59 protein-coding genes and 2 tRNA genes (2 of these 61 running past the window's edge) are annotated in these 54902 nt (G+C 65.9%); 41 read left to right on the plus strand and 20 right to left on the minus strand.

Going from position 1 to position 54902, the window contains the following annotated elements; translation table 11 throughout:
* The 3 genes from DK847_RS10275 to DK847_RS10285 all read left to right on the plus strand — a co-directional run.
* On the plus strand, nucleotides 1-354 hold the 3' portion of the coding sequence (locus tag DK847_RS10275; RefSeq protein ID WP_245414582.1) for a restriction endonuclease. The gene continues 273 nt to the left of window position 1, outside the view; the window shows 354 of its 627 coding nt (coding positions 274-627); its start codon lies beyond the left edge, outside the window; its stop codon occupies nucleotides 352-354.
* A gap of 66 nt (nucleotides 355-420) precedes the next feature.
* Nucleotides 421-837, plus strand: a complete 417-nt coding sequence (locus tag DK847_RS10280; protein WP_111198359.1) for a DUF1489 family protein — start codon at nucleotides 421-423, stop codon at nucleotides 835-837.
* 35 nt (nucleotides 838-872) lie between these two features.
* A complete protein-coding gene (locus tag DK847_RS10285; RefSeq protein WP_146256097.1) occupies nucleotides 873-1277 on the plus strand; it encodes a GNAT family N-acetyltransferase in 405 nt (134 codons plus the stop codon).
* A 23-nt stretch (nucleotides 1278-1300) separates the two neighbouring features.
* On the opposite strand, the gene DK847_RS10290 is transcribed toward DK847_RS10285, so the two are convergent.
* Nucleotides 1301-1726 carry a DUF4864 domain-containing protein gene (locus DK847_RS10290; protein ID WP_161957226.1) on the minus strand — a complete coding sequence of 142 codons (426 nt, stop codon included), beginning with the start codon at nucleotides 1724-1726 and terminating at the stop codon, nucleotides 1301-1303.
* A 254-nt stretch (nucleotides 1727-1980) separates the two neighbouring features.
* Here DK847_RS10290 and DK847_RS10295 point away from each other — a divergent pair, with 254 nt between their 5' ends.
* The 8 genes from DK847_RS10295 to DK847_RS10330 all read left to right on the plus strand — a co-directional run bounded on the left by DK847_RS10295 (nucleotide 1981) and on the right by DK847_RS10330 (nucleotide 10717).
* Nucleotides 1981-2445 carry a (2Fe-2S)-binding protein gene (locus DK847_RS10295; RefSeq protein WP_111198364.1) on the plus strand — a complete coding sequence of 155 codons (465 nt, stop codon included), beginning with the start codon at nucleotides 1981-1983 and terminating at the stop codon, nucleotides 2443-2445.
* A gap of 20 nt (nucleotides 2446-2465) precedes the next feature.
* Nucleotides 2466-4832 (plus strand): xanthine dehydrogenase family protein molybdopterin-binding subunit, encoded by a 2367-nt coding sequence (locus tag DK847_RS10300; protein ID WP_111198366.1) that lies wholly within the window; start codon nucleotides 2466-2468, stop codon nucleotides 4830-4832.
* 18 nt (nucleotides 4833-4850) lie between these two features.
* Nucleotides 4851-5639, plus strand: a complete 789-nt coding sequence (locus tag DK847_RS10305; RefSeq protein ID WP_111198367.1) for an FAD binding domain-containing protein — start codon at nucleotides 4851-4853, stop codon at nucleotides 5637-5639.
* Between the two features lie 200 nt (nucleotides 5640-5839).
* A complete protein-coding gene (locus DK847_RS10310) occupies nucleotides 5840-6760 on the plus strand; it encodes an AAA family ATPase (protein ID WP_111198369.1) in 921 nt (306 codons plus the stop codon).
* 5 nt (nucleotides 6761-6765) lie between these two features.
* Nucleotides 6766-8094: a vWA domain-containing protein gene (locus DK847_RS10315; protein ID WP_111198370.1), complete on the plus strand. Its 1329-nt coding sequence runs from the start codon at nucleotides 6766-6768 to the stop codon at nucleotides 8092-8094.
* 26 nt (nucleotides 8095-8120) lie between these two features.
* Complete coding sequence (locus tag DK847_RS10320; RefSeq protein WP_111198663.1) at nucleotides 8121-8444, plus strand: XdhC family protein; 324 nt, start codon at nucleotides 8121-8123, stop codon at nucleotides 8442-8444.
* Entirely contained in the window at nucleotides 8441-9109 is a 669-nt protein-coding gene (locus DK847_RS10325; protein ID WP_111198372.1) for an XdhC family protein, read from the plus strand. The genes DK847_RS10320 and DK847_RS10325 overlap by 4 nt, the downstream gene beginning before the upstream one ends.
* 3 nt (nucleotides 9110-9112) lie before the next feature.
* Complete coding sequence (locus tag DK847_RS10330) at nucleotides 9113-10717, plus strand: NTP transferase domain-containing protein (RefSeq protein ID WP_111198374.1); 1605 nt, start codon at nucleotides 9113-9115, stop codon at nucleotides 10715-10717.
* A 112-nt stretch (nucleotides 10718-10829) separates the two neighbouring features.
* On the opposite strand, the gene radC is transcribed toward DK847_RS10330, so the two are convergent.
* Nucleotides 10830-11534, minus strand: coding sequence for a RadC family protein (radC, locus tag DK847_RS10335; RefSeq protein WP_111198375.1), 705 nt, complete (start codon nucleotides 11532-11534; stop codon nucleotides 10830-10832).
* A 5-nt stretch (nucleotides 11535-11539) separates the two neighbouring features.
* Nucleotides 11540-12358, minus strand: coding sequence for a type I methionyl aminopeptidase (map, locus tag DK847_RS10340; RefSeq protein ID WP_111198377.1), 819 nt, complete (start codon nucleotides 12356-12358; stop codon nucleotides 11540-11542).
* A 195-nt stretch (nucleotides 12359-12553) separates the two neighbouring features.
* On the opposite strand from map, the gene DK847_RS10345 reads away from it, so the two are divergent.
* The 4 genes from DK847_RS10345 (at nucleotide 12554) to DK847_RS10360 (ending at nucleotide 16778) form a co-directional block, all read left to right on the plus strand.
* Entirely contained in the window at nucleotides 12554-13315 is a 762-nt protein-coding gene (locus DK847_RS10345; protein ID WP_111198379.1) for a competence/damage-inducible protein A, read from the plus strand.
* Nucleotides 13316-13372: 57 nt separating this feature from the next.
* The gene (gene gpt / locus DK847_RS10350) at nucleotides 13373-13870 is read left to right on the plus strand and encodes a xanthine phosphoribosyltransferase (protein WP_111198381.1); all 498 of its coding nucleotides are present in this window, start codon (nucleotides 13373-13375) and stop codon (nucleotides 13868-13870) included.
* The gene (locus tag DK847_RS10355) at nucleotides 13870-15159 is read left to right on the plus strand and encodes an aspartate aminotransferase family protein (RefSeq protein ID WP_111198383.1); all 1290 of its coding nucleotides are present in this window, start codon (nucleotides 13870-13872) and stop codon (nucleotides 15157-15159) included. Before gpt ends, DK847_RS10355 begins: the two co-directional genes overlap by 1 nt.
* Before the next feature lie 218 nt (nucleotides 15160-15377).
* Nucleotides 15378-16778 carry an aminotransferase gene (locus tag DK847_RS10360; RefSeq protein ID WP_111198384.1) on the plus strand — a complete coding sequence of 467 codons (1401 nt, stop codon included), beginning with the start codon at nucleotides 15378-15380 and terminating at the stop codon, nucleotides 16776-16778.
* A gap of 82 nt (nucleotides 16779-16860) precedes the next feature.
* On the opposite strand, the gene DK847_RS10365 is transcribed toward DK847_RS10360, so the two are convergent.
* The 4 genes from DK847_RS10365 to DK847_RS10380 are packed head-to-tail and all read right to left on the minus strand — an operon-like array spanning nucleotide 16861 to nucleotide 19343.
* Nucleotides 16861-17397, minus strand: coding sequence for a CIA30 family protein (locus DK847_RS10365; protein WP_111198386.1), 537 nt, complete (start codon nucleotides 17395-17397; stop codon nucleotides 16861-16863).
* On the minus strand, nucleotides 17397-18620 hold the full coding sequence (locus DK847_RS10370; protein ID WP_111198388.1) for a winged helix-turn-helix domain-containing protein: 1224 nt from the start codon (nucleotides 18618-18620) through the stop codon (nucleotides 17397-17399). The genes DK847_RS10365 and DK847_RS10370 overlap by 1 nt, the downstream gene beginning before the upstream one ends.
* Complete coding sequence (locus tag DK847_RS10375) at nucleotides 18620-19045, minus strand: GNAT family N-acetyltransferase (protein WP_111198389.1); 426 nt, start codon at nucleotides 19043-19045, stop codon at nucleotides 18620-18622. Before DK847_RS10375 ends, DK847_RS10370 begins: the two co-directional genes overlap by 1 nt.
* 52 nt (nucleotides 19046-19097) lie before the next feature.
* Nucleotides 19098-19343 (minus strand): zinc-finger domain-containing protein, encoded by a 246-nt coding sequence (locus DK847_RS10380; protein ID WP_111198664.1) that lies wholly within the window; start codon nucleotides 19341-19343, stop codon nucleotides 19098-19100.
* Between the two features lie 52 nt (nucleotides 19344-19395).
* Between DK847_RS10380 and DK847_RS10385 the strand changes: the two genes are divergently transcribed.
* The gene (locus DK847_RS10385) at nucleotides 19396-20139 is read left to right on the plus strand and encodes an alpha/beta fold hydrolase (RefSeq protein ID WP_111198665.1); all 744 of its coding nucleotides are present in this window, start codon (nucleotides 19396-19398) and stop codon (nucleotides 20137-20139) included.
* On the opposite strand, the gene DK847_RS10390 is transcribed toward DK847_RS10385, so the two are convergent.
* Both DK847_RS10390 and DK847_RS10395 read right to left on the minus strand, forming a co-directional pair.
* Nucleotides 20136-20627, minus strand: a complete 492-nt coding sequence (locus tag DK847_RS10390) for an L-2-amino-thiazoline-4-carboxylic acid hydrolase (protein WP_111198391.1) — start codon at nucleotides 20625-20627, stop codon at nucleotides 20136-20138. The genes DK847_RS10385 and DK847_RS10390 overlap by 4 nt on opposite strands.
* Before the next feature lie 71 nt (nucleotides 20628-20698).
* Nucleotides 20699-21496: an enoyl-CoA hydratase gene (locus tag DK847_RS10395; protein WP_111198393.1), complete on the minus strand. Its 798-nt coding sequence runs from the start codon at nucleotides 21494-21496 to the stop codon at nucleotides 20699-20701.
* 104 nt (nucleotides 21497-21600) lie between these two features.
* Between DK847_RS10395 and cysE the strand changes: the two genes are divergently transcribed.
* Genes cysE through DK847_RS10410 form a run of 3 tightly spaced genes read left to right on the plus strand, consistent with a single transcriptional unit; the run spans nucleotide 21601 to nucleotide 23209 of the window.
* A complete protein-coding gene (gene cysE, locus DK847_RS10400) occupies nucleotides 21601-22428 on the plus strand; it encodes a serine O-acetyltransferase (protein WP_111198395.1) in 828 nt (275 codons plus the stop codon).
* 38 nt (nucleotides 22429-22466) lie between these two features.
* Nucleotides 22467-22679 (plus strand): DUF3126 family protein, encoded by a 213-nt coding sequence (locus tag DK847_RS10405; RefSeq protein WP_111198397.1) that lies wholly within the window; start codon nucleotides 22467-22469, stop codon nucleotides 22677-22679.
* A gap of 2 nt (nucleotides 22680-22681) precedes the next feature.
* Nucleotides 22682-23209 (plus strand): gamma carbonic anhydrase family protein, encoded by a 528-nt coding sequence (locus DK847_RS10410; RefSeq protein ID WP_111198398.1) that lies wholly within the window; start codon nucleotides 22682-22684, stop codon nucleotides 23207-23209.
* 9 nt (nucleotides 23210-23218) lie between these two features.
* On the opposite strand, the gene DK847_RS10415 is transcribed toward DK847_RS10410, so the two are convergent.
* A complete protein-coding gene (locus tag DK847_RS10415; protein ID WP_111198400.1) occupies nucleotides 23219-23959 on the minus strand; it encodes a FadR/GntR family transcriptional regulator in 741 nt (246 codons plus the stop codon).
* Between the two features lie 228 nt (nucleotides 23960-24187).
* Here DK847_RS10415 and DK847_RS10420 point away from each other — a divergent pair, with 228 nt between their 5' ends.
* The 3 genes from DK847_RS10420 to DK847_RS10430 are packed head-to-tail and all read left to right on the plus strand — an operon-like array spanning nucleotide 24188 to nucleotide 27042.
* Nucleotides 24188-24694: a putative pterin-binding protein gene (locus tag DK847_RS10420; RefSeq protein ID WP_245414583.1), complete on the plus strand. Its 507-nt coding sequence runs from the start codon at nucleotides 24188-24190 to the stop codon at nucleotides 24692-24694.
* 12 nt (nucleotides 24695-24706) lie between these two features.
* Nucleotides 24707-26425, plus strand: a complete 1719-nt coding sequence (locus tag DK847_RS10425) for a sensor histidine kinase (RefSeq protein ID WP_111198403.1) — start codon at nucleotides 24707-24709, stop codon at nucleotides 26423-26425.
* Nucleotides 26422-27042 carry a response regulator transcription factor gene (locus DK847_RS10430; RefSeq protein ID WP_111198404.1) on the plus strand — a complete coding sequence of 207 codons (621 nt, stop codon included), beginning with the start codon at nucleotides 26422-26424 and terminating at the stop codon, nucleotides 27040-27042. The genes DK847_RS10425 and DK847_RS10430 overlap by 4 nt, the downstream gene beginning before the upstream one ends.
* Before the next feature lie 14 nt (nucleotides 27043-27056).
* Here DK847_RS10430 and DK847_RS10435 read toward each other — a convergent pair whose 3' ends face one another.
* Both DK847_RS10435 and DK847_RS10440 read right to left on the minus strand, forming a co-directional pair.
* Complete coding sequence (locus DK847_RS10435) at nucleotides 27057-27467, minus strand: hypothetical protein (protein WP_111198406.1); 411 nt, start codon at nucleotides 27465-27467, stop codon at nucleotides 27057-27059.
* 326 nt (nucleotides 27468-27793) lie between these two features.
* Nucleotides 27794-28435, minus strand: coding sequence for a transglutaminase-like cysteine peptidase (locus tag DK847_RS10440; RefSeq protein ID WP_111198408.1), 642 nt, complete (start codon nucleotides 28433-28435; stop codon nucleotides 27794-27796).
* Nucleotides 28436-28629: 194 nt separating this feature from the next.
* On the opposite strand from DK847_RS10440, the gene DK847_RS10445 reads away from it, so the two are divergent.
* Nucleotides 28630-28714, plus strand: a tRNA-Leu gene (locus DK847_RS10445).
* 55 nt (nucleotides 28715-28769) lie between these two features.
* Here the strand turns inward: DK847_RS10445 and DK847_RS10450 are convergent.
* The gene (locus tag DK847_RS10450; RefSeq protein WP_146256098.1) at nucleotides 28770-29411 is read right to left on the minus strand and encodes a hypothetical protein; all 642 of its coding nucleotides are present in this window, start codon (nucleotides 29409-29411) and stop codon (nucleotides 28770-28772) included.
* 307 nt (nucleotides 29412-29718) lie between these two features.
* Here DK847_RS10450 and DK847_RS10455 point away from each other — a divergent pair, with 307 nt between their 5' ends.
* Complete coding sequence (locus tag DK847_RS10455) at nucleotides 29719-30285, plus strand: TetR/AcrR family transcriptional regulator (protein WP_111198410.1); 567 nt, start codon at nucleotides 29719-29721, stop codon at nucleotides 30283-30285.
* Nucleotides 30286-30298: 13 nt separating this feature from the next.
* Here DK847_RS10455 and DK847_RS10460 read toward each other — a convergent pair whose 3' ends face one another.
* From DK847_RS10460 to DK847_RS10470, 3 genes are all read right to left on the minus strand, one after another.
* Entirely contained in the window at nucleotides 30299-30727 is a 429-nt protein-coding gene (locus DK847_RS10460) for a CBS domain-containing protein (protein WP_111198412.1), read from the minus strand.
* A gap of 264 nt (nucleotides 30728-30991) precedes the next feature.
* Nucleotides 30992-31077 (minus strand) — tRNA-Leu (locus tag DK847_RS10465).
* Nucleotides 31078-31182: 105 nt separating this feature from the next.
* Entirely contained in the window at nucleotides 31183-31614 is a 432-nt protein-coding gene (locus DK847_RS10470; protein WP_111198414.1) for a DUF1236 domain-containing protein, read from the minus strand.
* A 391-nt stretch (nucleotides 31615-32005) separates the two neighbouring features.
* Here DK847_RS10470 and DK847_RS10475 point away from each other — a divergent pair, with 391 nt between their 5' ends.
* A complete protein-coding gene (locus tag DK847_RS10475; protein ID WP_161957227.1) occupies nucleotides 32006-33169 on the plus strand; it encodes a pectin acetylesterase-family hydrolase in 1164 nt (387 codons plus the stop codon).
* Between the two features lie 126 nt (nucleotides 33170-33295).
* Here the strand turns inward: DK847_RS10475 and DK847_RS10480 are convergent, their stop codons facing one another.
* The gene (locus tag DK847_RS10480; RefSeq protein ID WP_111198417.1) at nucleotides 33296-33613 is read right to left on the minus strand and encodes a hypothetical protein; all 318 of its coding nucleotides are present in this window, start codon (nucleotides 33611-33613) and stop codon (nucleotides 33296-33298) included.
* On the minus strand, nucleotides 33610-33819 hold the full coding sequence (locus tag DK847_RS10485; protein WP_111198418.1) for a hypothetical protein: 210 nt from the start codon (nucleotides 33817-33819) through the stop codon (nucleotides 33610-33612). The genes DK847_RS10480 and DK847_RS10485 overlap by 4 nt, the downstream gene beginning before the upstream one ends.
* Before the next feature lie 296 nt (nucleotides 33820-34115).
* Between DK847_RS10485 and DK847_RS10490 the strand changes: the two genes are divergently transcribed.
* Nucleotides 34116-34325, plus strand: a complete 210-nt coding sequence (locus DK847_RS10490) for a cold-shock protein (protein ID WP_111198666.1) — start codon at nucleotides 34116-34118, stop codon at nucleotides 34323-34325.
* A gap of 104 nt (nucleotides 34326-34429) precedes the next feature.
* Here DK847_RS10490 and DK847_RS10495 read toward each other — a convergent pair whose 3' ends face one another.
* Nucleotides 34430-35248, minus strand: coding sequence for a DUF2066 domain-containing protein (locus tag DK847_RS10495; RefSeq protein ID WP_111198420.1), 819 nt, complete (start codon nucleotides 35246-35248; stop codon nucleotides 34430-34432).
* 56 nt (nucleotides 35249-35304) lie between these two features.
* Nucleotides 35305-35784 carry a methyltransferase family protein gene (locus DK847_RS10500; protein WP_111198667.1) on the minus strand — a complete coding sequence of 160 codons (480 nt, stop codon included), beginning with the start codon at nucleotides 35782-35784 and terminating at the stop codon, nucleotides 35305-35307.
* Between the two features lie 117 nt (nucleotides 35785-35901).
* Here DK847_RS10500 and rpoZ point away from each other — a divergent pair, with 117 nt between their 5' ends.
* The 15 genes from rpoZ to dnaE form a co-directional block, all read left to right on the plus strand.
* Complete coding sequence (gene rpoZ / locus DK847_RS10505; protein WP_111198668.1) at nucleotides 35902-36312, plus strand: DNA-directed RNA polymerase subunit omega; 411 nt, start codon at nucleotides 35902-35904, stop codon at nucleotides 36310-36312.
* A 233-nt stretch (nucleotides 36313-36545) separates the two neighbouring features.
* Nucleotides 36546-38714 carry a RelA/SpoT family protein gene (locus DK847_RS10510; protein WP_111198421.1) on the plus strand — a complete coding sequence of 723 codons (2169 nt, stop codon included), beginning with the start codon at nucleotides 36546-36548 and terminating at the stop codon, nucleotides 38712-38714.
* A 5-nt stretch (nucleotides 38715-38719) separates the two neighbouring features.
* Nucleotides 38720-39304: an orotate phosphoribosyltransferase gene (gene pyrE, locus DK847_RS10515; protein ID WP_111198423.1), complete on the plus strand. Its 585-nt coding sequence runs from the start codon at nucleotides 38720-38722 to the stop codon at nucleotides 39302-39304.
* Nucleotides 39301-39699 carry a holo-ACP synthase gene (gene acpS, locus DK847_RS10520; RefSeq protein ID WP_111198425.1) on the plus strand — a complete coding sequence of 133 codons (399 nt, stop codon included), beginning with the start codon at nucleotides 39301-39303 and terminating at the stop codon, nucleotides 39697-39699. The genes pyrE and acpS overlap by 4 nt, the downstream gene beginning before the upstream one ends.
* Before the next feature lie 143 nt (nucleotides 39700-39842).
* The gene (gene lepB / locus DK847_RS10525) at nucleotides 39843-40655 is read left to right on the plus strand and encodes a signal peptidase I (protein WP_245414584.1); all 813 of its coding nucleotides are present in this window, start codon (nucleotides 39843-39845) and stop codon (nucleotides 40653-40655) included.
* Nucleotides 40656-40662: 7 nt separating this feature from the next.
* Nucleotides 40663-41352, plus strand: coding sequence for a ribonuclease III (gene rnc / locus DK847_RS10530; protein ID WP_111198429.1), 690 nt, complete (start codon nucleotides 40663-40665; stop codon nucleotides 41350-41352).
* Complete coding sequence (gene era / locus DK847_RS10535; RefSeq protein ID WP_111198431.1) at nucleotides 41349-42263, plus strand: GTPase Era; 915 nt, start codon at nucleotides 41349-41351, stop codon at nucleotides 42261-42263. Before rnc ends, era begins: the two co-directional genes overlap by 4 nt.
* Before the next feature lie 4 nt (nucleotides 42264-42267).
* Nucleotides 42268-42993 carry a DNA repair protein RecO gene (gene recO, locus DK847_RS10540; protein ID WP_111198433.1) on the plus strand — a complete coding sequence of 242 codons (726 nt, stop codon included), beginning with the start codon at nucleotides 42268-42270 and terminating at the stop codon, nucleotides 42991-42993.
* A 48-nt stretch (nucleotides 42994-43041) separates the two neighbouring features.
* Complete coding sequence (gene mce / locus DK847_RS10545; protein ID WP_111198435.1) at nucleotides 43042-43446, plus strand: methylmalonyl-CoA epimerase; 405 nt, start codon at nucleotides 43042-43044, stop codon at nucleotides 43444-43446.
* On the plus strand, nucleotides 43443-43718 hold the full coding sequence (locus DK847_RS10550; RefSeq protein WP_111198437.1) for a DUF1467 family protein: 276 nt from the start codon (nucleotides 43443-43445) through the stop codon (nucleotides 43716-43718). The genes mce and DK847_RS10550 overlap by 4 nt, the downstream gene beginning before the upstream one ends.
* A gap of 185 nt (nucleotides 43719-43903) precedes the next feature.
* Nucleotides 43904-47956, plus strand: coding sequence for a PKD domain-containing protein (locus DK847_RS10555; RefSeq protein ID WP_111198439.1), 4053 nt, complete (start codon nucleotides 43904-43906; stop codon nucleotides 47954-47956).
* Between the two features lie 429 nt (nucleotides 47957-48385).
* Nucleotides 48386-49711, plus strand: a complete 1326-nt coding sequence (gene proS / locus DK847_RS10560) for a proline--tRNA ligase (protein WP_111198441.1) — start codon at nucleotides 48386-48388, stop codon at nucleotides 49709-49711.
* Nucleotides 49711-51021: a lipoprotein-releasing ABC transporter permease subunit gene (locus DK847_RS10565; protein ID WP_111198443.1), complete on the plus strand. Its 1311-nt coding sequence runs from the start codon at nucleotides 49711-49713 to the stop codon at nucleotides 51019-51021. Before proS ends, DK847_RS10565 begins: the two co-directional genes overlap by 1 nt.
* Complete coding sequence (locus DK847_RS10570) at nucleotides 51018-51701, plus strand: ABC transporter ATP-binding protein (RefSeq protein ID WP_111198445.1); 684 nt, start codon at nucleotides 51018-51020, stop codon at nucleotides 51699-51701. The genes DK847_RS10565 and DK847_RS10570 overlap by 4 nt, the downstream gene beginning before the upstream one ends.
* Before the next feature lie 236 nt (nucleotides 51702-51937).
* On the plus strand, nucleotides 51938-54902 hold the 5' portion of the coding sequence (gene dnaE, locus DK847_RS10575; protein WP_111198447.1) for a DNA polymerase III subunit alpha. The gene runs 470 nt beyond the window's last position; the window shows 2965 of its 3435 coding nt (coding positions 1-2965); it begins with the start codon at nucleotides 51938-51940; the stop codon falls past the right edge of the window.

Here is a 54902-nt window from a genome sequence, read left to right on the forward strand (position 1 = left end):
GGCGGCATCGACGGCATCGTCGTGCTTGATGAGCTGGGCTTCGATTCGATCTGCATCCAGGCCAAGCGCCTGAAGCCGGGCACGCCGGTGCCGATCTCGGACGTCAGGGACTTTGCCGGGAGCCTCGAGGCCCGGCGGGCCGCCAAGGGCGTTTTCGTGACCACAACGCATTTTTCCGCCGGGGCAGCGGAGTTCTGCAGCCAGCTGGTGCGCCGCGTCGTGCTGATCGACGGCAACCGCCTGGCGGAGCTGATGCTGCGCCATGGCATCGGCATAAGGGTGCAGCACCGCTTCGAGATCAGGACGCTGGACCGGAGCTATTTCGCACCGGGCACGGTGGAGGGAGCGGGCTGAGCATGGCTGGGGAAAACCCGTCCTTTGGCGGTTCACCCGGCAGGCGGCCTTGCCTATGATCGGGCGATGCCGCTCAATATCGTCAAGCTCTGCGTCGGCGTGTCCGAGATCGACGAACTGGAGTCCTGGGTCAAGGACTGCAAGGCCGGCCGCGACACGCTTGATCACGTCACCCGCATGTTTCCCAAGCGCCGGGATGAAATCCTGCCGGGCGGGTCGCTCTATTGGGTGTTGCGCGGCATGATCCTGTGCCGGCAGCCGATCGCTGCCCTGGAGCCGGTGACGGGGGCCGACGGCATCGAGCGGTGCCGCATCGTGTTCAAGCCGCAGATCATCCCCGTGCGGCCGGTGCCGCGCCGCGCCTTCCAGGGCTGGCGTTATCTCGAGGACAGCGACTCGCCGCCCGATCTGCCGCGGTCGTCGCGCATCGAGGGCATGCCGGAAAAACTCCGCCGCGAACTGGCGGAGCTGGGCCTGTTGTGAGGGTGCGGCGGCTTGCCGCCGCGGATGACGCGGGCATGGCGGCGCTGCTCCTGCAGCGCTTCTTCCGCGAGGAGGGTTTCACCACCCCAGACGAGACGATCCTCGCCAACCTGCACAAGATGCTGAAGATGGAGCACTGCGCGGTGCTGCTGGCGGAGAACGCGGAAGAGGCGGTCGGCGTCGCCACCGTCTCGATGGACTTCGGCATCGAATATGGCTGGTCGGCCGAGCTCGGTGATCTCTATGTGCTGCCCCGGCATCGCGGCAGGGGCATTGCGCGGCAGCTGATCGGCGCGGCGGAAGACTGGCTGCGCGGCATGGGTGCCACCGGTTACCAGGTTACGGTAACGCCTCACGGCGCCGATGCCGACCTCAGGCGGTTCTACCTGTCGCTTGGCTTCGAGGACGAGCGCAGGGCTCTGCTCTATCGCATGCTGTAGGCGAAGGGTTTCTCGAACGGCCGTCAGGCGCTGGTGTCGGGCGGCCTGACGAGGGCGCAGCCGTTGATCTGCCAGGTGCCGTCCGGCTGCCGCTCCATGGTGTAGATCGCCTCATAGGTGAGCCCGTCCGGTCCGACGATGGTGACGCGCTGGATGGGGCGGCCGGAGGCGGAGAACCCCGCCTTGCCGAAGCTGTAGGACTGCGGCCGGTAGACCGGCTGGTAGCCCTGGCGCACCATGCCCATGAAGCGTTCGGGATCCGGGAAGATCTGGCGGATCATCGGGGCGGCGTGGCTGTAGGCGCGGGCGGTGTCGTCGGCCTGGAAGGCGGTGATCTGGTCGCTGATCACGGCGCGGAAATCCGCCTCGTCCTGGGCGGATAGCGATTCTGCGCGGAGGGGGAGAGCAAATGTCAGGAAAGCGGCGAGAAGGCACATGATCAGTCGCATGGCAGTCTCCGTGGCTGGGCGGTTTTCAGGCAGCTACGCCGCAGCTGCTGCGACGGATTGGTGTGTGCGCTGCAACAACATTGAGTCATAAGACTTTTTTCTCGATCAGGCCGGTTCCAGCACACTTGACGGTTCGAAATTCGCGGTTGAGTATGCCGCCCGGCAATCAGAGAATTCCCCGGCACCGGGCAACCCAGCGAGACGGCGGGGTTGCACAAGACCGGACCGCGGGAGTCCAAATCGGGAGGACCCAAATGCCTGCAATTTCCATGAAGGTGAACGGCCAGGCCGTTTGCGGCGAGGTCGAGGGCCGTACGCTGCTCGTCGAATTCATCCGCGAGAAGATCGGCCTGACCGGCACTCACGTCGGCTGCGACACCAGCCAGTGCGGTGCCTGTGTCGTGCTGGTGAACGGCAAGGCCGTGAAGTCGTGCACGGCGCTCGCCGTGGCCCATGACGGGGCCGAGGTGATCACCGTCGAGGGCCTCGCCGCCGACGGCAAGCTGCACCCGATGCAGGAGGCCTTCAAGGACAACCACGGCCTGCAGTGCGGCTTCTGCACCCCCGGCATGGTGATCGCCTCGATCGACATGGTGAACCGCCTGGGCAAGAACCTGAGCGAGGAGACCATCCGCCACGAGCTCGAAGGCAATATCTGCCGCTGCACGGGCTATCATAACATCGTCGCCGCCGTGAAGGCCGGCGCGGCCAACATGTGATTTTGGGGAGGACCGAAGACATGGATAACGGAACCGGCATCGGTGCCCGCGTCAAGCGCAAGGAAGACCATCGCTTCCTCACCGGCAAGGGCAACTACACCGACGACATCAACCTGCCCAAGCAGACCTACGCCTACTTCGTGCGCAGCCCCCACGCGCATGCCACCATCAACAAGATCGACACCGCGGCGGCGAAGAAGATGCCGGGCGTGGTCGGCATCTTCACCGGCGAGGACATCGCCAACTCGAAGCTCGGTGGCCTGATCTGCGGCTGGATGATCCACTCCAAGGACGGTTCGCCGATGAAGGCTGGCCCGCACCCGGTGCTGGCCCAGGGCAAGGTGCGCTATGTGGGTGACCACGTGGCCGTGGTCATCGCCGAAACGCGCGAGCAGGCCAAGGCCGCGGCGGGCGCCGTGGAGGTCGACTACGGCGTGCTGCCGCATGTCGTCGACGTGGCGGATGCCATGGGCCACAAGGCGCAGATCCACGACGTGGCGCCCGACAACCGGGTGTTCAACTGGTCGATCGGCGACGAGGCCGCGACGGACGCCGCCTTCAAGAAGGCCGCCCACGTCACCAAGATCGACCTCGTCAACAACCGCCTGATCCCCAATGCCATGGAGCCGCGCGCGGCCATCGGCTATTATGACACGGGTGCGGACCACTACACCCTCTACACGACGAGCCAGAACCCGCACGTGGCGCGCCTCGTGATCTCGGCCTTCCACGGCCTGGCGCCCGAGCACAAGCTGCGCGTCATCGCACCCGACGTGGGCGGCGGCTTCGGTTCCAAGATCTTCATCTATGCCGAAGAGGTGGTCTGCGTCTGGGCCTCGAAATATGTGGGCGGCCGCCCGGTGAAGTGGACGGCCGAGCGCACCGAGAGCTTCCTCGCCGACGCGCATGGCCGTGACCACGTCACCCATGCCGAACTGGCCACCGATGCCGGTGGCAAGATCATCGGCTTCAAGGTCCACACCAAGGCGGCGATGGGCGCCTACCTCTCGACGTTCTCGTCCTGCGTGCCGACCTATCTCTACGCAACCCTGCTGTCGGGCCAGTACAACATCCCGGCGATCTATGCCGAGGTGGACGCGCTCTACACCAACACCGCACCCGTCGATGCCTATCGCGGCGCCGGCCGTCCGGAGGCGACCTACGTGGTCGAGCGCATCGTCGAGACCGCGGCGCGCGAACTGAAGATGGATCCGGCCGAGTTCCGCCGGAAGAACTTCGTCACCCAGTTCCCGCACCAGACCCCGGTCATCATGTGCTACGACGCGGGCGACTATGCCGCCGCCCTCGACGAGGCGATGAAGATCGCCGACGTGAAGGGCTTCCCGGCCCGCAAGGCGGCCTCCGCCGCCAAGGGCAACTACCGGGGCCTCGGCTATTCGGCCTATATCGAAGCCTGCGGCATCGCGCCGTCGGCGGCGATCGGCTCGCTGGGCGCCGGCGTCGGCCTGTGGGAGTCGGCGGAAGTGCGCGTCAACCCGGTCGGCACGGTGGAGATCCTCACGGGCTCCCACAGCCACGGCCAGGGCCATGAGACGACCTTCGCGCAGCTGGTGTCGGACCGTCTCGGCGTCGACATCAACAACGTGGCGATCGTCCATGGCGACACCGACAAGGTGCAGTTCGGCATGGGCACCTATGGCTCGCGCTCGGGTGCGGTTGGCATGACGGCGATCTCCAAGGCCCTCGACAAGATCGAGGCCAAGGCCAAGCGCATCGCCGCCGCCGTGATGGAGAGCTCGCCCGAGGACGTCGAGTTCAAGAACGGCACCTTCACGGTCAAGGGCACCGACAAGAAGATGGCCTTCGGCGAGGTGGCGCTCTCGGCCTATGTGGCGCACAAGTTCAACTCGGCCGAGATCGAGCCGGGCCTGAAGGAGAGTGCCTTCCATGACCCGTCCAACTTCGTCTTCCCGGCCGGCGTGCACATCGCCGAGGTCGAGATCGACGGCGACACGGGTGTGACCACCGTCGTCAACTACACGGCGGTCGACGACTTCGGCAACGTCATCAACCCGATGATCGTCGAAGGCCAGGTGCATGGCGGCATCACCCAGGGCATCGGCCAGGCACTGGCCGAGGGTGCGGTTTATGACAAGGTGTCGGGCCAGCTGCTGACCGGCTCCTACATGGACTACCAGATGCCGCGCGCGGCGGACGTGCCGTCCTACAAGCTGGGCTTCACCTGCACGCCTTGCCCGAGCAACCCGCTCGGCATGAAGGGCTGCGGCGAGGCCGGCGCCATCGCTTCTCCGGCGGCCGTGATGAACGCGGTGACGGATGCGCTGGCGGTGAAGGACGTGCCGATGCCGGCCACGCCCAACGTCGTGTGGAACCAGTTGCAGCACCTCAAGAAGGCTGCGGAATAAGGCGGGAGGACCCAAGAAATGGAAAACTTCAATTACCATCGCCCCGCCTCGGTCGACGACGCGGTGAAGGCGGCCAAGGCTCACCCCGAGGCCAAATACATGTCCGGCGGCCAGACGCTGATCCCTGCCATGAAGCAGGGCCTGGCGGCCCCGTCCGACATCATCGATCTCGGGGCGCTGAAGAATTCGGGCGTCTCGCTCGGCTCTTCGCTGGTCATCAAGGCAGGCACCACGCACGCCGAAGTGGCTAGCAATGCGGATGTCAAGAAGGCGATCCCGGCGCTGGCCGGTCTCGCTGCCAACATCGGTGACCCCCACGTGCGCCACAAGGGCACGATCGGCGGCTCGATCGCCAACAACGACCCGGCGGCGGACTATCCGTCCGCGTGCCTGGGCCTCGGCGCCACCATCCACACGAACGCCCGGAAGATCGCGGCGGACGACTTCTTCACCGGCCTGTTCTCGACCGCGCTGGAAGAGGGCGAGGTGGTGACGGCGGTGGAATTCCCGCTGCCCAAGAAGGCCGGCTACGCCAAGTTCCCCAACCCGGCCTCGCGCTATGCCATGATCGGCGTCTTCGTGGCCGACACGGGCTCCGGCGCGCGCGCCGCGGTGACGGGTGCGGGCCACGGCGTGTTCCGCGCCAAGGAGATCGAGGGGGCGCTCGCCAAGGGCTTCTCCGCGGCCTCTCTCAATGGCGTCAAGGTCGGCACCGACAATGTGGCGGGCGACCTCCACGCCTCGGCCGAATACCGCGCCCATTTGATCACGGTCATGGCCAAGCGCGCCGTGGACGCGGCGAAGTAGGCGCGACGATTGCGTGAGAAGGGCCCGCGCTTCGCTCGCGGGCCCTTTTCGTTGAATGCCCCAAGGTTCGTCATCCCGGCGAAAGCCGGGACCCCGCTTCGGGCGTATACCACGTGGAAAGCTGGGCCCCGGCTTTCGCCGGGGTGACGGTTCTGGGGGTGGGTGACGTCCCGGACGGGACGATTTGGAGGACGATGGCGATGACCAAACTGCCGACCAGCATCGACGACACGGTGAAGCTCCTCCGCTCCACCGGCTATATTGCGGGGCGTGACCTGGCGACCGTCGTCTTCCTCTCCCTCAAGATGGGCCGCCCGCTGTTCCTCGAGGGCGAGGCCGGCGTCGGCAAGACCGAGATTGCCAAGGTGCTGGCGGAGACGCTGGGCCGGAAGCTCATACGCTTGCAGTGCTACGAGGGCCTCGACATCAACTCCGCGGTCTATGAGTGGAACTATTCGGCCCAGATGATCGAGATCAGGCTGGCGGAAGCGGCTGGCGAGCTCGACCGTGAAAGGCTCGGCAACGACATCTTCGCCGAGAAATTCCTCATCAAGCGCGCGCTCCTGCAGGCGCTGGAGGCGCCGAAGGGGCAGGCGCCGGTGCTGCTCATCGACGAACTCGACCGCACCGACGAGGCCTTCGAGGCCTTCCTCCTGGAGGTGCTCTCCGACTTCCAGGTGACCATCCCTGAACTCGGCACCATCAGGGCCGAGGAACCACCCATCGTCATCATCACCTCGAACCGCACGCGCGAGGTGCATGACGCGCTGAAGCGGCGCTGCCTCTATCACTGGGTCGGCTACCCCGATGCCCGGCGCGAGCTCGAGATTGTCAGGGCCCGCCGCCCCAAGGCATCGGACGCGCTGGCGCAGGAAGTGGTGCTCTTCGTCCAGTCGCTGCGCGGGGGCGATCTCTACAAGGCGCCGGGCGTGGCCGAGACGCTGGACTGGGTGACGGCGTTGCATGAACTCGACTCGCTCTCCCTCGACCCGCAGACGGTGAACGACACGCTGGGCGTTCTGCTCAAGTACCAGGACGACATCAGCCGCATGCAGGGCACCGAAGCCAAGCGCATCCTCGACCAGATCAAGGATGAAATCCGGACCATGTCACATACATAAGGGTCATGCAGAACCCGTTCTCCAGCCCCGCCAACCAGAACCAGCGCCCGATCTCGGGCCGGCTGGCGGAGAACATCATGCATTTCGCCCGCGTGCTGCGCGAGGCGGGGATCCCGGTGGGGCCCGGTGCGGTGATCGACGCGCTCGATGCCGCCATGTCAGGCTCGCTCCGCACGCGCGATGACTTCTACTGGACGCTGCATGCCGTCTTCGTCAAGCGCCGCGACCAGAACGAAGTCTTCGAGCAGGCCTTCCACGTGTTCTGGAAGAAGCCGAAGATGCTGGAACAGCTGATGCAGCTGTTCTTCCATTCGATCGCGCGCAACACGCCGGAGGAAGCGAAGAAGGCTGGCTTCCGCCGCCTTGCGGAGGCGATGTTCGACAAGCACGAGACACAGAGCCAGCAGCGCCAGAAGAAGGACGAACTCGAGGTCGATGCCACCTACACCGCATCCGCCGACGAGCAGCTGCGCCGCAAGGACTTCGAGCAGATGACGGTGGCCGAACAGGCACAGGCGAAACAGGCGATCGCCAGGCTTCGCCTGCACCGCACCGAGATCATGACGCGGCGCTGGCAGCGTGCGGCGGGCGGCCGCGCCATCGACATGCGCCGCACGCTGAAGAGTTCCATGCGGGCCGGGGGCCATTTCATCGACCTCGCACGGCGCGAGAAGCAGTGGCACGAGCCGCCGCTCGTCGTGCTCTGCGACATTTCTGGTTCGTGCTCCAACTATTCGCGCATGTTCCTCCACTTCCTCCACGCGCTCAGCAATGACCGCGACCGGGTGCATGTCTTCCTGTTCGGCACCAGGCTCACCAACGTCACGCGCGAGCTGCAGCGCCGTGACATCGACGAGGCCATGGCCAAGGTTTCCGGCGCGGTGAAGGACTGGTCCGGCGGTACCCGCATCGGTACCACGCTGAAGGAGTTCAACTACCACTGGGCCCGCCGCGTGCTGACGCAGGGCGCACACGTCCTGATCATGACCGACGGGCTGGACCGCGAGGAGGTGGGCACGCTCGAGCACGAGATGCAGCGTCTGCGCCGCCAGTCGAAGCGCATCACCTGGCTCAACCCGCTGCTGCGTTTCGACGGCTTCCAGGCGCTCGCAGGCGGCGTGCGGGCGATGATGCCCTATGTCGACGAATTCCGCCCCGTGCATTCGCTCGACAGCCTGAAGGACCTGGCAGGTGCCCTTGCCGGTGCGCCGGGCCCGGAGCATGATCCACGGAAGTGGATGCGGGCGGTTGCACCCCAAATGCCCGTCACCCCGGCGAAAGCCGGGGCCCGGCTTGCGCCGCCTGAAGCGGGGTCCCGGCTTTCGCCGGGATGACGATCGAGAGAGACGAGGAGCACATCATGGCCGCATCCGATCACACCATCCTCGAACAGGCTGCCGACTGGCTCCGCCAGGGCCGCAAGGTTGCGCTCGCGACCGTCGTGGAGACCTGGGGCTCGGCACCCCAACCCATCGGCAGCCAGCTGGTGATCGACGATGACGGCAATTTCATCGGCTCCGTTTCCGGCGGTTGCGTCGAGGGAGCGGTCGTCACCGAGGCGCTCGACATCATCGCGTCGGGCAAGCCCAGGCTCCTGCAGTTCGGCGTCGCCGACGAGACCGCCTGGAAGGTGGGGCTTGCCTGCGGTGGCCGCATCGGCGTCTATGTGGAGCCCATCCAGTGAAGCGTGACCTCCTCGACCAGCTGCTCGCCGCGCGCGCCAACCGCCAGGCGGTGGCGCTCATCACCAACCTTGAAACCGGCGCGCAGCGCATCGTGCCGCGATCACAGGCGGCAGCGGACCCGCTGGCGGAGAAGCTGGACGAAGCCTTCCGCTTCGACCAATCCGGGACCCATGACGGACACTTCGTCAACATCCACAATCCGCCGCTGCGCATGGTCATCATCGGCGCGGTGCACATCGCGCAGAGCGTCATCCCGATCGCGCAGCAACTCGGCTACGACGTGGCGGTCATCGACCCGCGTGGCGCCTTTGCCACCGGCGCGCGCTTCCCCGGCATTTCGCTTCATGCCGAATGGCCCGACGAGGTGATCCCGCAGATCGGGCTTGACCCGCGCACCGCCCTCATCGCGCTCACCCATGATCCGAAGATCGATGATCCCGCGCTGAACGCGGCGCTGAAGTCGGACGTCTTCTACATCGGTGCGCTCGGCTCCAAGAAGACGCAGGCCGCGCGCGCCCAGCGGCTGAAGGATGCGGGCTTCACGGAGGAGCAGGTGGCACGCATCCACGGCCCCATCGGCCTCAATATCGGCGCCAAGGGGGCGCCGGAGATCGCGGTGTCGATCATGGGCGAGGTCACCCGCTGCCTCCGGCTGGGCTCCTGATCCATGATATTCGGTGAACTGCCGCTCGCTGAAGCCGAGGGCGCCATACTCGCCCATTCGGTGAAGCATGAGGGCGGCATGTTCAAGAAGGGCCGCATGCTGACGGCGGACGACATCGCGATCCTGAAGGCCTCCGGCATCGCCCATGTCTTCGCCGCCAAGCTGGGGCCTGACGACGTGCCGGAGGACGAGGCCGCCGCCGCCGTGGCGCAGCGCATCGGTGCGGAAGGGACGAAGACGCAGGCCCCCTTCACCGGCCGCGCCAATCTCCACGCCGCCTGCCACGGCCTCGCGCTGGTCGACGTCGAGCGCGTGCGTGCCTTGAACCGCCTGCATGAGAGCCTGACGCTTGCCACGGTGCAGCCCTTCGCCATCGTCGAGGAGCGCGAGATGGTGGCGACCGTCAAGGTCATCCCCTTCGCGGTCCCGCGCGACGTTCTGGCCAGGGCGCAGGCCATCATCGGCAGTGAACCACTGGTGCGCGTCGCCGCCTTCCGCGACAGGCGGGCAGGGCTCGTCATCACCAAGCTGCCGCAGACCAAGCCCACGATCGTCGCCAAGTCCGAGGACGCGATGCGCGAGCGTATCGGTGCATTGGGCGGCACGCTCGCGGCGGTGCGCGTTGTGGAGCACGAGATCGTGCCCGTCGCCACTGCCATCGCCGAGATGCAGGCGCTCAATTGCGATCCCATCCTCGTCTTCGGTGCGTCCGCCATCACCGACCGCGGCGACGTGATCCCCATGGCTGTGACGAAGGCCGGCGGCCACGTGCTGCATCTCGGCATGCCGGTCGACCCCGGCAACCTGATGATGTTCGGCGCGCTGGGTGACGTTCCGGTGATCGGCGTTCCCTCCTGCGCGCGGAGCCCCAAGCTCAACGGCTTCGACTGGGTGCTGGCCCGCGTCATGGCCGGGGTGAAGGTGACGGCGGAAGACATCATGGACATGGGGGCAGGGGGCCTGCTCGCCGAAATCCCCACGCGGCCCTCCCCGCGCGAAGGCAAGCCCAAGCCGCAGCGCGCGCCGCGCGTCGCCGCCGTGGTGCTGGCCGCCGGGCAGTCCTCCCGCATGGGATCGAACAAGCTGCTGGCGGATGTGAACGGCCAGCCGGTGATCCGCCGCACGGTCGCAGCAATGCGGCAGGCGGCCGACCTGACGGTGGTGGTGACGGGCCGCGATGCGGCGGAGATCGGCAGGGCCCTCGAAGGATTGCCGGTGAGCCTCGTCCACAATCCGCATTTCGCCGACGGCATGTCCACCTCGCTTCGCGCCGGCATCGAGGCCTTGCCGCCCGATACGGACGTTGCGGTGATTGCGCTGGGCGACATGCCGCTCGTCTCGCCCGACGCCGTGCGCCGCCTGATCGCCGCCTACAGCCCGGCGGAGCACCGCTCGATCGCCGTGCCCGTGTTCAAGGGCGAACGCGGCAACCCGGTGCTCTGGGGCCGCCAGCATTTCGAGGCGCTGATGGGCATGACGGGCGACCGTGGCGCGCGCGCGCTGTTCGACCAGCTGGCCGACGAGATCGTCGAGGTGACGATGCCGGACGATGCGGTGCTGGTGGATGCCGATACGCCGGAGGCGCTGGCGGCGTTGCGCGGGAGGTAGCATATCCCCCTTCATCCGTCAACCCGGCGAAAGCCGGGGCCCAGCTTTGGTTCAGCATGCGCGGTCAAGGAAGCGGGGTCCCGGCTTTCGCCGGGATGACGGCCTAGTGGGCTCAAATCAACCCGTTCGACCGGAAACTGAAATGCCCCTTCCGCCCCACGATCACGTGGTCATGCACGACGAGTCCCAATCGCTGCCCGGCGTCCACGATCTTCTTCGTCATCTCGATATCGGCGAGTGACGGTGTGGGATCGCCCGAAGGGTGGTTGTGCACCAGTACGATGGCCGAGGCGGCGAGTTCCAGCGCGCGCTTGATCACCTCGCGGGTATAGACCGGCGTGTGGTCCACCGTGCCCTGCTGCTGCACTTCATCAGCCACCAGCTGGTTCTTCTTGTCGAGGAAGAGGATGCGGAACTGCTCGTTGTCGCTGAAGGCCATGGCGGCGCGGACATAGTCGAGGATGGCGTTCCAGGTGTTGAGCACCGGGCGGTTCAGCACCTCGCCGCGCAGCAGCCGCATGGCGGCGGCATGGACGATCTTGATCTCGGTGGCCACAGCCTCGCCGACGCCGCGCACCTCCATCAGCCGCTCGGGCTCCGCACTCAGCACCTCGGCGAAGGTGCCGAAGCGGGCGAGCAGCTGCTTGGCGATGGGCTTGGTGTCGCCGCGCTTGATGGCGCGGAACAGGACCATCTCGAGAAGCTCGTAGTCCGGCAAGGCGCCGGGGCCCGACTCCCGGAAGCGTTCCTTCAGCCGTTCGCGATGCCCCAGGAAATGAGGCAGCGGCTTGTTGCCCGCGTCCTCGAAACCCGACATCGCGCTCAGACCTTGTAGGGCGGGTGGTCGAAGCCCTTGGGCGAGAGGGTGAAGATCTCCACCCCCGTCTCGGTCACGCCCACCGTGTGCTCGAACTGTGCGGAGAGCGAGCGGTCGCGCGTCACCGCGGTCCAGCCATCGCCCAGGATCTTCACATGCGGGCGGCCCAGGTTGATCATCGGCTCGATGGTGAAGAACATGCCCGGTTTCAGCTCGACGCCTTCGCCCATGCGGCCGTAATGGAGCACGTTGGGGTGGTCGTGGAAGGTGCGGCCCAGGCCATGGCCGCAGAAGTCGCGCACCACCGAGCAGCGCTCGGCCTCGGCATAGGTCTGGATGGCGTAGCCGATGTCGCCCAGGTGAGCGCCGGGCTTCACCATGGCGATGCCGCGCATCAGGCACTCGTAGGTCACCTCGACGAGGCGCTCCGCCTTGCGGTTCACCTCGCCCACCGGATACATGCGCGACGAGTCGCCATGCCAGCCGTCGACGATCAGCGTCACGTCGATGTTGACGATGTCACCCTCGCGCAGCGGCTTGTCGTTCGGAATGCCGTGGCAGACCACATGGTTGATCGAGGTGCAGATCGACTTGGGATAGCCCCGGTAGTTGTAGGGGGCGGGAATGGCACTGTGGTCCTTCGCGAACTCCACGATCACCCGGTCGAGCTCATCCGTCGTCACGCCGGGCTTGACCAGCGGCACCAGCAGGTCGAGCGCCTCGGCCGTCAGCCGTCCCGCCTTGCGCATGGCCTCGAAATCGGCGGGGCCATGGAGCTTGATGCGGGTCGAGCGGGAAGGGGCTTCGTCTTCGGCGTAGGTCATTCGCGATAAATCCGGCCCCAGCGGGCATGAAAGGTCATCCGGGCGAGTTTACAGGATCGGGAGCAGCCACAACAGCCGCTTTTCGCCACGTCCAATGCAGATAATGGGCTTGGCTGCTCTCCGCAAGTGCGAAGGCTCGCCGATTGACAGGCAGGGTCTTCCGCTGGCACTGCAAGGCAGAACAGGGACTTACCAATGACCAGCGCATCACCCACCGCCGCCGTCCTGCTGATCGGCGATGAAATCCTCTCCGGCCGCACCAAGGACAAGAATCTCGGTTTCATCGCCGACTACATGACGGCGCTGGGCATCGACCTGCGCGAGGCCCGGCTCGTGCCGGACGTCGAGGAGGAGATCGTGGCCGCCCTCAACGCGCTGCGGCACCGCTACAGCTATGTGTTCACAACCGGGGGAATCGGCCCCACCCATGACGACATCACGGCCGATGCCGTGGCCAGGGCCTTCGGCGTCGAGATCGACCATGACCCGAGGGCGGTCGAGATCCTGCTCGCCTATTTCAAGGAAATGGGCCGCGAGCCCAATGAGGCCCGCATGCGCATGGCCCGCATCCCCAGGGGGGCGAGCCTGATCGACAACCCCGTCTCCCGGGCGCCGGGCTTCCAGATGGGCAACGTCTTCGTCATGGCCGGCGTCCCCAAGATCATGAATGCGATGATGGAGGACGTGGCGAAGCGTCTCACGCGCGGCGTTCCCATGCAGTCGCGCAATGTTGAGTTCCGCGGCGGCGAGGGCGATGCCGCCCAGCCGCTGGGCCAGATCCAGCGGCTTTACCCGAGCGTGGTGATCGGCTCCTATCCGTTCCAGGCGCCGGATGGCTTTGCCACCAATCTGGTGCTGCGCTCGCGCGATGCGGCGGCGCTGGAGGAGGCCTACCAGGCGGTGTGCCGCATGGCCCAGGCACTGACGGCGGAGGGCAAGGCGCGCGGCTGGGCGTGAGCTTGCAGCCGCTCCGGCGGGCGGGCATAGTTTCGGAAAAACCAAGGGGCAAGGCAGATGGACGAGAAGTGGCAGAAGAGTTTCCCGGTGTCGTGGGACCAGTTCCACCGCGATGCGCGCGCGCTGGCGTGGCGCCTGTCGGCGGCGGGGCCTTTCCATGCCGTGGTGGCGGTGACGCGCGGCGGCCTCGTGCCCGCTGCGGTGGTGGCGCGTGAGCTCGGCATCCGGGTGATCGAGTCGGTCTGTGTCGCCTCCTACGAATATGACAAGCAGGGGGAGATCCAGGTGCTGAAGCCGATCTCGGAGGCCATTGCCAAGAAGGACGGCGGCAAGGGCGTGCTGATCGTCGATGACCTCGTCGACACCGGCGCCACGGCCCGCGTGGTGCGGGAGATGCTGCCCAAGGCGCATTTCGCCACCGTCTATGCCAAGCCCGCTGGCCGCCCGCTGGTCGACACCTTCATCACGGAAGTGTCTCAGGACACGTGGATTTACTTGCCCTGGGACATGCACCTCACCTTCGCGCCGCCGATCGGCGACAAGGCCACCGCGTGATGGCTGACGTCGAGGCCGCGCTGGACCACGCCAAGGCGCAGTTCGCTGCGAAGCGTCCCAAGACACATGCGATGCACAAGCGCGCCGCGCATGTGATGCCGGGCGGCAATACGCGTACCGTATTGTTCACCGCTCCCTTCCCGCTGCGGGTGGAGACGGCATCGGGCTCCACCATCACCGACATCGACGGCCACAGCTATCTCGATCTGCTGGGTGAGTATTCGGCAGGCATCTACGGCCACTCGCATCCGCGCATCCTCGAAGCCGCGCGCGCGGCCCTCGACAAGGGCCTGAACTATGGCGCGCACCACGAGGGCGAGGTGAAGCTCGCCGAAGTGGTGACCCAGCGCTTCAACATGGATCTCGTGCGCTTCACCAATTCCGGCACCGAGGCCAACATGATGGCGCTTGCGGCGGCGCGCTGCTTCACCGGCCGAAGCAAGATCATGCCGATGGCCGGCGGCTATCACGGCGGCACCCTGTATTTCAGCCACGGCGCCTCGCCGGTGAACGCGCCCTTCGACTGCGTGATGGGCGAATACAACGACATCGAGACCACCCGGAAGCTGATCGCGGACAACGCCGATCAACTCGCCGCGGTGATCCTCGAGCCCATGCTCGGCGGCGGCGGCGGCATCTCGGCCAGCCCCGCCTTCCTCGCCATGCTGCGCGCGGAAACGCAGACGCGCGGCATCGTGCTGATCTTCGACGAGGTGATGACCTCGCGCCTCCATCCCGGCGGGCTCTCCGCCAAGGTCGGAATCGAGCCGGACCTCAAGACGCTCGGCAAATATGTGGGCGGCGGCATGAGTTTCGGCGCCTTCGGCGGCCGGGCGGACATCATGGCGCTGTTCGACCCGACGAGCCCCACGGCGCTGCCCCATGCCGGCACCTTCAACAACAACACGCTCACCATGAATGTGGGCCACGTGGCGATGACGGAGATCTACACGCCTGCCGCCTGCGCCGAACTCAACGCCCGCGGCGACCGGCTGCGCGAGAAGCTCAACGACCTGTTCATGCGCTACCAGGTGAAGATGAAGGCCATGGGGCAGGGCTCGATGATCGTCATCCACCCGACCTCGGGCGAGATCAGCACGCCGCACGACATCGAGGATACCGACAAGCGGCTACGCCAGCTTCTCTTCCTCGACCTCCTCGAGCAGGGGATCTACATCGCCGAACGCGGCTTCATGGCGCTGTCGCTGATGGTGACGGATGCCGATTGCGACCGCGTGGTGAGGGCCGTGGAGGATTACGTGAACCGGCGGCGGGAACTGCTGGTCTAGGGGCGCGCTCACTCCCGAATTCATCATGCCCGGGCTCGTCCCGGGCATCTCTTGCGTCCGCCAACAGGATCGCCGGGACCAGCCCGCCGATGATGAGCGGTTGAAGATGTCCCGCGACACGCAATTTATTGTCACAGGTCGGGTGATTTTCCATCGCTGGCAAAACATCACGATGTGTGATATTGAATAGGCGTTCAACTTGAAAGGGAGAACCTATCTTGCTGCACCAGGCTGGCAACCGCTTCAACGCCCAGGAACTCTGGCAACAGGACCATGACCACGTCCTGCACCCCTACCAGCACTTCGACAGTTTCAAGAAGGAAGGCTCGCTCGTCATCGTCGAGGGCGACGGCTGCTATGTCACGGATGCGCAGGGCCGGCGCTATCTCGACGGCATCGGCGGCATGTGGTGCGTCAATGCCGGCTATGGCCGCAAGGAAATCGCCGAGACCATGGCCGAGCAGGCCCTGCAGCTCTGCTACAGCAACTTCTTCGTCGACGTCACCAATGCCCCCGCCGCGCGGCTTGCCGCCAAGCTGGCGGAGCTGGCGCCGGGCGACCTGAACCACGTGGTCTATGCCACCTCGGGCTCCTGCGCCGTGGACACCGCCATCCGCCTCGCGCATTTCTACCAGTCACGCCGCGGGCAGGGTTCGCGCCGCTATGTCATCTCGCGCAAGAACTCCTATCACGGCTCCACCTACCTCGGCATGACCGTGGGCCTGCGTGACGGCGACCAGTCACAGCACTTCAAGTACATCCCGGACCTCGTGCACCACCTCTCGGCGCCCTATCCCTATCGCCGCCCGGAGGGCATGACGCCCGAAGCCTTCAGCGATTTCCTGGTCAACGAGTTCGAGGACAGGATTGCCGAACTGGGGGCGGAGAACATTGCCTGCTTCATCGCCGAGCCCGCCCAGGCCTCCGGCGGCGTCACCCTGCCGCCGCCCAATTACCTGCCGCGCATGCGCGAGCTGTGCACGAAGCACGGCATCCTGTTCATCGCCGACGAGATCGTCACCGCCTTCGGGCGTCTTGGCCACTTCTTCGCCTCGAAGGACGTGTTCGGCATCGAGCCGGACATGATCCTGACCGCCAAGGGCCTGACCTCGGGCTATATCCCGCTCTCGGCCGTGATCTATTCCGACAAGGTGCATGAGGTGATCTCGGCACCGGACCCGGATGTGTGGTTCACCCACGGCTATACCTATGCCGGCCATCCGGTGGCCTGCGCCGTGGCACTGAAGAACATCGAGATCATCGAGCGCGAGGACCTGTGCGGCAATGCCGCCCGGGTGGGAGACTATCTCGAGAAGCGGCTCGGTGAACTGCGCGACCTCGAGATCGTGGGCGACGTGCGCGGCAGGCGTCTGATGATGTGCGTCGAATACGTGCGCGACAAGAAGACCCGGGAGCGCCTTCCCGACAGCTGCAACATCTCGAAGCGCATTTCCAATGCCTGCGAGGCGGAGGGCCTGCTGGTGCGCCCCATCGGCCATCTCGACGTGCTGTCGCCACCGCTGACCATTACCCGCGAGCAGGTCGACTTCGTCGTCGACACGCTGAAGCGGGCGATCGTCAAGGCCGTGGCGGAGCTCAAGGCCGAAGGTGTGATCTGACGACATCCCGGGCTGCGGCAACGCAGCCCGTGACCGGGGGGAGGACAGCCGGGTGCCGCGAGGTGCCCGGCTGTCGCCGTTGTTACGGCAGGTTGCTCTCTGCATAAAGGCGCAGGCCGCCGACGGCCACGTCCGCCGTGAAGGCCCGTCCGATCGCCACCACCCCCAGCCGGCGCAGCAGGCGCAGGTTCAGTGGCACCTCCGTGCGGTGGGGCACGAAGCTGGAGAAGGGGCAGCGGATCTCCTGCCAGTCCGGCACTGCGATGAAGCCCATGCGGTAGGATTGCCACGGGCGCGTCAGCTCCGAGCTGCGCAGGTGCAGGCCATAGTCCTGGCCGTTCCCGGCAACCGTGATGGCGATTCCGGCAAAACCGGAGGCATCGAGCGTGCCGCCGTCCGGCGCCAGGTCGATGGCGATCTGCAGGAAGCCGCCATTGTTCTCGAGGCTGACTTGGCCCTGCATCCGGACGGCGGGACGGCCGGCATGGGTGGTGCGCGACATGCGCCCGGCAGAGACCCCGCCCATCACCGCGTCGGACAGCAGCTGCCAGTGCGTGCCGATGGTGGTCTCGGGATGCTCCTGGGAAAAATCATCGATGATGAGGGGTTGCGGTGCCATCACGCTGCCCCTGTTCCTGCCCGCAGTGCACCCTTCAGGGCGCGGGCGAGATTGCCGGAAGGGCCTGCGGCGACTTCCTGGAGGCCCAGCCATCCCGCCATCAGCCGCAATTCACCCGCAAGGGCCTCCGCCGTTTCCCCCGGATCGGCATGGCCCTCATGGTGGCTGGCATTGGCACGCAGCACACCGGCCTGCCGGTCAGCCTTCAGGCAGACCCGGCCGGCGATCCGCTCCCGATGCAGGAAAGGCAACACGTAATACCCAAATTGTCGTTTTTTTGCAGGGGTATATATCTCGATCCTGTAGTGAAACTCGAAGAGACGCTCGGCTCGGGATCGCTCCCATACCACCGGGTCGAAGGGTGAGAGCAGCGCCGTGCCGCCGGCCTTGCGGGGAAACCGCGCCTCGCGGTGAAGGAAGCCCTGCGGCTTCCAGCCTTCGACCTTCACGGGCAACAGCACGCCGTCTTCCACCAGTTCGGCGATGGCCGTCTTGGTTTCCGGAATGGGCAGGCGGAAATAGTCACGCAGGTCGATTTCGGTGGCGACACCCAGCGCCCGGGCCGAGAGGTCGAGAAGCTGGCGGATCGCCTCCGGCTCCGGCGGGGTTGGCCGCGCCAGAACGTCTGACGGGATCACCCGTTCGGGGATGTCGTAGAGCCGCTCGAAGCCATCCCGCGTCGCGGTGGTGACAAGGCCCTGGTCGAACAGCGTCTCCAGCGCCAGCTTGCCCCTGGACCAGCCCCACCAGCCGCCCTCCGCCTTGCCGCCGCCGGGCACCTCGCTCGCGACCGTCGGTCCGTTGCGGGTGACGAAGTCCAGCACCTGGGCGAGATAGGCGCGCTCCTCACGGCCGAACTGGTCCATCGACTTGTAGGTGCCATCGCCGGCGCGCGCGCGCGCCATGCGCCAGCGCATGAGGGGGTGAAGCTCCAGTGGCAGCAGGCTCGCCTCATGCGCCCAGCATTCGAACAGCGCGCGGTTCCTGCGGCCGAAGGCGCGCTGGTCCAGCGTCTCATGGGCATAGGCACCGAGGCGGGAATAGAGCGGCAGGTAATGCGAGCGGGCGACGACGTTGACGCTGTCGATCTGCAGCAGGTTCAGCCGCCGGATCATCGGCGCCATATGAGCCCAGGTCACCTTCCGCGTCCGGTCCGGCAGGGAAAAGCCCTGCGCCGCGAGTGCCACGCGGCGGGCTTGTGCGAGCGACAGGCTCTCGGCCATCAGAGCTGCTTTTCCAGCGTCAGCAGCACCTCGCCGTAGCCCTGGCGCGCATAGAAGCTGCGGGCGCGCTCGTTGGCCGCCAGCACGCCGAGCCGGATCCAGCGCTGCCCGGCCTCGCGCGCAATCGCCTCGCAGGCCTCGAGCAGGGCGGCCCCCACGCCGCGGCTGCGGGCGGCGGCCAAAACGCCGAGATCATCGACAAAGGCATAGGTATAGGCGATCTCGTCGCGCTCATGCTCGGCGGAGACGGAGGTGAGCAGCGAGGCATAGCCCAGCACGCCGCCGTCGCCCTCGGCCACGAGGATGCGGCCCTTGCCCCCGGCCGTCGCCTGCCTCAGCACATCGATGTACCAGGGGCCCATCGCGTCGGGCGGGCGGCTGCGGTCGTAGATCGCGTGTTCATGGGCTTGCAGGTCATGCAGCACGGCGAGGACGGCCGTTTCGTCCTCGTCACGGTAGTCGCGGATGGTCAGCCGCTCACGCAGCCTGGTCGTGCCAGTGCGCGTTGGGGGGCACCGACTCGGTCTGGCCCAGCCGCGGATTGTGCTTGTAGAGAGTCGAGCAATAGGGGCAGATCGCCTCGGAATCGGCCCCCATGTCGATGAAGATGTGCGGGTGGTCGAAGGGCGGCAGCGCGCCGATGCACATGAATTCCTTGGCGCCGATCTCGATCGACGGAAGGCCCAGCTGGTTCTGGAAATGGGGTGTCGCGCCCGCGGCCATCATGATCCTCGAAATGCTTGTTTCGAGGGCCGATTAGCATATGTTTGCCGCCATGCACAAATTCAATTCGGGCGGCGTGGAGATCGCCTACCAGATGGCCGGCGAGGGGCCGCCAATCCTCCTGATCCACGGCTTCGCATCCAATGCCCGCGTCAATTGGTGGGACACCTCCTGGGTCAGGACGCTGACGGAGGCGGGCCGCCGCGTCATCAGCTTCGACCATCGCGGCCACGGCGCCAGTGAGAAGCTTTACGACAGCGCCCTCTATCCCGCCGCCGAGATGGCGGAGGACGCGCGCCGCCTGCTGGACCATCTCGGCATCGCGCAGGCCGACGTCATGGGCTATTCGATGGGCGCGCGCGTCTCGGCCTTCCTTGCCATCGCGCATCCCGACCGGGTGCGCCGCGCCGTCTTCGCCGGGTTGGCCTCGCGCATGATCACCGGGGTCGGCGGTGCGGAGGCCATTGCCCTCGCACTCGAGGCCCCGTCGCGCAATGACGTGTCCGACATCGCCGCCAAGGCCTTCCGCATTTTCGCCGAACAGACGAAGAGCGACCTGAAGGCGCTCGCCGCCTGCATCCGGTCCTCGCGGGAAAGGATCACGGTCGCGGAACTGGCCACCATCCGCGTGCCGGTGCTGGTGGTGGCAGGCGAGAAGGATGAGGTGGCAGGCGATGTCGAGACGCTGGTCAAGGCCATCCCCGGTGCCAGGGGCGTCACGCTCCCCAACCGCAACCACATGAATGCCGTGGGAGACAGGGGCTACAAGGACGCGGTGCTGGCGTTCCTCGGCTAAGCCCTGGGTGCGGTGATGTGCAGGCGGCAGCAGCCGTCCCGTCCTGGCGTCCAGGTCTCGATCGTCACTGCGAAGCCCGCCGCCTCGAGCGTGCCGTAGTCGGCACAGGCCGCCATGTCACAGAACAGCGCGACTTCCTCGGGGGAGAGCCCGCTCTCCATCCAACCGCTCTTCAGCGGACAGGTCTTGAACTGAACCACGAGTTCGCTCTCGCTGCAGGCCGATACGTCGGGCGTGAACATGGCGCCGCCATCCGGGGCGCAGGCAAAGCTCTGGCACAGACCCTTGAAGTCGCCGGGCAGGTGGCTGCCGAGATCACCGGCCAAGGTGCGGCCCCAGTTGTAGATCGCCTCGCGCGTCACCTCGATGGCCGTCTCGCGGCCAAAGCGGCGTTCAATGCTGCGAAAGAATTCCACATAAACCCGTGCACGTGCCTTGTTGGCATCGTTCAGTGCGGACCACATTGCCGTCGCATCGAGACCTTGCATGCTGATTTCACCCCCTGCAGGAGCAAGCCTAGCAGCGGCGGTTGCGGGCCACAATTGCAGCGGCGCTGCATCTACCTGCCGTGGAATACTGGCTTGCGCTTCTCGGCGAAGGCCCTTCGGCCCTCGGCATAGTCCTCGCTGTCGAAGCAGCGCCCGGCCAGCCAGGCGACCTCCGCGTCGTCTTCATGGCCGGGCCGATCGGTGATGAAGTCAATGGCGCGCTTGGCATGGGTGATGGTGAGGGGGGCACCCTGTGCGATCTCGGCGCAGAGGGCTGCGGTCTCGGCATCGATGTCCTGTGCCAGCCGGTCGATGAGGCCGATGCGCAAGGCGTCTGCCGCCACGAGGCGGCGGGCGGTGAAGATCATCTCCTTGGCGGCCGAAGGGCCGATGGTGGCGGCGAGGTCACGCAACCCGTCGAGCGGGTAGGCGAGGCCCAGCCGCGCCGGTGGCAGGGCGAAGGCCGCCGAGCCGTCCGCCACGCGGAGGTCGCAGGCCAGCGCGATGGCGAGCCCACCGCCGATGCAGAAGCCCTGGATGCGGGCGATCACCGGCTTGGCGCTGCCACGGATGGCGGCGAAGGCCTCGCCGTTCAGCCGTTCGTAGCGGGCGGCGGCCTCGGCATCGTTGCGGGCCTCGCCGAACTCCGAAATGTCGGCCCCGGCGGCGAAGGCTTCCGGCCCTGCGCCGCGGATCACGATCGCCCGCACATCAGCGTGGCCATCAAGGGATTTCATCAGTGGGGGGATCGCCGCCCACATCTCGGCATTCAGGGCGTTGCGCCGGTCGGGGCGGTTGAGGACAAGCCAACCCGTTGAACCGGTTACGAAAGCCTCGATGAAGGGGGTCGGTGAGTGAAGCTGTGTCATGGTGCAAGGCTAGGCCCGTCGCCGGACCTTCACAATGATCTGAAGGGATACCCATATGAAGCCAGATGGCGTAATATTGCAGCCCCCGGTTCAGGAGTACACACATGCGTCAGGCCGCCAAGACCCAGTCCGTCGAGAAGATCGACCCGGTGTGGAGCCGCATCCGCGAGGAGGCGGAGGAGATCGCCCGCAAGGAACCGGCCCTGGGCGGATTCATCTTCTCGCTGATCCTGAACCATGATTCCTTCGAGGAGGCGCTGTCGCACCGCCTTGCCCAGCGCCTGGGCAATGCCGACATCGGCGCCGACCTGATCGTCCATGCCTTCCGCGACGCCATCGAGGCCGAGCCCGAGATCGGGCACGCTGCACGTGCCGACATCATCGCCACCTTCGACCGTGACCCGGCCTGCGACCGCTACATCGATCCCTTGCTCTACTTCAAGGGCTACCAGGCGATCCAGACACAACGTATGGCGCATGCGCTCTGGCATGCCGGCCGCAAGGACTTCGCCTATTACCTGCAGAGCCGCCTTTCGGTTCTGACCTCGATCGACATCCACCCCGCCGCCCGCATCGGCAAGGGCATCATGGTCGACCACGGCCATGACATCGTGATCGGCGAGACCTGCGTCATCGAGGACAATGTCTCGATCATGCAGGGCGTGACGCTGGGCGGCACCGGCAAGGAGGCGGGCGACCGCCACCCCAAGATCCGCTACGGGGTGCTGGTGGGGGCCGGCGCCAAGATCCTCGGCAATATCGAGATCGGGCACTGCTCGCGGGTTGCCGCCTGCTCGGTGGTGCTGCATGACGTGCCGGCAAACACCACCGTTGCGGGTGTGCCTGCCAAGGTCGTCGGCTATGCCGGCTGCACCGAGCCGGCCCGCGCCATGGACCATAATGTGGAGCAGGTTGCGGGCAGGGGTGAATAGGGCTATTCGGGCGGCATTCCACTTGTTGTGAGGCCGCCTTGAAACCCGATGAAATCGCCAAGCTGACGAAGTTCCTGCGCGCCAAGTTCGAACTGCCCGCCATCAGCGTCAAGAAGCGCCCGCAGAAGGACGACTCGGCCGAGGTCTATATCGGCGAGGAATTCGTCGGCGTGATCTTCCGCGACGAGGAGGACGGCGAGCTCTCCTACAACTTCTCCATGGCCATCCTCGACTTCGACCTCGAGGACTGAGCGTGACGGCCTTTGCGCTCGAGGGTGTTGCGCCGGAGCTGCCGGAGGAAGGGCGCTACTGGATCGCGCCCTCGGCCTGCGTCATCGGCAGGGTGAAGCTGGAGCGCTTTGCCTCCGTGTGGTTCGGCGCGGTGATCCGCGGCGACAATGAGCTGATCACCATCGGCGAGAATTCCAACGTGCAGGATGGCGCGGTGTTGCACACCGACCCCGGCCTGCCGCTGACCGTGGGCCGCAACTGCACCATCGGCCACAAGGCCATCCTGCATGGCTGCGTGATCGGCGACAACACGCTGATCGGCATGGGGGCCGTCATCCTCAACCGTGCGAGGATCGGCAAGAACTGCCTCATCGGCGCCAATGCGCTGATCACCGAGGGCAAGGACATCCCCGACAATTCCCTCGTCATGGGCCAGCCCGGCAAGGTGGCAGGCGAGTTGAACGAGGAGGCCATCGCCCGGCTCGGGCGTTCGGCCGAAACCTATGTGAAGAACTGGCAGCGCTTTGCGAAGGGGCTGAAGGCCCTCTAGGGCCCTCCTTCAGCCAGCCCCCGCCGCCGCCCCCAGCGTCTCGTCCGTATCGTCCAGCAGCGCCGTGACGGCCTTCCGGGCGGCCTCGGGGGACCGGGCGGCAATTGCCTTCACCACTTCCGCATGGAGCGGCAGCATCTGTTCCGGATGTGCCGCATGGCTCGTCGTATAGGCGAACATGCTGGCCAGCGCCTGCTCGATGACGATGCCGAAAGGCACCAGCAGCTCGTTGTTGGCCGCCGACAGCAGGGCGAGGTGAAAGCGCACGTCGGCCTCGACCATCTCCTCGGAATCGACCGCCGCCGCCTGCATGTCGGCCAGGGCTGCCTCGAGGGCGGCGAGTTGCGCGGGAGAGCGGCGTTGCGCCGCCAGCACGGCAGCACCGGGTTCGAGGATGCGGCGGATTTCCTGCAGCGACAGCAGGAAGGTGCGCTCGTCCAGCGCTGCCCGGTGCCAGGCCATCACGTCGCGGTCGAGCAGGTTCCAGCGCTCGCGCGGCTCGACGCGCGAGCCGATCTTGGGCCGTGATACGAGCAGCCCCTTGCCGTTCAGCGTCTTGATCGCTTCGCGCACCGCGGTGCGCGAGGCGCCGAACATTTCACCCCATTCGGCCTCGTTGGGCAGGAGCGAGCCCGGCGGATAGGTGCCATCGAGAATGCGGCGGCCGATGCCGGCAGCCAGTTCGGAATGAACGCGGCTTCCGGGCTTTCGCCGCACCGCGCGGACCGGCTTCATCCGTCGCTGGCCCATGTCCCGTCCCCTTCCGACTTTTGTCCTACAAAACTAGCGGCTCCCGCCGGGCTTGGCAATGCCACCCCCGGTCACGGCTTCCGGTGACAAGTGCAATCCTTGCGTAGATATGCTTATTGTGATGTGTAATGCATTTCACTATGAAATGGCCAGCTATCCCTACGTATAAGTGCCTGTAGTATAGAGATATTTCATTAAACTGCGGCCCAGGCCGGCGAGGAGAGACCGATGAGAAGCGTAATGGCCGCAGCGGCCGTGGTAGTTCACCTGATGATGGCGGGTGTGGCGAGTGCCTGCTCGCTTGAGCAACCCAAGGGTGAAGTCGTTCTCACCGTCGATGGCATGATCAATGCCTGCAACAACGGGCTGGAAGTGCAGCTCGACCGGGCGATGATCGCCGCCCTGCCTCGCAAGGCGATCAAGACCGAAAACCCGTGGGACCACGGTCCGGTGACCTATGAGGGCGTGTTGCTGCGTGACCTGCTGGCGCTCGCCAAGGCCGACGGCAAGACCGTGACCTTCACCGCGCTCAACGACTACCGCGCCGACATTCCCTTGGCGGACCTCGAAAAATACGACGTCATCCTCGCCGACACGCGTGACGGCGTGGAGCTGCCGGTGCGTGACAAGGGGCCGTTCTTCGTGGTGTTCCCGTTCACCGACGTGCCTGAACTCGCCACGGAGGCGCGCTATGCGCAGTCGGTCTGGCAGGTCAACCGGGTCACGGTGAAGTAACCACCCTTGGCAATGCAGCGCGCCAAAGGCTTCGACCGCTGGACGATTGCATTCGTTCTCAGCATGCTTGTGCTGATCGTGGTCGCGGCGTTGCTGGGGATGTTTGGCTACCGCGACCTGCGCGATCTCGAGCGGCCGCAGGACGATGCCGGCTGGACGATCTTCCAGATGGGCTTCGAGCACCAGCGCCTGCTGCTGGCGGCCGAGACCGGCGCCAGCGTGGCGGAACTCCGGCTGCGTGGCGATCTCTATCTCAGCCGCGTTTTCCTGCTGCGTGACGCGCCGATGCTGGATCACGTGCGCGAGGACATGAACGAGCAGAGCCTCGTGCAGCTGTTCGAATCGGCCCAGCACACCGACCAGCTGATCAGCGCCGCGGGCACGCCGGAGGGCCGCCAGCGCCTGCTGGAGGAGCTGCGCAAGGACGCCAAGCCGGTGCGCGAGCTGATGATCGACATGTCGAACCTCAACCGCCGGCTCCAGACCGAGGACCGCACCCGGCGTACCCAGTCGCTGCTGTTCTACCTCGCAGCGCTCGAGACGCTGATGCTGGCCTTGCTGGGCCTCGGCGTGCTGGTGCTGCGCACCACCTCGAAGCTCAAGGACGCCAACCTTGCGGTGGCCGAGCAGCTGGAGACGCAGGAGGCGATCCTGCGCTCGGTGGATGACGTGATCATCGGCCTCTGCCCCTGCGGAGAGGTGCTGTATTCCAACCCCCGCGCCCTCGAGCTCCTCGGCCCCAGCGCGAAGAGCGGCAGCGTCTTGGCCATTGCCGGGCAGGGCGCCACCGAGCTTGCCGCCGAGGTGCGCTCCTTCGTCGACGCCGCCCCGCTGCCGGACCGCGACAGGAGCTTCGCCAGCCGCAAGGTAACGGTCGCAGGGCTTGACGGAACGCACCACTACGTGATGCGCAAGTACCGCGAACTCTCGGCCAAGAAACGCCATTGCTCCGACACCTCGCTGATCATCTCGATCTCCGACGTCACGGCGGCGGAGGAGGCCAACCAGCGGCGCGACGACTATGACGCCCGCATCGGCGAGATGAGCCGGCTCCTCGCCTATGCCGCGATTTCCGGCGGCATCGTGCACGAGATCAGCCAGCCGCTCGCCGCCATCCGCAACTATGTCTATGCCCTCAAGGTGTCGCTGAACCTCAGGCCTGACACCGAGGAACAGCGCGCCGTGGCCGATCATCTGGGCGTCGAGGTCGACCGCGCCATCGAGGTGGTGCGCAACGTGCGCCGCATGGGCCCCCAGGACCCCCAGGACCCGGGGATCTGCGACATCCGCGAGGCCATCGACCATTCGATGCGGCTGGTGACGCTGGGCCGCAACCCGCCGCCGCCGATCGAGATCGACCAGCGCCAGGACGACATCTGGGTCAAGGGCTCGCTGCCGCTGATCGGGCAGGTGATCGTCAACCTGCTGAAGAACGCGCTCAGCGCCTCGGCGGCAGCCGACCGGCCGGGCGCGCGGGTGACGGTCACCGCCGCGGACGGCTTCGCCCGCATCGATGTTGCCGATTATGGCAGCGGCGTCTCGGACGACGCGGCCAAGACCATCTTTACCCCATTCTCCAAATCCGCCCGGGGCGGCATGGGGCTGGGGCTTGCCATTTGCCAGCGCATCGCGTCTACATTGGGCGGTTCGCTGTCATGGAAGAACAGCGAAGCCGGCGGCGCCGTCTTCACCTTTACCGTGCCACTCGAAGAGGAAGATAAGAAGCAATGACTGGCAAGACCATCATGATCGTGGACGATGACCGGGGCTTTGCGCAATCGCTTGCGAACATGCTCGGCGCCTCCGGCTACCGCACCTGCGTCAGCTATGATCCGGCCAGCGCGCTGGCCCAGTCGCGCAGCCACCAGGTGGACTGTGCGCTGATCGACTACAACCTCGGCGCCACGCTCGGCACCACCCTCATCACCCGCCTGCGCGAGGAGGGGCACGGTTTCCCGATGATCATGCTGACCGGCTATGGCGACGTGCGCACCGCCACCCAGGCGATGAAGCTTGGCGCGGCCGATTTCGTCGAGAAGCCCTATGAGCCGGGCGAGCTGCTGGCCTCGATCGACACCGCCATCAACAAGGCGCGCGATACGTCACACGCTGCCGACGGCATTCGCGAGGCCCGCCGCATGCTGCGCATGCTGACCGAGCGCGAAAGCGAAATCGTCGATGCCATCGTGGCCGGAAGTTCCTCGAAGCAGATCGCGGAGGCGCTCGGCGTCAGCCAGCGCACTGTCGAGGCGCACCGCGCAAACGTTCTTCAGAAGCTCGGCATCTCGAATACCGCCTCGCTCGTCCGCCTTGCGGTGCTGGCCGGTCTCGGGCCGCCGCAAGGCTGAACGAGAAATCGTTTTCAGTCCACGAAGGACGAATCAAGGCTGCCGATGAAGGCCAGCGACGCGACGGCCCGGCGGGTGTCGCGTTCCATGTTGCGGGCACCCTGCAGCGAGCAGCTCTTCACCGTGTCGGGTGCATCGCCGATCATGCCCCGCAGGCTGTCGCACAGTTCGCGGCCGAGGCTCACGCCCTTGCTGCCGGTTTCCTTGAGGGCGCGCAGCAGGGCGCCGCGCACCAGCACGAAGCGGCGCAGTGCCTCCACCTCGGTCAGCAGCTGCATCCGGACCATCACGTCCTCCTGCTCCGCATATTTCGACAGCAGCCGGCGCACCTCGGCAATGGCCGAGCTCACGCCGAGCTGCGGATCCTTCATCGATGCATCGAAGACGGATGCGCTGGAGCTGGTCTGGGTCGTGACGATATCCATGGGGCTGTCGTTCCTGTTGCCTGTCGCTGCAAGGATAGGGTGCAGTTTATGGCTGTGCATGCGGAAAGCCCGCATGTGAATCCGTAGAAATGCGTCAAAATGAAAAAATCTGCGCTCGGCGCAGAATAATTCACGGGGCCTGCGCTGGCCGCCGCGCGCGCACCCATTGGCGGTTGCGTTCACTGTATGAATTTGACGTAAGTTATTGACTGAACTGTCATTCATGGGTGGAGCCGGCACAGGGTGGGGCTGTGCCGGCTCCCGCGGTCCCGGTCTGGTGGGAAAGTGTGGGGACGCCGACCGGGCGCGTGACTGTCGATTCGTGACTAGCGTGGCGAGCGCACGGCAACCGAACGCGGCGCCGCCGGGCTGTCGGGTGCGAGCGCCACCCAGGCGCGCGGATCCGCCTGCGACTGGCGCTTCAGGAAGACGTAGTCGCTGTCGCGCCAGCGCCGCACGCCGTCACGCCGGTTGTCGAGGATGAAGTCACCCTCGGAGGTGGCGAGCGTCAGCACCGCGTGGCCCTCCTGCCTGTCATCGAGCACCACGGTCAGCAGCAGGGCGGAGCGCGGCAGGCCGAGGGCCTCGAGGTAGCGCTGCTTCAGCAGGGCATAGTCCTCGCAGTCGCCGCGCCGGGTGGGGTAATCCCAGTGCTCGGCCTCGCCATAGATGTCGTCGTCGCTGGCGGGCCGCACGTCGGCATTCACATAGGCGTTGACGCGGGTGACGAGGTCCCATTGCCGGGCGGTGAGCGCCGGGCGCACGGCGCCGGAGGGGCGCGCCGCGCAGGCCTCCGGCCGGCGGCCGCAGAATTTCACGAAGCCCACCGGCGGCAGGGTTGCGCCATAGGTCGGCGCCTGCTGCAGCTGCCTGCCGGCGGGTGCCGCGGGGTTTTCCTTGGCGGCGGCCGCAGGGCTTGCGAGGCCAGCGAGCAGGGCCGCCGCGGCAACGGCAATCTTCAACCTCATCTGTGCCCCCAAAGGCTTGTCCATGGCGTGCAGACTAGCCGCCAAGCCTTTGAGATCACGTTCAGACCGCCGCTCAAATGCAGCGCGCGGGAGTAGCAAAACATTCACCACGACCGGGTGCCTTGGGGCGGCCCGAAAGGGGTTGATTAATGGGGAGCCCCCTGTTAGACACCGCGCCACCAACGATGTGGCGTGCGGCCATGGCGGAATTGGTAGACGCACTAGCTTGAGGTGCTAGCGGGTAACACCGTGGAGGTTCGAGTCCTCTTGGCCGCACCATCGTTCCCCAGCCGGAAATGATGGCTTCCCGTCCCGGGCGAAGGCCGCCCGGAACTCAGTAGAGCTGGTTCGGCGCGCTGTCGCTGACGGGTTTCACGCAGCGATACTTCCGCTTGCCGTCCGCCGTCCTGTACCACTTGGCCACGGCCTCCCCCTTGCACTGGGACTTCTCCTTCGCGGCCACGGCGGCGGGCTGCTTCCTTGCCTCCTTCAACTTGGCGGGTGGCCGCTTCTGCGGCGGCGGCGACAGCGTGGCGACCTTGCGTTCGGCGGCAGGGGCCGGGCGCGAGCGCTCGACCTGCGGTTCGACGGAGGGTTCCACGGGCGGTTCGGCGGCAGCGGCTGCCGCTGCTCCGGCGAGATCAACCGCGGGCGGGGCGATTGGCGCAGGCGCCGCCTTGGCCTCGGGCAGCTTGATCTCGACAGGGGCCGATCCGGCCGGTGCCCAGGCGGGTACGATCTTGGTGCCGCCACCCTTCGCGCTGTCGGCGGGCGCGAGGCGGAAACGTTCCACCGCCGCCACCACCTGCGGGTCGCGCAGCGCGTCCTGCGGGGTGACCGTCAGGGTTCCGCGCTCGGTGTCCTTCTCGATCACCACGGCGCACTGCACCTTGGTGGCGTCGGTCATCAACGGGCTGTGCTCGACCGGGCTCACGCAATGCGCGCCCATGAGCATCACGACTTCAACGAGTCTCATCCGCTCCTGCTCCTTGTTCGCTGCGGCCAAGAGAAACAGCAGAAAAGGGGCCTCAGCATGGTGTGCTTGCGGTGGGAATGGGGCCCCATGCGCCACAATTCGTCAGAGTGCGGAAGTGCACCGGTGCCAGCGCGAAACTCCATCGCAGATTGCGCTGCGTGCCATGCGTTCCATGCGACATAGTGGCGATGCCAGCTACACCGTTAAGTGCAGTTCGTTATCGAGTATTGGTTGTATGATTTTGACATAGGGACATGAATGAGGGGCGCTCCCGCAGCGCCTGACGTGCCGACCGAAGGAGCCGTAGTTGCGAAGCCGAACGACCCGGAAGCGCCTGATCGATGCGGCCTACCGCATCATTTCGGAGGAAAGCCTCTCACAGCTCAGCATCGATCACGTCAGCAAGGTGGCGGGCCTGTCGCGGCGCACCTTCTTCCTGCATTTCGCCAGCAAGGACCAGCTGCTCGCCGAGGTGCTGGAAAACCTGCGGCCCGCCTATGCCGAAACCTATCGTCAGTGGTCGGAGGGTCTGCCGGCGGAGCTTGGCGCCGTGGACCGCATCACCGAACTGTTCCGCCGCATCGTCGAACGCATCGGCCAGCCGGGCTGGAAGGGCTGCGCCTTCGTGCGCATCAGCGCCGAGTTCGCGGAGTGGCAGGGCCACCCGGCGCATGGCCCGGTGGCCGAGGCCCAGCGCGACTTTGAGCTGTGGCTGGCGGACGAGCTGCGCCGCGCCCGCCACGCGAGCCCGGCGCGCGCCGCGCGGCAGCTTGCCATTCTCATCAACGGGCTCATCATCTCGCAGATGGTGCACCGCGACGCCGCCTATGGCGAGGCGGCGCTGGCGGCCCTGCCGCTCATCCTCGGCCAGTAGCGGCCATCGCCCGTTAGCTGCGGGCGGCGGCCTCCGCCAGGATCTCCTGCATCAGCTCGTTGAGCTTCTCGATCCTGAGATTGAGGATGTCGCGCGCCGACACCACTCCCACCAGCTTGCCATTGTGCTGCACCGGCAGGTGGCGCACGCGGGCCTTGCCCATCTGTTCCATGAGGTTGCCCTCGGTGTCATCCACCGAACACCGCACCAGCGTGCGGGTCATGATGTCGGCAGCTGTCCGCGTGGCCTCGAAGCTTTCATCGAGGGCCCGGATCACGTCGCGTTCCGATACGATCCCGACGCCGTTGCCGCTGGCGTCGGTGACGATGAGGACGCCGATCTTGTGCGCCGCCAAGGCGCCAATGATCTCGCCGAGCGGCGCCGTCTCCGCGATGGAGAATACCCGGTATCCCTTCTTCTCGAGAATGCGTGCGACTGTCATGCCTGTCCCTCCCGGCTGGTGGAAAGGCTAGGCGGTGAAGGGGTTTTCGGCATCGGCAGTTCTACGTGGTGTTGCGATAAAGCGGGCGCAACCACCGGGCAGCGAATTGGTGTGCGGCGGACCGGGTGCTGGCAGTTCGTACAGATTGCGGGGCAGGGCCGGCGGTGATGTGATCAGCGGCGCGGTCAACGTTACAGCTCGCAGCCGCTGCCCCTTTGCCGGGGTGGGAAACCTCTCCGGCGAAGGGGTAACTTCAAAGGCGCCTGGTGCGGGCGGTGGGACTCGAACCCACACTTCCTTACGGAAAGCGGATTTTAAGTCCGCTGCGTCTACCGTTCCGCCACGCCCGCCCGGCCAGGGGCTGTCTACACCGGGCGCGAGGGCTGCGCCATTGCGGAACGCGAACGCGCACCCCCGGACCGGCCGGAGGAGCGCTATCATCACTGACTGGACAATCAGTAAACGCGGATGACCTTGCGGGTCGAGCGGTCGACCAGCACCCGGCGGTCGTTCAGCATCACGTAACCATAGTCGCGATAGGCCGGAACCTCCACGATCGTCACGGTCTCGGGGACCACGGCGCCGACGGCGAGATCACCCTCGAAGGCCACCGAGGTGCCAGCCTGGCTCTGCGCCCAGGCATCGATCTGGCCACGGCACTTCTCCGAGAAGGATTCATAGCCACCGGTGGGGGTCTGGTCGTTGCACTGGCTGTCGCTGCCGGTGCCGGCCTGGTTGCCGGCCGAACCGGCCTCGCCGCTGCCACCGGTGTTCTGGTCGGTGGTGGCGCCGGTGCCGGTGCCGCCGCTGGTGTCGGACTGTGCGAAAGCCGCGCCCGGGGCAACAAGCAGGAACAGCGCCGCAGCGCTGATGGTCAGGTACTTCATGATCGCTTCTCCTTTTGACGAAGGGTGGAGGAAACGATGGCTGTTGAGGGGAAGTTCCGGGATCAAGACAATGAAAACACAGGGTTTTCAGGCTACCCTTAATCGATTGTGGTGTCCGGCCGCCCCCGCCGGGGGGCAATCCTCAAGGGCAGCCGGAACACACAATCTATGCCTCGAGAGAGACAAGCACACCCAAATGCGGCTGCTTGCGGTATTGTTCCATGCCAGTTGAATTTTTTTACAGCGAGACGGCTGAGCACAAGGAGTCCAGAAAGGCGTAACCGCGAGATCGAAAAGCAAGTTTAGCTTGAATAATTCGCAGTTATCGCTCACAACGTCCAAATGTGCAGGGTTGCGCAATGAGGTCGGAATGCAAGTCGTGAGATGGTGTATGATTGCCTTGTCCGTGATGCTGACGCCGTCCCTTGCCCTGGCACAGGACAGCTCTTCTGGGGCTGCTGCGACACCTGGTGGCGATGGCTGGGTACGCATCGTGCCGGAACCCGTGACCATTGACGGCAAGCTCTATTCACCAACCTGTTCGGCTGCGCCTGGCACCACGACGTCGACCTTTTCCTATTTCTACCGTAAGGGCACGGCGGATGGCCTCGCGGTGTTCTTCAACGGCGGTGGTGCGTGCTGGAATGATGCCACGTGCTCCAAGCCGCGGCTTGCGGGCGACAAGGCATTTTTTTCGGGCAAGGACGACGAGGATGCAGTCGGCGTCTACAAGTCGGAGCTTCTGCCTGGCGATGGGCCCTCGCACATGACGGGCCTGCTCGATCGCAGCAATCCCGATAACCCGGTCCATGACTGGAGCATGATTTTCGTGCCTTATTGCACGGGGGATGTGCACTCGGGTTCCAACACGGCACACTATAAGTTCCCCGATACCGGCAAGCCCTTTACCATCGAGCACCGCGGCTGGGACAACATGCAGGTGATCATGGCGTGGATGCGCACCAACGTGCCGGCCCCCACCCACTTGCTCGTCGCGGGTTCCAGTGCCGGCGCCTATGGTGCCGCCACACATTACACCTCGCTGCGGCTGCTCTATCCGGATGCGCGGGCGGTGTTCCTTGGCGACAGCGGGCAGGGCGTCACCACGCCGGAGTTCGAACGGGTCCGCAACAAGAACTGGAACTACCAGCTTCCTGCCGTCGTTTTCGGTCCAAATCCACAGGATACGCCTGACACGGCCGTAGTGGCGAAGCTTGCCGCCTATTTCCCGAAGGATCGCTTTGCGCAATTCACCTCCATCCACGATGCCACGCAGAGCGCTTTCTATGCACAGATGAATCCAGGCCAGGCATGCAACGCGTGGACCGACAAGATGCTGGGCGAATTGTCCAGCCGTCAGGCGGCGCCGAACTTCCGTTCCTATGTGGCGGACGGCAAGACGCACACGATCCTGCGGGCGCCGCTGTTTTTCTCCGAGCAATCCGGTGGCATGCCCTTCACGGCCTGGCTCTCGGCACTCCTGAATGCTGACAGTCTGCCCGGCAACGAAAGCTGTGCAACATGCTCGTCCACCGCTGACGATTGCGCACAATAGGCACACGCTGATGCGGGAACGCTCCCGTGCCAGCGAGGGCATGCGGGCATTCACCCTTGCGGTTCAGGGAGCGATGCGATCTCTCTTCCGTGCATCCTGCTGGCGGCCTTCCGGTCCCCGGCCTGGCTATCCGTTGCGATCTTGGCCAGTCGCGTTGGAAGCCCGCTGCCGGAGCGTTTCGTCCGCTTCCCCTGGCGATGCGGGCACCGCCTCGCGCGCCTTGGCGTCGAGCGCGCCATAGGCCTCGTAATAGGCGGTGTCGAGCGACGTCACCAGCTTGTCGAAACCGGCCTTGCCGGCGATCTGGCGGAGCTCCGCCAGCATGGCCGCCACATAGCTGGCGGCGTCCTGACGGTACTTGATCTCGTGGGGCGGAGCGCCGGCGGGGGCAGCCTCCTGGCGGCCATTGCCGCGGGCTGCGGGCGGAGAGGAATAGATGTTCATTTCGCCTTCTCCTCGCCGTCCTTGCTGTCGTCCGTTGTTTCGTCGCATTCGACCTTCTTCAGCTTGCTGCCGCGCGGCGGTGCGCCAGCGCGCGCGGTGCGCGAGTAGGAGGGCGGGTCGCTTGCCGGAAAGGATTCCTCGATAGCCTCGTCGATGTGTTCCTCGGTGCGTGGCCGGCGTTTCTGAACCGGGATGGTACTCATCATGACACTCCGTTTCCCATGTCCGACCTGAACGCGCTGCATTGGATATGGTTCCCCGCATGGGTGGAATTGCAGGTGTAATGAACTGTGGAGGGAACAAAGCGGCGCGTGGCGCATTGTGGCCGGGCGCAGCTTGCACAGGCGGGAGGGCTTGCCCACATGATGGCCAGACGGTTCCTTGGCCCGACGGTTTCATGCCCCGCCATGCGAGTGCTTTCCCACCCAGCAGCAATACCGGCGACATTGAGAGGCGCTGTGCCGTGGGCACGCCGCTCAGGCGGCCCCGAAAGGAACACGACGTGCAGACAGGAACCGTGAAGTGGTTCAATGCCCAGAAGGGCTATGGCTTCATCCAGCCCGCCTCCGGCGGCCCGGACGTCTTCGTCCACATCAGCGCGGTGGAGCGGGCAGGCCTCCCCGGACTGAAGGACGGACAGAAGGTCTCCTACGAGATCGTCACCGACCGGCGCAGCGGCAAGGCCTCGGCCGACCAGCTTCGCACCGCCTGACAAGGGCGCGGCAGATTGCTTCGTGAGGGGCCCGGCATGCCACGGATGTACTGGGTGCCGGCCCCCGCAAAGCCTGGCCGGACATTGCCCGACCCGTCGCGCGGTCAGCCGGGCGTGCCGTTGCCGGACAGAACCTGCGCCGCGCCACCCACCCCATTGCGGAAGGCCGCGTCGAAGTTGACGCCCTCGATGCCCCAGCCCGGCGCACCATCGGCCGCGATGCGCCAGCGTGCCTTCCAGGCGAGCAGGGGCTTGCTCCAGTCGAGCAGGCCCACCAGCGGCACCTGCCCGACCTTGCGGTCGACGAAGCCCAGCAGCGATTGCGGCGTGGCTTCGGCCGTGTTCTCCACCGTGAGGCCCGCCCTGGCGAGCGTTTCGGGCGACGGGATCACCACCTCCATGGCGGCATTCCACGCCGCATCCTGGAAGGACTGCCGCATCAGCTCGCCCTGGTCCACCATCGAACTCAGCATGAAGCTGGACCCGATGTGGTGGACGGCGAGGAAGACCACCAGCCGCGGCCGTTCCGCCAGCCAGGGCCGCGAGCCCATCTGCGCCAGCATCGCGTCGATCTTCGCGGGGTCATATTCCACCGTCATCTCATAAGGCCGGTCGCGGGTTCCCTGTTCGTCGCGGATGGGCCGGAAGGCATAGAGGTCGCGGTAGGAATAGGTGGCGACGGCCGTCTCGGGCGTCTCGGACAGGCGGGCCAGCAGCGGGTGTACCGCCAGCCGCGGATCGCCAGATACCCGCACCAGAACCTGGGCGAGGCAGCGCACCATGCCGGGAAGGCGGGTTTCAGGCCGCCGTCCGGTGACGATGGTCCGGCCCTGGTAGAGTTCCCGAACAGTCTGTGCGCCAACGGGGCGGGTGAGGGCGAAGGCACTCGCAAGGCCCAGGAGCGTGCGGCGGGAGAGGGTCATGGCAGCGAAGCCTAATGCGGGGCAGGCCACGGGTCCATCGCCCGCAGGCTGTGGCGTCAGATCAGCCAGCGTGGCGTGCGCGCGGCATAGGTCGTCCACTCCTGCCCGAAGCGCAGCGCGAGGTGGCGTTCCTCCCGCTCGATGGCAAGTTTCCGGGTGGCAAAGGCCGCGGCCAGCGCCGCCGGAACCAGCCAGGCGATGCCGAACGCCAGGCCCGCACCCGCCACCAGCAGGGTGTTGCCGACATAGATCGGGTTGCGGGAGAAGCGGAACGGCCCGTCGGTGATCAGCCGGGTGGCACCGCGGTTCGGCAGCACCGTGGTGCGGTGGCGGCGGAAGGCCAGCATGGTGGCGAGATCGAGGGCGATCCCGGCCGCGGCGAGGAACACCCCCGCCATGGCCAGCACCGCAGCCCAGGCTCCGCCTGGCCAGGGGAGGGGGACCACGTGCTGCAACCAAAGCGCGAGAATGGTCGCGCCGGCGAAGAGCAGGGGCGGCCAGGGAATGGTATTGGGGGTCTCGGCAAGGTCCGGCATGGTGATCCGCAATTCAGGAGGCCCAAATCCACAAAGTCAAGCATGGGCTTGATTTGGCCGCAAAACCTCCTTATGAGCCCGGAATTCCCGTTCATTCACAAGGAGTGCACGAGCCCCATGGCGCGCGTCACCGTTGAAGACTGCATCGACAAGCTTCCCAACCGCTTCGAACTCGTGCTGCTGGCCGCCCACCGCGCCCGCCTTGTGTCGCAGGGGGCCCCCATCACCGTCGACCGCGACAACGACAAGAACCCCGTCGTCGCGCTGCGCGAGATCGCCGACGAGACCATCGTGCCGGAAGACCTGCGCGAGGAATTCATCCACTCCATGCAGAAGCATGTGGAAGTGGACGAGCCGGAGGCCACCGAAGTGCCGCTCATCCAGCAGTCGGGTGACATGAGCATCGTCAACGACGCCGTCGACGAGGACGCCCCCGAGATGGAGCGCATGACGGAAGAAGACCTGCTCCGCGGCCTCGAGGGCATGCCCCCGGCCGAAAGCCCCGGCAGCCAGCGCAACGGCTACTGAGTTTTCCTTTCATACCGAACAGGCAGGCCGGGCTCATCGCCCGGCCTTTTCGTTCCTGTGGCGCCCGTCATCCCGGCGAAGGCCGGGATCCAGCTTTCCGCGCGTTCGATGTCCGAAGCGGGGCCCCGGCCTTCGCCGGGGTGACGGCGCGGATGGGATGGAATTCCATGCGCCAAGGTCGCATCCGCGCAAACCCCACTCGCCAAACGATTAATCCGCGCTAAGATCACGCCATGATGCGTCAGTACGAGCTTGTCGAGCGGGTCACCAAATACGACCCCGATGCGGATGAGGACCTCCTCAACCGCGCCTATGTCTATGCCATGAAGGCCCATGGCAACCAGAAGCGGGCCTCGGGCGAGGCCTATTTCAACCACCCGCTCGAAGTTGCCGCCATCCTCACCGAGATGAAGCTCGACTCGGCCACCATCGCCGCCGCCCTTCTTCACGATACGGTGGAGGATACCGAGGCAACCGAAGCTGAAATCGAGGAAAAATTCGGCCCCGAGATCGCCGCCCTGGTCGATGGCCTGACCAAGATCGCCAAGCTCGACCTCGTCACCAAGGAAGCTGCCCAGGCGGAGAACCTGAGGAAGCTGCTGCTCGCCATGTCGCGTGACGTGCGCGTGCTGCTGGTGAAGCTCGCCGACCGGCTGCACAACATGCGCACGCTGGAACACGTGAAGCCGGAAAAGCGCGTGCGCATCGCGCAGGAGACGATGGACATCTACGCCCCGCTCGCCGGCCGCATGGGCATGCAGGCGGTGCGGGACGAACTGGAGGACATCGCCTTCAAGGTGCTGAACCCGGAAGCCTACAAGATCATCATCGACCGCCTCGCCAAGCTCCACGACGAATCTGGCGGCGTGCTGAAATCGATCGAACAGGAGCTGACCCAGAAGCTGGTCGAGAACGGCATCAAGGCAGAGGTCTATGGCCGCGAGAAGCGGCCCTATTCGATCTTCCGCAAGATGGAGCGGAAGCTCCTCTCTCTCGGCCAGCTCTCCGACATCTTCGGCTTCCGCGTCATCGTCGGCACGGTGGACCAGTGCTACCGCGCACTCGGCATCATCCACCGCACCTATCGCGCCGTGCCGGGCCGCTTCAAGGACTACATCTCGACGCCGAAGCAGAACGACTACCGCTCGATCCACACCACGGTGATCGGCCCGCACCACATGCGCGTCGAGATGCAGATCCGCACGCGCCTGATGCACGAGATTGCCGAGCGCGGCGTTGCCGCCCACAACATCTACAAGGATGCGCCCGACGCCAAGGAGGCGCTCGACGGCTTCAAGGCGCCCGCCGCCGAGTCCAACGCCTATCGCTGGCTGCGCCACCTCGTCGAGATGCTGCAGGAGGGCGAGTCACCGCGCGAATTCCTCGAGCACACCAAGCTCGAACTGTTCCACGACCAGGTCTTCTGCTTCACGCCCAAGGGCAAGCTCATCGCGCTGCCGAAGGGAGCGACGCCCATCGACTTCGCCTATGCCGTCCACACCTCGGTGGGCGACTCTTGCGTGGGTGCCAAGGTCAATGGCAGCCATGCGCCGCTGGTCACCGAATTGCAGAATGGCGACGAGGTGGAGATCATCCGCTCCGACGCCCAGACGCCGCCCGCCGCCTGGGAAGGCCTCGCCGTCACCGGCAAGGCGCGCGCCGCCATCCGCCGCGCCACGCGCGCCGCTGCGCGCAAGCAGTTTGCGGGCCTCGGCCACGAGATCGTCCAGAAGATGCTGGCCAAGATCGGCAAGAACTATGTGCAGAAGGAAGTGACGGCGGCCATTGCCCGCGTCGGCCACAAGAATGTCGACGATGCGCTGGCCGCCATCGGCCGCGGCGAGCTGTCCGCCATCGACATGCTGAAGGCCATGGGCCACACCATCGACGACACCAAGCTCAAGGAGCTGCGCCGCAAGTCGCCGACGAAGAAGACCGATCCCGACCTCTCGGTGCCGGTGCGCGGTGTGGCGCGCACCACGGCGCTGAAGATCGCGCCCGAAACCGGTGCCGTGCCGGGCGAGCGCATCGTCGGCATCCTCACGCCGGGTGAGGGCATCACCATCTACCCGATCTTCGCCAAGGCGCTGGAGCAGTTCGACAACCAGCCGGAGCGCTGGGTCGACCTCGCCTGGGACACGGGGGCGGAGGACCAGCGCTTCCCGGCGCGCCTCACCGTCACCATCCTCAACGAGGTGGGCTCGCTGGCGCAGGTCACCCAGACCATCAGCGACCTGGGCGGCAACATCGATGCCCTGAACATGGTGGCGCGCGAAGGCGCGCGCGACTTCTATGACGTGGACATCACGCTGGAGGTGCATGACCTCAAGCACCTCAACGACATCATGGCCAGCCTGCGCGGCAAGCCCGCCGTCAGCGACGTGAGCCGGAAGACAGGATAGGGACAATGACGCAAGACGAGGTTCTGAACGAATTCCGCGCCGCCGGCGCGTTGCTGGAGGGGCACTTCGTGCTGTCCTCCGGGCTTCACTCCAACCGTTACCTGCAATGCGCCCGCGTGCTGATGGACCCGCAGCGGGCCGCCAGGCTCTGCGCCGTGCTGGCCGAGCAGGTGCGCGCCATGGTGACGGGCCACATCGACCTCGTCGCGTCGCCCGCCATGGGTGGTGTCGTCGTCGGCTACGAGATGGGCCGCCAGCTCGGCGTGCCGTCGATCTTCTTCGAGCGCGTCGACGGCAAGCTCACGCTGCGCCGCGGCTTCGACATTGCGAAGGGCGCGCGCGTCGTGATGGTGGAGGACATCGTCACCACCGGCCTGTCCTCGCGCGAATGCATCGAGGGCATCAACGCCGAGGGCGGCGTCACCGTGGGGGCCGCCTGCCTGATCGACCGGTCGGGCGGCAAGGCGGACATCGGGGTGCCTCTGGCCGCACTCACCCGCCTCGACATCCCGACCTATGCCGCCGACAAGCTGCCGCCGGAGCTTGCCGCCATTCCCGCCATCAAGCCGGGGAGCCGCGGCCTCAAATGATCATCGGCATCGGCAATGACGTGATCGATATCCGGCGGATCGAGGAAACGCTGACGCGCTTCGGCGACCGCTTCATCGAGCGCATCTTCACCGATGTCGAGATCAGGAAGTCGGAGAAGCGGGCCCAGCGCGCCGCCTCCTATGCCAAGCGCTTCGCCGCCAAGGAGGCCTGCTCCAAGGCGCTCGGAACGGGGTTTCGCAAGGGCGTGTTCTGGAAGGACATGGGGGTCGTCAACGAGCCGTCCGGCAAGCCCACCATGGTGCTGACGGGCGGCGCCAGGGACCAGCTCGACAGCCTCGTGCCGGAGGGGCACAGGCCGCGCATCCACCTCACCATCACCGACGACTTCCCCTATGCCCATGCCTTCGTGATGATCGAGGCGCTGCCTGGATGACGGCATTGTGAGACTGGAAAGCCGCACTCACTGTTACTATTTGGCAACAGTGGACCTGCTTGAGCGCGGCTGCGTTGCATCGGTGGCGGGAAACGGTTTATAGCCGGGATTCTGAAGGCCCGGCGATTGGCGGCTTGGCGAAAATGCATAAGAAAGACCATGAGATGGCGGCGGCACAGGACACGCGGCGCAAGTCGGAAGACGGGTTGTGGGAAACCGTCAAGGTCATCATCCAGGCGCTGCTGATCGCCTTTGTGGTCCGCACCTTCCTGTACCAGCCCTTCAACATTCCCTCGGCCTCGATGTACCCGACGCTGAAGGTGGGCGACTACCTCTTCGTCTCGAAGCTGTCCTACGGCTATGGCCGCTATTCCTTCAACTTTTCGCTCGGCCTGTTCGGGCACGAAATCGTGTCCTGCTGCAACCTGGACTTTCCGGGCCGCATCGTTTTCGCCGATGATCCCAAGCGCGGCGACGTCGCCGTGTTCAAGCTGCCGACCGACACCAACGTCGACTACATCAAGCGGGTGATCGGCCTGCCGGGCGACCGCATCCAGATGCGCGACGGCGTGCTCTACATCAATGGCCAGGCCGTGAAGAAGGAGCGCATCGCGGATTTCGAGGACCTGTCCGAACCGGGCCTGCAGGCGCCGGTTCCGCAGTACCTCGAAACCCTGCCCAATGGCGTGCAGTACCACGTGCTCGACACCGAGCCCGAGGGCGATGCCGACAACACCAACGAATACGTGGTGCCGGCCGGCCATTACTTCATGATGGGCGACAACCGCGACAACTCGCAGGATTCGCGCTATCCGCGTGTGGGCTACGTGCCGCTGGAGAATTTCGTCGGCCGCGCCGACATCATCTTCTTCTCGGTGTCGCCCGATGCCAGCCTGTGGCAGGTGTGGGACTGGCCCTTCGCCATTCGCTGGAACCGCTTCTTCACGCTGATCTGAGAAGGCCTTGAACAGCTTCACACCGGCGCGGCAGGACGACATTGCGGAGCGGCTGGGCTATCGCTTCCACAACGCGGCGCTGCTGACCGAAGCGCTCACTCATGGCTCCACCCAGAAGCACAAGGGTGACTACCAGCGGCTCGAATTCCTCGGCGACCGGGTCCTGGGCCTGATCATCGCGGAGCACCTGTTCCGCACCCACCCGAAGGACGGCGAAGGCCAGCTCACCCATGTGCTCAGCAGCCTCGTGCGCTCGGAAGCCTGTGCGGATGCGGGTGACACGATCGGCCTGTCGGACATGGTCATCATCGGCGCCGGCGAGCGCGCCAAGGGCATGAACCTCAACCGCACGGTGCTGGGCGATGCGATGGAGGCCCTCGTCGCCGCGATCTATCTCGATGGCGGACTGGCGGAGGCCCGCGCCTTCGTGCTGCGCTGCTGGGAACCGCAGCTGAAGGCGCCCAAGGCGGCGGTCAAGGACCCCAAGACGTTCCTGCAGGAATGGGCACTCGCCCGCGCCCTGCCGATCCCGTCCTACAAGGTGGTGAGCCGCGCGGGGCCGGAGCATGAGCCGGTCTTCGTCGTGTCGGTGGACGTGAAGGACAAGGCGCCGGCCGAAGGCTCGGCGCGCAACAAGCGCGCGGCGGAAATGGACGCCGCCGAGCAATTTCTGAAACGCGAAGGGATCAGGCCATGAGCGAAGACGTCAAGCAGCCTGAAGGCCCCACCCGCGCCGGGTTCTGTGCCATCATCGGCGCGCCCAATGCGGGGAAGTCGACGCTGGTCAACCAGCTCACCGGCTCCAAGGTGTCGATCGTCAGCCACAAGGTGCAGACGACGCGCGCCCGCATCCGCGCCATCGCCATGGAAGGCAATGCCCAGATCGTGCTGGTCGACACGCCCGGCATCTTCAAGCCGAAGCGCACGCTCGACCGCGCCATGGTGGACAATGCCTGGGGAGGTGCTGGCGATGCCGATGCCGTGGTGCTGCTCGTCGACGGCCGCCCCGGCCTCACCGAAGAGGCGAAGGACCTCATCGCCCATCTGGCGAAGACCAAGACCAGGGCCGTGCTCGTCATCAACAAGATCGACCTGATGTCGCGCGAGCGCCTGCTCGAGGTCGCGGCCGAATTCAATGCCGCCTATCCCTTCGAGCAGACCTTCATGGTCAGCGCGCTCAATGGCTCCGGCACGCAGGACTTGCTGAAATACCTGGCGGGCAAGATGCCGGAAGGCCCCTGGCTCTACCCCGAGGACCAGGTGGCGGACGTGCAGCTCCGCTTCATGGCCGCCGAGATGACGCGCGAGGTGATCTACGAGCGCCTGCACGAGGAACTGCCCTATGCCTCCACCGTCGAGACCGAAACCTGGGAGGAGCAGAAGAACGGCTCCGTCAAGATCGGCCAGGTGATCTTCGTCCAGCGCGACAGCCAGAAGGCCATCGTGCTGGGGAAGGGCGGCCAGACCATCAAGCTCCTCGGCCAGAAGGCGAGGGAGGAGATGGAGCGCCAGTTCGGCCGCAAGGTGCATCTCTTCCTGTTCGTCAAGGTGCGCGAGAACTGGGCCGAGGACAAGGAACGCCTGCGCAACATGGGCCTCGACGTCTGAGATCATGGAGTGGCGCGACGAGGGCGTGATCCTGTCGGTCCGCCGCCACGGCGAAACCAGCGCCATTGCCGAAATCCTCACCGCGGCGCACGGCCGCGTCATGGGCCTCGTGCGCGGCGGCCGCTCGAAGCAGCAGCGCCCGGTGCTGCAATCGGGAAACGCCGTGCAGGCCGTCTGGCGTGCCCGGCTCGAGGAACAGCTCGGCACCTTCACGCTGGAACCGCTCGACCTCAAGGCCGGTGCCATCATGGAGGAGCCCTTCCGCCTCGCAGGTCTCGCCACCCTCACCGGCCTGTCGCAGCTCCTGCCCGAGCGTGAGCCGCATCCCCGCGTCTATGAGGCGCTCCGCATCGTGCTCGACGCCATCGACCATGACGAGCTCTGGCCTGCGCTGCTGGTGCGCTGGGAGCTGGGCCTGCTCGACGAACTGGGCTTCGGCCTCGATCTTTCCAGGTGCGCCGCCACGGGCAGCCGCGAGCAGCTGGCCTATGTCTCGCCGCGCAGCGGCAAGGCCGTCTCCGCCGCGGCCGGGGCGCCGTTCCGCGACCGGCTGTTCCGCCTGCCGGCCTTCCTCAGCGCCGAGGGCGGCGGGGCGACGCCGCCGGACATTGCCGAAGGACTGAGGCTCGCAGCCTATTTCCTTCACCGCCACCTGTTCGAGCCGCGCGGGGTGAGCTTTCCCGAGCAGCAGGACTGGATCATCCGGGCCTTGGCCGAAAAGCCGCATTGAGCCGCGGCGGGCTTGCCCCTAGATAGCCCCCGACAGGAGGACTTGACCATGCTCGGACGTCTGAACCATGTGGCCATCGCGGTGCCGGATCTCGCCAGGGGAACCGAAGTCTACCGCTCCATGCTGGGCGCCACGGTCTCCGCGCCGCAGGCCGAGCCCGCCCACGGTGTGACGGTGGTCTTCGTCGAGCTCCCCAACACCAAGATCGAGCTGCTGGAGCCCCTGGGCGAAAACTCGCCCATCCGCGCCTTCCTCGAGAAGAACCCCGCGGGCGGCATCCACCATGTCTGCTACGAGGTGGCCGACATCCTCGCAGCGCGTGACCACCTGAAGGCGGAAGGTGCCCGCGTGCTGGGCGACGGCACGCCGAAGATCGGGGCCCACGGCAAGCCGGTGCTGTTCCTCCACCCCAAGGACTTCTGCGGCACGCTGGTCGAACTGGAGCAGGCATGAAGTTCGGCAGCGCGGTCGCCATCTATTTCATCACGTGGTGGGTATGCCTCTTCATCGTGCTGCCCTTCGGCGTGAGGAATGCCCATGAGGCTGGCGAAACGGTAGAGCAGGGCAACGAGCATGGCGCGCCGGTGAAGCCCATGCTGTGGCGCAAGGTGCTGGCAACGACGTTGCTGTCAGCCGTCGTCTTCGCCTTCATCTACGGCCAGGTCACCTATCACTGGCTTGGCTTCGACGACATTCCCTTCGTCAAGGCGATCACCACCGACTGACGCTGCGTCAGTTCGTTGAACCAAGCGGTGCATGAGCTTTCGCGTTAAGCAATTCGATGCGAAATGTACAACCTCTGCTTGGAATTCATTGTCCAGTTAGCCTCTCCCTGATATAGCAACTTGCATTTGCAGTTGTCGCCGTTTGCTGCATCTGAAAGCTCTCGGCGGTGGAGGAGTAGAGGCCCGTGTCCATCATCATCCGTCTGGCTGCCCGCGTCGCCATGATCCTGGGTTTGCTGATCATGCCCGCAGGGGCCGGCCTCCAGGCCGCCGCCGCAAAGGTCTTTCCCACCATCACGGTCACCACGCCGGGGGTCTCCGGCAATGCGGCCATTGCCGCGCTGGGCAGCAACCTGCCGGCGGTGGCCGCCTATTACGGCTGGACGGCGGACGAACTGCGCCGAAAGTTCCAGCGGGACAGCGGCTTGCGCGTCGGCGGCACGGGGCGGCTGTTCCAGTCATCGCCCGCCGGCCGGCTGCAGCCCGCGGCCGCGGCGGCGGCGCGGATGGCCGCTGGCGCCCAGGCCTTCAGCATGCCCTGGGCGGGCGGCACGGCACCCTATCCGCTGGACCAGACCTTCGCCCTGCACAGCAAGGCTGACGCACCCAAGACGATCTACCTGAATTTCGCGGGCAAGACCCTGACGGCCGCCAACAACCAGCAGGTCCAGGATCTCCGACTCACGAGCATCGTCGTGCCGCCCTTCAGCATCGATGCCGCGCCGGCCTTCTCGGACGCGGAGCGCCGCATCATCCAGGAGGTCTGGCAACGGGTGGCGGAAGACTATGCGCCCTTCGATGTCGACGTCACCACCGAGCCTCCGCCGCCGGAGCGCATCACCCGCACGCAGGCGGACGACCCCACCACAACCGTCGATGAAAACGACCCGGCCTTCGGGATCGACGTGCTGTTCACCCCGGTTTCCAGCGTTTGGAACTGCGGAGCGTGCGGCCAGACCGGTGATCCGATTGCCGACAAGACTTACGTGCTGTCGTATTTTGATGTCGGTGACAGGTACAAGCCCTCGGTGGTTTTCCATACGGGAAGCTCCACCGGCACGCAGGTGCTCTTTGCCCAGGACCTCGCCGACCGCGCGTCACGCGCCGTCGGCTCCTCGCTCGGCCTCGCATACCGGGGCACCAGCACAGCAGACCTGTACGAGGGCCATGGCAACAACGCGGTGAATGCCTGGGCGCCCATCATGGGCGGGCTGTCGGGGCGGCCGCTCCGCCAGTTCAGCATGGGCGAGTATAGTGACGCGATCCCCACCAGCTCCGATCCGGGAGACTTTGAGGGCTTGCTGGGCGGCGACCTGGGCAACGCCCTGTCATTGCGGGCGGACGAGGCAGGCAACACCACCGCGGCGGCCGAATGGCTGCCGGTGCAGCGCAACGCGGGGCCAAGCACCGGCTCCTTCGACGGGGTGATCACCTCAGCGGAGGACAGTGACGTCTTCTTCGTGAAGGCGGGTCTCGGCACCTTCACGGCAACGGCAACGCCCGCTGCCGTGGGCGCCAATGCCGACCTGGTGCTGACGCTGAAGAATTCCACCGGCGGCATCGTGCCGACCAACAATGCCCAGATCCCGAACCCCAACAACCCCGCTGGCAGGCTCGATGCCGCAATCACCGTCGCCAACCTGGCGGCAGGCAAATACTTCCTCGAAGTGAAGGGCGGGGGTGAAGGCCTGCCCAACGTCACCGCCGCGAACGCGGCGACGGGCTATTCGAACTATGGCAGCGTCGGCGCCTATACGCTCACTGCCAGTTTCGTGGCGCCCGCCAGCACCACGCCGCCCTCGGCGCAGTTCACGCCTCTCTTGCCGAGCGGCAAGGGCCCGCTCACGGTGAATTTCAATGCCTCTGCCTCCGCCGCCGCGACGGGCTCCCAGATCGTGCGCTACACATGGGATTTCGGCGACACCACGACGCTCGAGAGCAAGACTGCGACCGTCACCCACACTTACCCGGAGGCGCCCTCCAGCCCGCAGACCTATCCGGTGACGCTGACGGTCACCGACGACACGGGCCTCACCCGGACCGCCACGACGACCGTCACCGTCGAGGCCACCAACCCCGGCGGACCCACGGCCAACTTCACCATGTCGTCCAGCCCCGCCACGGGCCGGGCACCCTTGCAGGTGACCTTCGATGGATCGCCGTCGCTGCCCGGAGGCAGCCCCATCACCAGCTGGGCCTGGCAGATCGGCGAACCCGCCATCGCCACGCTGTCCGGCAGGAATCCGCCCCCTTACACCTTCACCAAAAGCGGAACCTTCCCCGTCAAGCTGACGGTGACGAACGCGACCTTGAGCGCCCACACCATCCAGAACGTTGTTGTCGTCAACACCGCGCCCACGCCATCGTTCGACGCCACGCCTGTCGCCGCCGGGCCGGTGATTGCGCCGGCTGTCTTCTCGCTGAATGCCAGCGCCTCGAGTGACGCCGACGGCAGTATCACGACATATGAGTGGTCAGTGGACGAACCGCCCGGCGTCGCCAACATCGCCATCCCCAACAAGACGACGGGAGACGCCTTCAACCAGACCTTCGAAAAGCCGGGGACCTATACGATCAGGCTGAGGGTGACGGACAACCTGAACCTCAGCGAAGAGACCATCCGGCAGATCACTGTCCTCGCCAAGCCCAAGCCGTCCTTCACCCCCTCGGCGTCGAGCGGTCCGGCACCACTGGCCGTCAGCTTCAATCCCTCGGGCTCGACGGATGACGGCCAGATCACCAGCTACCGGTGGGAGTTCGGCGACGGCACAAGCCAGAACGAGACGACGGCGGCCATCGTGCCCAAGACCTTCACGGTCCCGGGCACCTATACGGTCAAGCTGACGGTCACGCCCAACACCCCACCCACGGCGTCCTTCACCCCCTCGCCGTCGAGCGGTCCGGCACCACTGGCCGTCAGCTTCAATCCCTCGGGCTCGACGGATGACGGCCAGATCACCAGCTACCATTGGGAGTTCGGCGTCGACGACGCACAGAACGAGACGACGGCAGCCATCGTGTCCAGGACCTTCACGGAGCCGGGCACCTACACCGTGAAGCTGACGGTCACCGACAATGCGGGCCTCTCCCAGTCCACCACCCGGGATGTGACGGTCACGCCCAACACCCCGCCCACGGCGTCCTTCACCCCCTCGCCGTCGAGCGGTCCGGCACCACTGGCCGTCAGCTTCAATCCCTCGGGCTCGACCGATGACGGCCAGATCACCAGCTACCATTGGGAGTTCGGCGACGACACCACCCGGAATGAGACGACGGCGGCCATCGTGTCCAGGACCTTCACCGCGCCGGGCACCTATACGGTGCGGCTGACGGTCACCGACAATGCGGGCCTCTCTCATTCCACCAACCGGGATGTGACGGTCACGCCTGCTGTAGCACCCACGGCGTCCTTCACCGCCGACAGGACGGAGGGTGTTGCGCCGCTGAGCGTCACCTTCGATCCGGCGCCGTCTCACGACGACGTGCAGATCGTGAGCTACCGCTGGACCTTCGATGACGGATCGGTGCGCACCGAAACGACGCCCGTGAAGGTGACGAAGACCTTCACCACAGCGGGCGCGCACGAAGTGGTCCTGCTGGTGACGGACGGCGCCTCGCTCTCGCACGAGGCGCGTCTCACGGTGAATGTCACCGCCAGGCCTGTGGCCTCCTTCACGGCGAGCAAGCTCAGCGGCGTCGCACCGCTGGACGTCACCTTCGACGCCTCCGCCACCACGGATGATGGTCAGATCACCAATTACCAGTGGGACTTCGGCAACGGCTCGACGGACTCCGGCCCCGCACTCCAGTCAGCCGCGACGCGCTACACCGAGCCGGGCACCTATACGGTGCGGCTGACGGTGACCGACAATGACGGCCTGACCTCCGAATCCACCGCCACCATCCTGGTCGAGCCCACGGTGCCGTCTGATGCTCCGAAGGTGGCCAGCCTCACGGTGAAACAGGCCTTGAACCGCTGGAAGCGGCCGATTGCTCGGGCCGAGGTGACCGTGGTGGATGAGGCCGGCAAGCCGCTTCGCAAGGCCATCGTTGCGGTCCAGTGGTCCGGCCCCTTCGCGCGGGGTGGCTGGGGCTCGACCCGCAGCAACGGCATTGCAAGCTTTGTGACGCCGCCGATGGTGGCCAGTGGTTGCTATCGCATCACTGTCACAGCACTGAAGGTGGGCGAGACGACCTATGCGCCGTCACCGGAGGCCGCTGGAGAATTGTGCCGTTGACCGAAAGCTGCGGCGCAGCGGTCCGGCCGCGCCGATGATGCAAGGGCAAGAGAAAAGGGCGAAGCCGAGGCTTCGCCCTTGTTCTCAATCGGGGTCCCTTTTCTGCCAGTGACCGAACCGGCGGGGCAGCTGCCATGTGGCGCGCCCGGAACCTACCTCCCCAGACCTGGGTCACCGTTGGAGTGCACACCGTGGTCTTCTTTTCTTATTGTTAGAAAAGCTATCACAAGACCAAAGCTTGTCACGTTAAAAATGTCACATGCTTGCCACAATTCGCCACGCGTAACGGTCGCGGTTGCAATTGATACTGGGGGTTGAGCATTCTACGCACGGGCAACCGGTGCTTATCCCCCGAATTGGATGCCCTTGTCTTGAGTTCCGGGGCGTTTCCCGTAAAAGAGCCGCAAACTCCTCCGAAGCAGGATTCCCATGCGCCTTTCCCAGTATTTCATGCCCATTCTGCGCGACGATCCCAAGGAAGCGGAAATCGTCTCCCACAAGCTCATGTTGCGCTGCGGCATGATCCGCCAGGAGGCGGCGGGCAGCTATTCCTGGCTGCCGCTCGGCTACCGCGTGCTGCGGAAGATCGAGCAGATCGTGCGCGAGGAGCAGAACCGGGCCGGGGCCCTCGAAGTGCTGATGCCGACGATCCAGCCGGCCGATCTCTGGCGCAAGTCGGGCCGCTATGACGCCTATGGCAAGGAAATGCTGCGCATCAAGGACCGGCACGACCGCGACATGCTCTACGGCCCCACCAACGAGGAGATGATCACCGACATCTTCGCCCAGGGTGTCCAGTCCTACAAGGACCTGCCGCGCAACCTCTATCACATTCAGTGGAAGTTCCGCGACGAGGTGCGCCCGCGCTTCGGCGTGATGCGCGGTCGCGAGTTCCTGATGAAGGATGCCTATTCCTTCGACCTCACCCGCGAGGCCGGCCAGCACTCCTACAACAAGATGTTCGTGTCCTACCTCAAGACCTTCGCCCGCATGGGGCTGAAGGCCGTGCCGATGCGCGCCGAGACCGGCCCCATCGGCGGCAAGGACAGCCATGAGTTCCTGATTCTCGCCGACACCGGCGAATCGGAAGTCTTCCTCGACCGCGCCTTCCACGACATGGACTGGTCCACCTTCGAGATCGACTACGACAACGTCGAGGCCGTCGCCAAGGTGGTGGACGAGTTCACCTCGAAATACGCCGCCACCTCCGAGATGCATGACCAGGCGGACTACGAGACGCGCGTGCCCGCCGACCGCCGCGTCACCGGCCGCGGCATCGAGGTCGGCCACATCTTCTTCTTCGGCACCAAGTATTCCGAGCCGCTGGGTGCGGTGGTGCAGGGTCCCGATGGCAAGATGGTTCCCGTGCAGTCGGGCTCCTACGGCATCGGCGTTTCGCGCCTCGTCGGCGGCATCATCGAGGCGAGCCATGACGCGGCCGGCATCATCTGGCCGGAACCCGTCGCGCCCTTCAGGGTCGGCCTCATCAACCTCAAGGTCGGCGATGCCGAGACGGATGCCGCCTGCGAGAAACTCTACGCGGCTCTCGAGGCCAAGGGCGTCGACGTGCTCTATGACGACCGCGACGAGCGTGCGGGCGCCAAATTCGGCACCATGGACCTGATCGGCCTGCCCTGGCAGGTGATCATCGGCCCCCGCGGGTTGAAGGACGGCATCGCCGAGGTGAAGAACCGCCGCACCGGCGAGCGCGAGAACGTCGCGCTCGACCAGCTGCTGGCCCGCTTCGCGAAGTAATGGAGAAGGGCCTTCCCGATACCAAGCCCTTCGCGCCCTTCGAGTGGATGCTCGCCGGGCGTTACCTGAGGGCGCGCCGGAGGGAAGGCTTCATCTCCGTCATCTCGCTGTTCTCCTTCCTCGGCATCCTGCTGGGCGTGGCAACCCTCATCGTCGTGATGGCGGTGCTGAACGGCTTCCGCGGCGAATTGCTCGACAAGATCCTCGGCTTCCAGGGCCATGTCAGCGTCTATCATGCGGATGTTTCGCCCATCCAGGATTACCAGGATCTGGCCGCGAGGCTCGCCAAGGTGCCGGGCGTCACCCGGGCCGTGCCGCTGGTCGAGGGCCAGGCCATGGCCTCGAGCCTCCACAACAACACCGGCGCCCTGGTGCGCGGCATCTCCGAGGCGGACATCCAGAAGCTGCCGAGCCTCAACAACAAGGACCTGCGCACCGCCTTCAACAAGGACCTGTTGCCGGACGAGACCCCGTCCTTCAAGGGCTTCGATGCCTCGGGCGGTGTCGCCATCGGCGAGCGCATGGCCTGGCGCCACCAGCTGGGGCTGGGATCGCGCATCACCATCATCTCGCCCGACGGGCCGGACACCGTGATCGGCAATGCCCCGCGCATCCGCGACTATCCGGTGGTGGCAATCTTCAAGGTCGGCATGTCGGACTATGACGAGAACGTCATCTACATGCCGCTCCCCGAGGCACAGGATTATTTCGTCACCGACGACGGCGTGAACCAGATCGAGGTGATGGTGGATGACCCCGACAGCGTCGAGCAATACACCATGCCGCTGATGGATGCGGCGGGTGACGGCATGGCGCTCTCCACCTGGAAGGACCGCAACTCCACCTTCTTCAATGCCCTGGCGGTGGAGAGGAACGTGATGTTCCTCGTCCTCACCATGATCATCCTGGTGGCGGCCCTCAACATCATCTCGGGCCTCATCATGCTGGTGAAGGACAAGGGCAGGGACATCGCGATCCTGCGCACCATGGGCGCGACGCGCGGCACCATCCAGCGCGTCTTCTTCCTGACGGGCGCCGCCATCGGCACGGCCGGCACGCTCGGCGGCTTCGTCGTCGGGCTCCTCATCTGCCTCAACACCGAGCGCATCCGGCAGTTCATCTCCTGGGTCTCGGGTGTCGATCCCTTCAATCCGGAACTCTATTATCTCGCCCAGCTTCCCGCCCGCATGGACAGCTACCAGACGGTGCTGATCGTGCTCATGTCGCTGGCGCTGTCCTTCGCGGCAACGCTCTATCCGTCGTGGCGCGCCGCCAAGCTCGACCCGGTCGAGGCGCTGCGCTACGAATGAGCCCGATCACGCCAGCCCTCGAACTGAAGAACGTCGCCCGCTCCTATGCCGAGGGCAAGGGGCGGCTGGACGTGTTCAAGGACCTGAACCTCACCGTCAGGGCAGGGGAGATCGTGGCGCTCGTCGGCCAGTCTGGTTCCGGCAAGTCCTCGCTCCTCCACATCGCGGGGCTCCTCGAAGCGCCGACGGCGGGCGAGGTCTTCATCGCCGGCCAGAACTGCTCGGCGCTCGACGACAAGGCAAGGACGCGCATCCGCCGCATCGGCATCGGTTTCGTCTACCAGTTCCATCACCTGCTGCCGGAATTCTCGGCGATCGAGAACGTGATGATGCCGCAGCTCATCGGCGGCACCGCCAGGCCCGCCGCGAAGGACAGGGCGCGGGAACTCCTCACCCGCCTCGGCCTCGAACCGCGCCTCGAACACCGTCCGGCGGAGCTCTCCGGCGGCGAGCAGCAGCGCGTCGCCATTGCCCGGGCGCTCGCCAACCGCCCGCTCCTCCTGCTGGCCGACGAGCCGACCGGCAACCTCGACCCCGAAACCGCCGCCCGCGTCCACGACGAGCTCCTCCGCCTGATCCAGGACGAGGGGCTGGGGGCGCTGGTCGCCACTCACAACCTCGACCTAGCCCAGGGCATGAGCCGGATCGCGCGGCTGGAGCGGGGGATGATCGTTTCCTGAGGCCGCTTAGCGGGTTTGCACGGATGGCAGGTAGGGGACTAGCTACAAAAATACCTGCCAAAATCAATCGTTACGAACTCCACCATACACCCGTCATCCCGGCGAAAGCCGGGACCCAGCTTCCTTCCGACCGCCAAAGCGGGGCCCCGGCTTTCGCCGGGGTGACGGCACTTTGGATGTGCATCGCGCCCTCGGCAGGCGTGCATCTCACCCCCCACAGGCGCTAAAGTCCCCCCATGGCCGAGTCCCGCCCCATCTTCGTGCATCTGCGCACACACACCGCCTATTCGCTCTCCGAAGGCGCCCTCCAGATCAAGGCGCTGGCCGGACTCGCGAAAGAGGCGAAGATGCCGGCGGTGGCGATCACCGACACGGGCAACCTCTTCGGCGCGCTCGAATTCTCGGAAGCCATGTGGGACAAGGGCATCCAGCCCATCATCGGCTGCACGCTCAGGGTCGATCTCGCCGAGCAGAAGGAAGGCGGGCTCAAGCAGGTGGGAGGCCTCCGCCGCATTCCCTCGCTCGCCTTCCTCGCCAAGGACGAGCAGGGCTATCACAATCTCATGAAGCTCTCGTCCCGGGCCTATCTCTCCAGCCCCGAGAATGCCGAGACCCATGTCACGTGGGAGTATCTCTCCGAACACGCCGCGGGCCTCATCTGCCTCACCGGCGGACCGGAGGGCCCGATCAACGATGCACTCCTCGCCGGCCAGGGCACGCTGGCGGCGGAACACATCGGGCGGCTCAAGGCCCTTTTCGGCGACCGCCTCTACATCGAGCTCCAGCGCCACGGCACCGCCAACGAACGCCAGGCGGAGCAGGGCCTCATCGACCTCGCCTACCGCCTCGAGGTGCCGCTGGTCGCCACCAACGAACCCTACTTCGCCAAGGCCGACGACTATGCCGCCCATGACGCGCTGATCTGCATCGCCGAGGGCGAGGTGCTGATCACCGAGGACCGCCGCCGCCTGACGCCCGAGCACTATTTCAAGAGCCAGCAGGAAATGGCGGCACTCTTCGCCGACTTGCCCGAGGCGGTGGAGAACACCATCGAGATCGCCATGCGCTGCGCCTATCGCGTGCGCTCGCGCAACCCCATCCTGCCGCGCTTTGCCGACAATGACGAGGCGGAGGAGCTGAAGCAGCAGGCCTATCTGGGCCTCGAGGAGCGGCTGGCCACCCGCGGCCTCGTCGAGGGCCGCAGCCGAGAGGATTACGTCAAGCGGCTCGATTTCGAGCTCGACGTCATCACGAAGATGAAGTTCCCCGGCTACTTCCTCATCGTGTCGGACTTCATCAAGTATGCGAAGAACAATGGCATCCCGGTGGGCCCCGGCCGCGGCTCGGGTGCGGGCTCGCTCGTCGCCTATGTGCTGACCATCACCGACCTCGACCCCTTCCGCTTCAACCTCCTGTTCGAGCGCTTCCTCAACCCCGAGCGCGTCTCGATGCCGGACTTCGACATCGACTTCTGCCAGGACCGTCGCGGCGAGGTGATCACCTATGTCCAGCAGCGCTACGGCAATGACCGCGTGGCGCAGATCATCACCTTCGGCAAGCTGCAGGCCCGCATGGTCACGCGCGACGTGGGCCGCGTGCTGCAGATGCCCTATGGCCAGGTCGACCGGCTCTCGAAGCTGATCCCCAACAATCCCGCCAATCCGGTCACGCTCGCCCAGGCCATCGAGGGCGAGCCCAAGCTGCAGGAGGAGCGCGACAAGGACCCGACCACGCGCACGCTGTTCGATCTCGCACTGAAGCTCGAAGGGCTCTACCGCAACGCCTCCACCCACGCCGCCGGCGTCGTCATCGGCGACCGGCCGCTGGAGGAGCTGGTGCCGCTCTACCGCGACCCGCGGTCAGACATTCCGGCCACCCAGTTCAACATGAAATATGTCGAGAAGGCGGGCCTCGTTAAGTTCGACTTCCTCGGCCTCAAGACGCTGACCGTCATCGAGAAGGCGCAGAAGCTCATCCGCCTGCGCGATCCTGCCTTCCACATCGACAACATTCCTTACGACGATCCCAGGACCTACGAGATGCTGGGCCATGGCGACACGGTGGGCGTGTTCCAGCTGGAAAGCTCGGGCATGCGCGACGTGCTCAAGAAGATGCGCGCCGACCGCATCGAGGACATCATCGCCATCGTGGCGCTGTATCGCCCGGGCCCGATGGACAACATCCCGCGCTACATCGCCTGCAAGAAGGGCGAGGAGGAGCCGGACTACCTCCACCCGCTGCTCGAACCCATCCTGAAAGAGACCTACGGCATCATGGTCTACCAGGAGCAGGTGATGCAGATTGCCCAGGTGCTCTCGGGCTATTCGCTGGGCGAAGCCGATCTCCTGCGCCGCGCCATGGGCAAGAAGATCAAGGCCGAGATGGATGCGCAGAAGGAGCGCTTCGTCTCAGGCGCGGTGAAGAAGGACGTCGATGCCGCGCAGGCCGACAACATCTTCGAGCTCGTCCAGAAGTTCGCGGGCTACGGATTCAACAAGTCGCATGCCGCCGCCTATGCCGTCGTCTCCTACCAGACGGCTTACCTGAAGGCCAATTACCCGGTCGAATTCCTCGCCGCCTCGATGACGCTCGACATGGGCAACACCGACAAGCTCATGCTGTTCCGCCGCGAGGCGCAGCGCGTGGGCGTGAAGGTCATCCCGCCGTCAGTGAATGCGAGCGGCGTCGATTTCGCGGTGGTGGATGGTGCGATTCTCTATTCGCTGGCGGCGCTGAAGAATGTCGGCGCCGGTGCCATCGACCACATCGTCAAGGCGCGGGAGGAGGGCGGTCCCTTCAAGTCGCTCGGTGACTTCGCCAAGCGCATCGACGCGCGTCTCGTCAACAAGCGGGCCCTCGAAAGTCTCGCCAAGGCCGGCGCTTTCGATGGCCTCAACCCCAACCGCGCCGCAGTGCTGGACGCTGTCGAGTCGATCCTCTCCATGGCCAATCGCGCGGCCAGTGCGGCGCAGGCGGGCCAGAACGACCTCTTCGGCGGCATGGCGAGCTCGTCCGACGATCTCGTGCTGCCGCGCCGCGATGCCTGGCTCCCCATGGACCGGCTGGCGCAGGAGTTCGAGGCGGTGGGATTCTACCTCTCGGGCCACCCGCTTGATGACTACATGAAGCCCCTGCAGAAGCTCTCGGTCGACACCTACCAGGCCTTCCACGAGAAGGCCCTTACCAAGGGGGCACGCGCCG

Origin of the sequence: Aestuariivirga litoralis (assembly GCF_003234965.1) — a bacterium.
GTDB classification, from domain to species: Bacteria; Pseudomonadota; Alphaproteobacteria; order Rhizobiales; family Aestuariivirgaceae; genus Aestuariivirga; species Aestuariivirga litoralis.

Excerpts from the sequence above, each read along its gene's own strand:
- DK847_RS10280 (WP_111198359.1), top strand. The coding sequence starts at position 421 with ATGCCGCTCAATATCGTCAAGCTCTGCGTCGGCGTGTCCGAGATCGAC.
- DK847_RS10285 (WP_146256097.1), top strand. The coding sequence starts at position 873 with ATGGCGGCGCTGCTCCTGCAGCGCTTCTTCCGCGAGGAGGGTTTCACC.
- DK847_RS10290 (WP_161957226.1), bottom strand. The coding sequence starts at position 1,726 with ATGCGACTGATCATGTGCCTTCTCGCCGCTTTCCTGACATTTGCTCTC.
- DK847_RS10295 (WP_111198364.1), top strand. The coding sequence starts at position 1,981 with ATGCCTGCAATTTCCATGAAGGTGAACGGCCAGGCCGTTTGCGGCGAG.
- DK847_RS10300 (WP_111198366.1), top strand. The coding sequence starts at position 2,466 with ATGGATAACGGAACCGGCATCGGTGCCCGCGTCAAGCGCAAGGAAGAC.
- DK847_RS10305 (WP_111198367.1), top strand. The coding sequence starts at position 4,851 with ATGGAAAACTTCAATTACCATCGCCCCGCCTCGGTCGACGACGCGGTG.
- DK847_RS10310 (WP_111198369.1), top strand. The coding sequence starts at position 5,840 with ATGACCAAACTGCCGACCAGCATCGACGACACGGTGAAGCTCCTCCGC.
- DK847_RS10315 (WP_111198370.1), top strand. The coding sequence starts at position 6,766 with ATGCAGAACCCGTTCTCCAGCCCCGCCAACCAGAACCAGCGCCCGATC.
- DK847_RS10320 (WP_111198663.1), top strand. The coding sequence starts at position 8,121 with ATGGCCGCATCCGATCACACCATCCTCGAACAGGCTGCCGACTGGCTC.
- DK847_RS10330 (WP_111198374.1), top strand. The coding sequence starts at position 9,113 with ATGATATTCGGTGAACTGCCGCTCGCTGAAGCCGAGGGCGCCATACTC.
- radC (WP_111198375.1), bottom strand. The coding sequence starts at position 11,534 with ATGTCGGGTTTCGAGGACGCGGGCAACAAGCCGCTGCCTCATTTCCTG.
- map (WP_111198377.1), bottom strand. The coding sequence starts at position 12,358 with ATGACCTACGCCGAAGACGAAGCCCCTTCCCGCTCGACCCGCATCAAG.
- DK847_RS10345 (WP_111198379.1), top strand. The coding sequence starts at position 12,554 with ATGACCAGCGCATCACCCACCGCCGCCGTCCTGCTGATCGGCGATGAA.
- gpt (WP_111198381.1), top strand. The coding sequence starts at position 13,373 with ATGGACGAGAAGTGGCAGAAGAGTTTCCCGGTGTCGTGGGACCAGTTC.
- DK847_RS10355 (WP_111198383.1), top strand. The coding sequence starts at position 13,870 with ATGGCTGACGTCGAGGCCGCGCTGGACCACGCCAAGGCGCAGTTCGCT.
- DK847_RS10365 (WP_111198386.1), bottom strand. The coding sequence starts at position 17,397 with ATGGCACCGCAACCCCTCATCATCGATGATTTTTCCCAGGAGCATCCC.
- DK847_RS10370 (WP_111198388.1), bottom strand. The coding sequence starts at position 18,620 with ATGGCCGAGAGCCTGTCGCTCGCACAAGCCCGCCGCGTGGCACTCGCG.
- DK847_RS10380 (WP_111198664.1), bottom strand. The coding sequence starts at position 19,343 with ATGGCCGCGGGCGCGACACCCCATTTCCAGAACCAGCTGGGCCTTCCG.
- DK847_RS10385 (WP_111198665.1), top strand. The coding sequence starts at position 19,396 with ATGCACAAATTCAATTCGGGCGGCGTGGAGATCGCCTACCAGATGGCC.
- DK847_RS10390 (WP_111198391.1), bottom strand. The coding sequence starts at position 20,627 with ATGCAAGGTCTCGATGCGACGGCAATGTGGTCCGCACTGAACGATGCC.
- DK847_RS10395 (WP_111198393.1), bottom strand. The coding sequence starts at position 21,496 with ATGACACAGCTTCACTCACCGACCCCCTTCATCGAGGCTTTCGTAACC.
- cysE (WP_111198395.1), top strand. The coding sequence starts at position 21,601 with ATGCGTCAGGCCGCCAAGACCCAGTCCGTCGAGAAGATCGACCCGGTG.
- DK847_RS10415 (WP_111198400.1), bottom strand. The coding sequence starts at position 23,959 with ATGGGCCAGCGACGGATGAAGCCGGTCCGCGCGGTGCGGCGAAAGCCC.
- DK847_RS10420 (WP_245414583.1), top strand. The coding sequence starts at position 24,188 with ATGAGAAGCGTAATGGCCGCAGCGGCCGTGGTAGTTCACCTGATGATG.
- DK847_RS10425 (WP_111198403.1), top strand. The coding sequence starts at position 24,707 with ATGCAGCGCGCCAAAGGCTTCGACCGCTGGACGATTGCATTCGTTCTC.
- DK847_RS10430 (WP_111198404.1), top strand. The coding sequence starts at position 26,422 with ATGACTGGCAAGACCATCATGATCGTGGACGATGACCGGGGCTTTGCG.
- DK847_RS10435 (WP_111198406.1), bottom strand. The coding sequence starts at position 27,467 with ATGGATATCGTCACGACCCAGACCAGCTCCAGCGCATCCGTCTTCGAT.
- DK847_RS10440 (WP_111198408.1), bottom strand. The coding sequence starts at position 28,435 with ATGAGGTTGAAGATTGCCGTTGCCGCGGCGGCCCTGCTCGCTGGCCTC.
- DK847_RS10450 (WP_146256098.1), bottom strand. The coding sequence starts at position 29,411 with ATGAGACTCGTTGAAGTCGTGATGCTCATGGGCGCGCATTGCGTGAGC.
- DK847_RS10460 (WP_111198412.1), bottom strand. The coding sequence starts at position 30,727 with ATGACAGTCGCACGCATTCTCGAGAAGAAGGGATACCGGGTATTCTCC.
- DK847_RS10470 (WP_111198414.1), bottom strand. The coding sequence starts at position 31,614 with ATGAAGTACCTGACCATCAGCGCTGCGGCGCTGTTCCTGCTTGTTGCC.
- DK847_RS10475 (WP_161957227.1), top strand. The coding sequence starts at position 32,006 with ATGATTGCCTTGTCCGTGATGCTGACGCCGTCCCTTGCCCTGGCACAG.
- DK847_RS10480 (WP_111198417.1), bottom strand. The coding sequence starts at position 33,613 with ATGAACATCTATTCCTCTCCGCCCGCAGCCCGCGGCAATGGCCGCCAG.
- DK847_RS10485 (WP_111198418.1), bottom strand. The coding sequence starts at position 33,819 with ATGATGAGTACCATCCCGGTTCAGAAACGCCGGCCACGCACCGAGGAA.
- DK847_RS10495 (WP_111198420.1), bottom strand. The coding sequence starts at position 35,248 with ATGACCCTCTCCCGCCGCACGCTCCTGGGCCTTGCGAGTGCCTTCGCC.
- DK847_RS10500 (WP_111198667.1), bottom strand. The coding sequence starts at position 35,784 with ATGCCGGACCTTGCCGAGACCCCCAATACCATTCCCTGGCCGCCCCTG.
- rpoZ (WP_111198668.1), top strand. The coding sequence starts at position 35,902 with ATGGCGCGCGTCACCGTTGAAGACTGCATCGACAAGCTTCCCAACCGC.
- DK847_RS10510 (WP_111198421.1), top strand. The coding sequence starts at position 36,546 with ATGATGCGTCAGTACGAGCTTGTCGAGCGGGTCACCAAATACGACCCC.
- pyrE (WP_111198423.1), top strand. The coding sequence starts at position 38,720 with ATGACGCAAGACGAGGTTCTGAACGAATTCCGCGCCGCCGGCGCGTTG.
- acpS (WP_111198425.1), top strand. The coding sequence starts at position 39,301 with ATGATCATCGGCATCGGCAATGACGTGATCGATATCCGGCGGATCGAG.
- lepB (WP_245414584.1), top strand. The coding sequence starts at position 39,843 with ATGCATAAGAAAGACCATGAGATGGCGGCGGCACAGGACACGCGGCGC.
- era (WP_111198431.1), top strand. The coding sequence starts at position 41,349 with ATGAGCGAAGACGTCAAGCAGCCTGAAGGCCCCACCCGCGCCGGGTTC.
- recO (WP_111198433.1), top strand. The coding sequence starts at position 42,268 with ATGGAGTGGCGCGACGAGGGCGTGATCCTGTCGGTCCGCCGCCACGGC.
- mce (WP_111198435.1), top strand. The coding sequence starts at position 43,042 with ATGCTCGGACGTCTGAACCATGTGGCCATCGCGGTGCCGGATCTCGCC.
- DK847_RS10550 (WP_111198437.1), top strand. The coding sequence starts at position 43,443 with ATGAAGTTCGGCAGCGCGGTCGCCATCTATTTCATCACGTGGTGGGTA.
- proS (WP_111198441.1), top strand. The coding sequence starts at position 48,386 with ATGCGCCTTTCCCAGTATTTCATGCCCATTCTGCGCGACGATCCCAAG.
- DK847_RS10565 (WP_111198443.1), top strand. The coding sequence starts at position 49,711 with ATGGAGAAGGGCCTTCCCGATACCAAGCCCTTCGCGCCCTTCGAGTGG.
- DK847_RS10570 (WP_111198445.1), top strand. The coding sequence starts at position 51,018 with ATGAGCCCGATCACGCCAGCCCTCGAACTGAAGAACGTCGCCCGCTCC.